Annotated in this window: 48 protein-coding genes and 4 pseudogenes (1 of these 52 running past the window's edge); 22 read left to right on the plus strand and 30 right to left on the minus strand. The window is 70.2% G+C overall.

Annotation, left to right across the window (positions count from 1 at the left end):
• Positions 1-184 precede the first annotated feature (184 nt).
• A complete protein-coding gene (locus ABT137_RS35835; protein WP_351715319.1) occupies positions 185-1,105 on the minus strand; it encodes an anti-sigma factor RsbA family regulatory protein in 921 nt (306 codons plus the stop codon).
• Positions 1,106-1,120: 15 nt separating this feature from the next.
• Positions 1,121-1,639 carry a hypothetical protein gene (locus ABT137_RS35840; RefSeq protein ID WP_351715320.1) on the minus strand — a complete coding sequence of 173 codons (519 nt, stop codon included), beginning with the start codon at positions 1,637-1,639 and terminating at the stop codon, positions 1,121-1,123.
• Between the two features lie 515 nt (positions 1,640-2,154).
• Between ABT137_RS35840 and ABT137_RS35845 the strand changes: the two genes are divergently transcribed.
• Positions 2,155-3,510 (plus strand): M14 family metallopeptidase, encoded by a 1,356-nt coding sequence (locus ABT137_RS35845; RefSeq protein ID WP_351715321.1) that lies wholly within the window; start codon positions 2,155-2,157, stop codon positions 3,508-3,510.
• Positions 3,511-3,582: 72 nt separating this feature from the next.
• Here the strand turns inward: ABT137_RS35845 and ABT137_RS35850 are convergent, their stop codons facing one another.
• The 5 genes from ABT137_RS35850 to ABT137_RS35870 form a co-directional block, all read right to left on the minus strand.
• Positions 3,583-4,296 carry a hypothetical protein gene (locus tag ABT137_RS35850; protein ID WP_351715322.1) on the minus strand — a complete coding sequence of 238 codons (714 nt, stop codon included), beginning with the start codon at positions 4,294-4,296 and terminating at the stop codon, positions 3,583-3,585.
• Positions 4,297-4,361: 65 nt separating this feature from the next.
• Positions 4,362-5,840, minus strand: a complete 1,479-nt coding sequence (locus ABT137_RS35855) for a GntP family permease (RefSeq protein ID WP_351715323.1) — start codon at positions 5,838-5,840, stop codon at positions 4,362-4,364.
• 125 nt (positions 5,841-5,965) lie between these two features.
• Complete coding sequence (locus ABT137_RS35860; protein ID WP_351715324.1) at positions 5,966-6,376, minus strand: RidA family protein; 411 nt, start codon at positions 6,374-6,376, stop codon at positions 5,966-5,968.
• On the minus strand, positions 6,373-7,140 hold the full coding sequence (locus tag ABT137_RS35865; protein ID WP_351715325.1) for an IclR family transcriptional regulator: 768 nt from the start codon (positions 7,138-7,140) through the stop codon (positions 6,373-6,375). Before ABT137_RS35865 ends, ABT137_RS35860 begins: the two co-directional genes overlap by 4 nt.
• Positions 7,137-8,294: a sugar kinase gene (locus ABT137_RS35870; RefSeq protein ID WP_502984630.1), complete on the minus strand. Its 1,158-nt coding sequence runs from the start codon at positions 8,292-8,294 to the stop codon at positions 7,137-7,139. The genes ABT137_RS35865 and ABT137_RS35870 overlap by 4 nt, the downstream gene beginning before the upstream one ends.
• A 194-nt stretch (positions 8,295-8,488) precedes the next feature.
• On the opposite strand from ABT137_RS35870, the gene ABT137_RS35875 reads away from it, so the two are divergent.
• On the plus strand, positions 8,489-9,766 hold the full coding sequence (locus ABT137_RS35875) for an amino acid deaminase (RefSeq protein ID WP_351715327.1): 1,278 nt from the start codon (positions 8,489-8,491) through the stop codon (positions 9,764-9,766).
• 8 nt (positions 9,767-9,774) lie between these two features.
• On the plus strand, positions 9,775-11,385 hold the full coding sequence (locus tag ABT137_RS35880; protein ID WP_351715328.1) for an N-acyl-D-amino-acid deacylase family protein: 1,611 nt from the start codon (positions 9,775-9,777) through the stop codon (positions 11,383-11,385).
• A gap of 26 nt (positions 11,386-11,411) precedes the next feature.
• Here the strand turns inward: ABT137_RS35880 and ABT137_RS35885 are convergent, their stop codons facing one another.
• Positions 11,412-12,245, minus strand: coding sequence for a trypsin-like serine peptidase (locus ABT137_RS35885; protein WP_351715329.1), 834 nt, complete (start codon positions 12,243-12,245; stop codon positions 11,412-11,414).
• 290 nt (positions 12,246-12,535) lie between these two features.
• Here ABT137_RS35885 and ABT137_RS35890 point away from each other — a divergent pair, with 290 nt between their 5' ends.
• The 7 genes from ABT137_RS35890 to ABT137_RS35920 all read left to right on the plus strand — a co-directional run bounded on the left by ABT137_RS35890 (position 12,536) and on the right by ABT137_RS35920 (position 19,718).
• Complete coding sequence (locus ABT137_RS35890; RefSeq protein WP_351715330.1) at positions 12,536-13,081, plus strand: hypothetical protein; 546 nt, start codon at positions 12,536-12,538, stop codon at positions 13,079-13,081.
• A 222-nt stretch (positions 13,082-13,303) separates the two neighbouring features.
• The gene (locus tag ABT137_RS35895; protein WP_351715331.1) at positions 13,304-14,515 is read left to right on the plus strand and encodes a pyridoxal phosphate-dependent aminotransferase; all 1,212 of its coding nucleotides are present in this window, start codon (positions 13,304-13,306) and stop codon (positions 14,513-14,515) included.
• Between the two features lie 93 nt (positions 14,516-14,608).
• Positions 14,609-15,016, plus strand: coding sequence for an SCO4983 family protein (locus tag ABT137_RS35900; RefSeq protein ID WP_351715332.1), 408 nt, complete (start codon positions 14,609-14,611; stop codon positions 15,014-15,016).
• A gap of 278 nt (positions 15,017-15,294) precedes the next feature.
• A complete protein-coding gene (locus ABT137_RS35905) occupies positions 15,295-16,371 on the plus strand; it encodes a hypothetical protein (RefSeq protein WP_351715333.1) in 1,077 nt (358 codons plus the stop codon).
• A gap of 32 nt (positions 16,372-16,403) precedes the next feature.
• Positions 16,404-17,603 (plus strand): toxic anion resistance protein, encoded by a 1,200-nt coding sequence (locus tag ABT137_RS35910; protein ID WP_351715430.1) that lies wholly within the window; start codon positions 16,404-16,406, stop codon positions 17,601-17,603.
• A complete protein-coding gene (locus tag ABT137_RS35915) occupies positions 17,600-19,129 on the plus strand; it encodes a vWA domain-containing protein (protein WP_351715334.1) in 1,530 nt (509 codons plus the stop codon). Before ABT137_RS35910 ends, ABT137_RS35915 begins: the two co-directional genes overlap by 4 nt.
• Positions 19,116-19,718: a hypothetical protein gene (locus ABT137_RS35920; protein WP_351715335.1), complete on the plus strand. Its 603-nt coding sequence runs from the start codon at positions 19,116-19,118 to the stop codon at positions 19,716-19,718. Before ABT137_RS35915 ends, ABT137_RS35920 begins: the two co-directional genes overlap by 14 nt.
• Before the next feature lie 46 nt (positions 19,719-19,764).
• Here ABT137_RS35920 and ABT137_RS35925 read toward each other — a convergent pair whose 3' ends face one another.
• Both ABT137_RS35925 and ABT137_RS35930 read right to left on the minus strand, forming a co-directional pair.
• Positions 19,765-21,738 (minus strand): calcium-binding protein, encoded by a 1,974-nt coding sequence (locus ABT137_RS35925; RefSeq protein ID WP_351715336.1) that lies wholly within the window; start codon positions 21,736-21,738, stop codon positions 19,765-19,767.
• A gap of 341 nt (positions 21,739-22,079) precedes the next feature.
• The gene (locus ABT137_RS35930) at positions 22,080-23,903 is read right to left on the minus strand and encodes a phosphoenolpyruvate carboxykinase (GTP) (RefSeq protein ID WP_351715337.1); all 1,824 of its coding nucleotides are present in this window, start codon (positions 23,901-23,903) and stop codon (positions 22,080-22,082) included.
• A 353-nt stretch (positions 23,904-24,256) separates the two neighbouring features.
• Between ABT137_RS35930 and trhA the strand changes: the two genes are divergently transcribed.
• The 4 genes from trhA to ABT137_RS35950 all read left to right on the plus strand — a co-directional run bounded on the left by trhA (position 24,257) and on the right by ABT137_RS35950 (position 28,063).
• Positions 24,257-24,973, plus strand: a complete 717-nt coding sequence (gene trhA / locus ABT137_RS35935; RefSeq protein ID WP_089099124.1) for a PAQR family membrane homeostasis protein TrhA — start codon at positions 24,257-24,259, stop codon at positions 24,971-24,973.
• Between the two features lie 127 nt (positions 24,974-25,100).
• A complete protein-coding gene (locus ABT137_RS35940; RefSeq protein ID WP_351715338.1) occupies positions 25,101-26,669 on the plus strand; it encodes an MFS transporter in 1,569 nt (522 codons plus the stop codon).
• Positions 26,670-26,674: 5 nt separating this feature from the next.
• Complete coding sequence (locus tag ABT137_RS35945; protein ID WP_502984627.1) at positions 26,675-27,307, plus strand: TetR/AcrR family transcriptional regulator; 633 nt, start codon at positions 26,675-26,677, stop codon at positions 27,305-27,307.
• Between the two features lie 33 nt (positions 27,308-27,340).
• The gene (locus ABT137_RS35950) at positions 27,341-28,063 is read left to right on the plus strand and encodes a Mut7-C RNAse domain-containing protein (protein ID WP_351715340.1); all 723 of its coding nucleotides are present in this window, start codon (positions 27,341-27,343) and stop codon (positions 28,061-28,063) included.
• 24 nt (positions 28,064-28,087) lie between these two features.
• Here ABT137_RS35950 and ABT137_RS35955 read toward each other — a convergent pair whose 3' ends face one another.
• From ABT137_RS35955 to ABT137_RS35980, 6 genes are all read right to left on the minus strand, one after another.
• Positions 28,088-29,458: a UDP-glucose dehydrogenase family protein gene (locus ABT137_RS35955; protein ID WP_351715341.1), complete on the minus strand. Its 1,371-nt coding sequence runs from the start codon at positions 29,456-29,458 to the stop codon at positions 28,088-28,090.
• Between the two features lie 131 nt (positions 29,459-29,589).
• Positions 29,590-30,891 carry a right-handed parallel beta-helix repeat-containing protein gene (locus ABT137_RS35960; protein ID WP_351715342.1) on the minus strand — a complete coding sequence of 434 codons (1,302 nt, stop codon included), beginning with the start codon at positions 30,889-30,891 and terminating at the stop codon, positions 29,590-29,592.
• On the minus strand, positions 30,888-32,840 hold the full coding sequence (locus tag ABT137_RS35965) for a right-handed parallel beta-helix repeat-containing protein (protein ID WP_351715343.1): 1,953 nt from the start codon (positions 32,838-32,840) through the stop codon (positions 30,888-30,890). The genes ABT137_RS35960 and ABT137_RS35965 overlap by 4 nt, the downstream gene beginning before the upstream one ends.
• A 4-nt stretch (positions 32,841-32,844) precedes the next feature.
• Positions 32,845-34,140 (minus strand): glycosyltransferase family 2 protein, encoded by a 1,296-nt coding sequence (locus ABT137_RS35970; RefSeq protein WP_351715344.1) that lies wholly within the window; start codon positions 34,138-34,140, stop codon positions 32,845-32,847.
• A gap of 383 nt (positions 34,141-34,523) precedes the next feature.
• Positions 34,524-36,563, minus strand: coding sequence for a thioredoxin domain-containing protein (locus tag ABT137_RS35975; RefSeq protein ID WP_351715345.1), 2,040 nt, complete (start codon positions 36,561-36,563; stop codon positions 34,524-34,526).
• Positions 36,544-37,191: an ArsR/SmtB family transcription factor gene (locus tag ABT137_RS35980; protein WP_351715346.1), complete on the minus strand. Its 648-nt coding sequence runs from the start codon at positions 37,189-37,191 to the stop codon at positions 36,544-36,546. The genes ABT137_RS35975 and ABT137_RS35980 overlap by 20 nt, the downstream gene beginning before the upstream one ends.
• Before the next feature lie 233 nt (positions 37,192-37,424).
• Between ABT137_RS35980 and ABT137_RS35985 the strand changes: the two genes are divergently transcribed.
• Together ABT137_RS35985 and ABT137_RS35990 are read left to right on the plus strand one after the other, a co-directional pair.
• Positions 37,425-37,829, plus strand: a complete 405-nt coding sequence (locus ABT137_RS35985; protein ID WP_351715347.1) for a hypothetical protein — start codon at positions 37,425-37,427, stop codon at positions 37,827-37,829.
• 112 nt (positions 37,830-37,941) lie between these two features.
• The gene (locus tag ABT137_RS35990) at positions 37,942-41,142 is read left to right on the plus strand and encodes a tetratricopeptide repeat protein (protein ID WP_351715348.1); all 3,201 of its coding nucleotides are present in this window, start codon (positions 37,942-37,944) and stop codon (positions 41,140-41,142) included.
• Between the two features lie 6 nt (positions 41,143-41,148).
• Here ABT137_RS35990 and ABT137_RS35995 read toward each other — a convergent pair whose 3' ends face one another.
• Together ABT137_RS35995 and mca are read right to left on the minus strand one after the other, a co-directional pair.
• Positions 41,149-41,382 carry a hypothetical protein gene (locus tag ABT137_RS35995; RefSeq protein WP_502984628.1) on the minus strand — a complete coding sequence of 78 codons (234 nt, stop codon included), beginning with the start codon at positions 41,380-41,382 and terminating at the stop codon, positions 41,149-41,151.
• 1 nt (position 41,383) lies between these two features.
• Complete coding sequence (mca, locus tag ABT137_RS36000; RefSeq protein ID WP_351715350.1) at positions 41,384-42,265, minus strand: mycothiol conjugate amidase Mca; 882 nt, start codon at positions 42,263-42,265, stop codon at positions 41,384-41,386.
• Between the two features lie 139 nt (positions 42,266-42,404).
• Between mca and ABT137_RS36005 the strand changes: the two genes are divergently transcribed.
• Together ABT137_RS36005 and greA are read left to right on the plus strand one after the other, a co-directional pair.
• The gene (locus tag ABT137_RS36005; RefSeq protein ID WP_351715351.1) at positions 42,405-42,803 is read left to right on the plus strand and encodes a DUF4307 domain-containing protein; all 399 of its coding nucleotides are present in this window, start codon (positions 42,405-42,407) and stop codon (positions 42,801-42,803) included.
• A 168-nt stretch (positions 42,804-42,971) separates the two neighbouring features.
• A complete protein-coding gene (gene greA, locus ABT137_RS36010; protein WP_351486103.1) occupies positions 42,972-43,472 on the plus strand; it encodes a transcription elongation factor GreA in 501 nt (166 codons plus the stop codon).
• A 61-nt stretch (positions 43,473-43,533) separates the two neighbouring features.
• Here greA and ABT137_RS36015 read toward each other — a convergent pair.
• The 3 genes and pseudogenes from ABT137_RS36015 to ABT137_RS36025 all read right to left on the minus strand — a co-directional run.
• A pseudogene (locus ABT137_RS36015) lies at positions 43,534-43,710 on the minus strand (ABC transporter permease); the annotation flags it as partial.
• A gap of 12 nt (positions 43,711-43,722) precedes the next feature.
• A pseudogene (locus ABT137_RS36020) lies at positions 43,723-43,956 on the minus strand (effector-associated constant component EACC1); the annotation flags it as partial.
• Positions 43,957-44,196: 240 nt separating this feature from the next.
• Positions 44,197-44,397 (minus strand): hypothetical protein, encoded by a 201-nt coding sequence (locus ABT137_RS36025; RefSeq protein WP_351715352.1) that lies wholly within the window; start codon positions 44,395-44,397, stop codon positions 44,197-44,199.
• 357 nt (positions 44,398-44,754) lie between these two features.
• Between ABT137_RS36025 and ABT137_RS36030 the strand changes: the two genes are divergently transcribed.
• Entirely contained in the window at positions 44,755-45,255 is a 501-nt protein-coding gene (locus ABT137_RS36030; protein ID WP_351715353.1) for a DUF302 domain-containing protein, read from the plus strand.
• A 1,262-nt stretch (positions 45,256-46,517) separates the two neighbouring features.
• Here ABT137_RS36030 and ABT137_RS36035 read toward each other — a convergent pair.
• The 3 genes from ABT137_RS36035 to ABT137_RS36045 form a co-directional block, all read right to left on the minus strand.
• Complete coding sequence (locus ABT137_RS36035; RefSeq protein ID WP_351715354.1) at positions 46,518-47,069, minus strand: OsmC family protein; 552 nt, start codon at positions 47,067-47,069, stop codon at positions 46,518-46,520.
• Positions 47,070-47,217: 148 nt separating this feature from the next.
• The gene (locus ABT137_RS36040; RefSeq protein WP_351715355.1) at positions 47,218-47,565 is read right to left on the minus strand and encodes a carboxymuconolactone decarboxylase family protein; all 348 of its coding nucleotides are present in this window, start codon (positions 47,563-47,565) and stop codon (positions 47,218-47,220) included.
• 88 nt (positions 47,566-47,653) lie between these two features.
• Positions 47,654-48,442 carry an SDR family NAD(P)-dependent oxidoreductase gene (locus ABT137_RS36045; RefSeq protein ID WP_351715356.1) on the minus strand — a complete coding sequence of 263 codons (789 nt, stop codon included), beginning with the start codon at positions 48,440-48,442 and terminating at the stop codon, positions 47,654-47,656.
• Positions 48,443-48,798: 356 nt separating this feature from the next.
• Between ABT137_RS36045 and ABT137_RS36050 the strand changes: the two genes are divergently transcribed.
• Positions 48,799-49,710, plus strand: coding sequence for a LysR family transcriptional regulator (locus tag ABT137_RS36050; RefSeq protein WP_351715357.1), 912 nt, complete (start codon positions 48,799-48,801; stop codon positions 49,708-49,710).
• A gap of 576 nt (positions 49,711-50,286) precedes the next feature.
• On the opposite strand, the gene ABT137_RS36060 is transcribed toward ABT137_RS36050, so the two are convergent.
• Positions 50,287-50,760, minus strand: coding sequence for a VOC family protein (locus tag ABT137_RS36060; RefSeq protein ID WP_351715359.1), 474 nt, complete (start codon positions 50,758-50,760; stop codon positions 50,287-50,289).
• A 393-nt stretch (positions 50,761-51,153) separates the two neighbouring features.
• Here ABT137_RS36060 and ABT137_RS36065 point away from each other — a divergent pair, with 393 nt between their 5' ends.
• Together ABT137_RS36065 and ABT137_RS36070 are read left to right on the plus strand one after the other, a co-directional pair.
• Entirely contained in the window at positions 51,154-51,339 is a 186-nt protein-coding gene (locus ABT137_RS36065; protein WP_351715360.1) for an STAS domain-containing protein, read from the plus strand.
• Positions 51,340-51,627: 288 nt separating this feature from the next.
• Positions 51,628-52,466: pseudogene (locus ABT137_RS36070) on the plus strand (IS5 family transposase).
• A gap of 101 nt (positions 52,467-52,567) precedes the next feature.
• On the opposite strand, the gene ABT137_RS36075 reads toward ABT137_RS36070, so the two are convergent.
• The 5 genes and pseudogenes from ABT137_RS36075 to ilvA form a co-directional block, all read right to left on the minus strand.
• Positions 52,568-53,827: an esterase/lipase family protein gene (locus ABT137_RS36075; RefSeq protein ID WP_351715361.1), complete on the minus strand. Its 1,260-nt coding sequence runs from the start codon at positions 53,825-53,827 to the stop codon at positions 52,568-52,570.
• 437 nt (positions 53,828-54,264) lie between these two features.
• Positions 54,265-54,689 (minus strand): annotated as a pseudogene (locus ABT137_RS36080) (IS5 family transposase); the annotation flags it as partial.
• A 328-nt stretch (positions 54,690-55,017) separates the two neighbouring features.
• Entirely contained in the window at positions 55,018-55,872 is an 855-nt protein-coding gene (locus ABT137_RS36085) for an ABC transporter permease (RefSeq protein WP_351715362.1), read from the minus strand.
• Positions 55,869-56,885: an ATP-binding cassette domain-containing protein gene (locus ABT137_RS36090; protein ID WP_351715363.1), complete on the minus strand. Its 1,017-nt coding sequence runs from the start codon at positions 56,883-56,885 to the stop codon at positions 55,869-55,871. The genes ABT137_RS36085 and ABT137_RS36090 overlap by 4 nt, the downstream gene beginning before the upstream one ends.
• Before the next feature lie 216 nt (positions 56,886-57,101).
• Positions 57,102-57,671, minus strand: the end of a protein-coding gene (gene ilvA, locus ABT137_RS36095) for a threonine ammonia-lyase (RefSeq protein WP_351715364.1). It continues 660 nt past the right edge of the window; only the last 570 of its 1,230 coding nucleotides appear in the window; its start codon lies beyond the right edge, outside the window — the gene reads right to left on this strand; it ends in the stop codon at positions 57,102-57,104.

The raw sequence follows: 57,671 nt of genomic DNA on the forward strand, positions 1-57,671 counted from the left end.
GGGCCCCCCCCGGCCCCCCCCGGCCTAACCCCGGGGGGGGGCCCCGGGGGCGGGGCCGCCCCCCGGGACCCGGGCTGTGGGTGCTACGGCTGTCGCCGACCGCAGCCGTCGCACCCGCAGCGCAGCACCCGTACCCGTACCCGCGGATGCGCCGCCGTGGGGGTCCGCGCGTACCGCATCCCGCTCACGCGTACTGGACGCGGATCTTCGCCCCGTCCCCCGGCACCCCGTCCCGGACATCGACGTAGGCGCACACCTGGCGCGTGAACCACAGCCCCTGCCCCGGCTCCGCTTCCCCGCCGGGCGGCGGCACGAACCCGGCGAGCGGGTCGGCCACCGCCCGGCACAGCCGCAGCTCGCAGACGCAGGCCGGGGCCTCGCCCCAGGCGAGGATCTCGACGACCGGCCCGTGCGCGGCCGCCGCCGCCCCGACGGCCCGGCCGAACAGCCCGGCGTCCACCGCCGGGAGCCCGCGCCCGGCGGCCCAGGCCCCGACCGCCTCCGGCGCGGGCAGCCGGGCCGCGGACTGCGGCGGCGGGGGCAGCGGTACGGCGTCCAGCTCCCGCACCAGGACCGGTGGCTGCTCGTACACCCCCGTACCCGGGTGGGCCCGCCGGGCCGCGTCGACGACGGCCGGTCCTGCCGTACGGGTGTCGTACGCGCACAGGGCGGTGGTGGCGAAGGGGGCGAACAGCAGGTTGGCGAGGGACTCGTAGCGGATCCACTCGGTGCTCTCCCGTGCCGAACGGCCCGCACGCCCCGCCCAGTCGGGCTCCATGAGGAGGTGGACCCGGCCGCCGGGCCCGGCGTTCGCCGCGAGGTAACCGGCGCCCTGGGCCACGGCGTTGGCGGCCGTACCGGTGTACCAGTCGGTGTGGTCGACGAAGCCGACGTCCCGGGCGTCGGCGCCGAGCGCGTCGCGCAGGACGGCCAGCAGGCCGGGGGCGGCGATGGCGACGGGCGGGGGCTCGTCGGGGGCGGCGAGGCCCTCGGCGAGGAAGGGCAGGGCGGCGGCGACGAACGCGTCGTCCGAGCCGAACACGGCCATCCGGTGGTCGAACTGCCCGTGGGCCGCGGCGGGGCGCGCGCCCGTACTGGTACTCATCGGGTCTCCTGTGCGTCAGCGCCGGGCGGTCACCCGGGCGGCGATCTGGCTGCGGTTGCTGAAGCCGAGCTCGCCGAGGGCGCGTTCCGCAGGGCCCTCGGCGGTGCGGCGGGCGATGACCGGCCGGTGTACGGCCAGTTCCGTGACCTCCGTCTCACGACGGGTGAGCCGGACGGACGCCGTCCGCACCTCGGGTTGACGGGGCGGGGGTTGTGGTTCCTCACCGAGGGCGTACGCCATCACGTCCGCCAGGCCGAGTGCGCCGCCCCGGCCGTACGCCCGCTCGTACTCCCCCGGCCCCAGGACCGCCCGGGCGCGGTTCTCGCACGCACGGCGGGCCGGGTCGAGGGCGGCGGAGCCCCAGCGGTCGCGGCCGATGCCGGACCGTACGCGGTCGGCGCCGCCGAGCGGGACGGCGGTGCGCTCGGCCGCGCCGAGGCCGTCGGCGATCCTCCCAGCAGGTCGCGGCCGAGGACGCGCATCCGGACGACGGCGAACTCGATGGCGAGCGGGAGCCCGTCGAGGCGACGGCACAGGCGGGCCACGGCGGCGCGGTGGGCGGGGGTGAGCCGGAAGCCGGGGAGCACTGCGGCGGCGCGGTCGGCGAAGAGGGCGGGGGCCGGCTGGGGGGGTCTCGCCGACCCCGCCGGGTCCGGTGAACGTGACGAGGCGGGCCTCGGCCGACAGCTCGCGGCCCGCGGCCTGTTCGTCTCTCCGGTCGACGAAGCTGGTCGTCCCGACCGGCTGACGGCAGCCCCCGCGCGGCGCCGATCCGCCCATGATCAGCCAGCCCTCCTCTTGGCCGTCCGACCACGGTCTCCCGGCGGACCGGGAGAACGCACACGGACGTCACGCGGGTGGGTGCACTTCGGCGGGGGCCGCTTGCGGCGGCATGTACGCGCGTACACTGCGCGGCCGATTCACGCGGCCAATTTTACTATCTTGACCTGTCCATGCCATTCCCTGGACGATGAGCGGCACTCGCACAGCCATCACACAGATACGTAGGTACGTCGCACTGAACCACCCCCACCTCCCCAGGAGACTTCATGCGACTTCGCATACGCGGCTCCGGCGCCCGCACCGGCAGACGGACCGCCGCGCTCGGCGCCCTGCTGGCCCTCACCCTCGCGGCCCCCGTGTCGGCGACGGCGACCCACGCGAGCGCCGACAGCGCCCGCCCGTCCGCCCCGTCGGCGGACGACGTCCGGCAGTACGAGATCCACCAGAGCACCACCCCGGTGACCCGCGCGGCGATCCAGCAGGCCGGCGTCTCCGTGGACGAGGCCGACGAGGAGACGGTGGTCGTCTCCGGGCGGCCCGCGCAGATCGCCGCGCTGAAGCGCCTCGGCTACGACGTCACACCACTCGGCGCGGCCCCGGACCGGTCGTCCGCCGCCGACCAGCTGCGCCTGTTCGACTTCCCGACGGCCGACTCGAAGTACCACAACTACGCCGAGGCGAACGCCGAGATCGACCAGCGGCTCGCCGCCTACCCCTCGATCATGAGCAGGCAGGTGATCGGCAAGTCGTACCATGGCCGGGACATCGTCGCGATCAAGGTCAGCGACAACGTGGCGACGGACGAGAACGAGCCCGAGGTCCTGCTCACCTTCCACCAGCACGCGCGCGAGCACCTCACGGTGGAGATGGCGCTGTACCTGCTGCGGGAGCTGGGCGCCGGATACGGATCGGACTCCCGGGTCACGAACATCGTCAACAGCCGGGAGATCTGGATCGTCCCCGATCTCAACCCCGACGGCGGCGAGTACGACATCGCCACCGGCTCGTACCGGTCGTGGCGCAAGAACCGGCAGCCCAACTCCGGTTCGTCGTACGTCGGTACGGACCTGAACCGGAACTGGAACTACAAGTGGGGCTGCTGCGGCGGCTCCTCGGGCTCCACGTCCTCGGAGACCTACCGGGGCGCGGCCGCCGAGTCGGCGCCGGAGGTGAAGGTGGTCGCCGACTTCGTACGCAGCCGGATCGTCGGCGGCAAGCAGCAGATCAAGGCGGGGATCGACTTCCACACGTACAGCGAGCTGGTGCTGTGGCCGTTCGGCTACACGACCGCCGACACGGCCACCGGGATGACCGCGGACGACGCCGCCGCGTTCAAGGCGGTCGGGCAGAAGATGGCGGCGAGCAACGGCTACACGCCGGAGCAGTCGAGCGATCTGTACATCACCGACGGCTCGATCGACGACTATCTGTGGGGCACCCAGAAGATCTTCGACTACACCTTCGAGATGTACCCGACGTCCAGTTCCGGGGGCGGCTTCTACCCGCCCGACGAGGTGATCGAGCGGGAGACCTCCCGGAACCGGGACGCGGTGCTCCAACTGCTGGAGAACGCGGACTGCATGTACAGGTCGATCGGGAAGGAAGCGCAGTACTGCGGGTAGCCGACGGGTGAGCCCCTCCAGCGGTGGGGCAGCCACCGGGGCCGGAGCGGCTCGGTCGTGGACGGGACGGGACTACTCCTTGCGGAGGGCCTCGTCCTTGTCCGCGGCCTCGTCCACGGCCTTGTCGCCGTCTTCGGCTTCGGCTTCGTCCGCGGCCTTGTCCTCCGCTTCCGCCTCTGCCTCCTGGACGTCCTCGGCTTCCTCTTCCGCACCGTCGTCGAAGTACGCGTCGAGGACCTCGTCCAGCTGCTCCTCCCACTCCTTGAAGCGGGAGCGGGACGTCGCCTCGATCTCGATGGGGTACCAGCGGCGGTCCGGGGTGTGGACGGTGATCGTGAAGCGCCTGCCGAAGCGTGGCGCCTCGGTCTCGACCGCGCCGATCTCGTCCCAGCGGAACTCGCACTTCTCCTCGTCGAGGCTGAGGCGCACGCCCTGGTGGTCGGCCACTATCCGGGCGCGCCGGTCGGCGGCCTCGAAGGCGGGGCCCTCGGAGGTCTCCTCGTCGTCCGCATCCACGTCCGCGTCGGCGTCGGCGTCGGCGTCGGCGTCGGCGTCGGCGTCGGCGTCCGCGGCGTCGTCGTCCGCCGTGGCCTCGGCATCGGCCGCGGCCACGGGTTCTGCCGCCGCCTCCGCCGCCACGGCCTCCTCGGCCTCCGCCGGCCGGGCGTCCTCCGGCTGCGCGTCCGCCGGCTCGGCGGACGCGGGTGAGGTGAGCCCGGGGATGAAGGCCGGGTCGAATCCGGCGCCCTCCAGGGGCTGGCTGTTGGCTCCTATGCGCTGCTCCACAGCGGGCAGTATGGTCCAAGAACCTGTGCCGGACACAGCCAGCCCCGGACTTCGTTATCAGACGCCTACACGAAGACGCTGAGCACGCCCGCCACCGCGAACCCCACCACCGACAACACCGTCTCCAGCACGGTCCAGGTCTTCAGGGTGTCCCGCTCGCTGATGCCGAAGTACTTGGCGACCATCCAGAATCCGCCGTCGTTGACGTGCGAGGCGAAGATGGAGCCGGCCGAGATGGACATGATGACGAGGGCGACGAAGGCCTGGGAGTGGTGGCCCTCGGTGAGGAGCGGGGCGACGATGCCGGCCGTCGTCACGATCGCCACCGTCGCGGAGCCCTGGGCGACCCGCAGGACCACCGAGATCAGGTACGACAGGACGATCACCGGGAGGCCGACGCCGTTGAAGGTGTCGGAGAGGGCCTGGGCGACGCCGCTCGCCTTCAGCACGGCGCCGAAGATCCCGCCCGCGCCGACCACCAGCAGGATGTTGCCGACCGGCTTGAGGGACGCGGTCGACACGGTCTCCAGGGACTTGCGGGACCAGCCGCGCCGGATGCCCAGCAGGTAGTAGGCGAGGACCAGGGCGATGGTGAGGGCGACCATCGGCGTGCCGAAGAACTCGAGCACCGAGCGGCCGGTGGAGGGGTCCAGGGCGATGGAGGAGAAGGTCGCGGCGAGGATGAGGACGAGGGGCGTGCCGATGATCGCCAGGACCGTGCCCAGCGGGACCGGCTTCTCCTGGGGCTCCACTCCGGCCGCCCGCTGCTCCGCCACCACCGCCTGCCTGGCCTCCTCGGCCGCCTCGACCATGTCCTGCGGTACGGCGACGAAGATCCGCCTGCCGACCCACGCCGAGTACGCCCATGCGGCCAGCACCGCCGGGATGCCGCAGACGACGCCCATGAGGATGACCCAGCCGAGCTGGACGTGCAGCAGCGCGGCGGCGGCCACCGGGCCGGGGTGCGGCGGCAGGAAGGCGTGGGTCATGGAGAGGCCGGCGAGGAGGGGGAGGCAGTAGAGGAGGATCGACTTGCCGCCGCGTTTGGCCGCCGCGTAGACGAGGGGGGCCAGGACGAAGATGCCGACGTCGAAGAAGACGGGGATGCCGAAGATCAGGCCGGTGAGGCCCATGGCGAGCGGCGCCCGCTTCTCCCCGAAGAGGTTGAGGAGACGCGTCGCCAGAACCTCCGCACCGCCGCTGACTTCGAGGATCGCGCCGAGCATGGTGCCGAGCCCGATGATGATCGCGACGTGGCCGAGGATGCCGCCCATGCCGGACTCCACGGTGGAGACGGCGTCCGAGCGCTGGACGGTGCCGAAGAGTTCGGTGACCGAGAGACCGGCGAGCAGGCCGACGGCTATGGAGACGGCGAGGAGGGCCACGAAGGGCTGGAGCCGCGCCTTGATGATGAGGAAGAGGAGCAGGGCGATGCCGATGGCGGCGACGGTGAGGAGGCCGGCGGTGCCGTCGAGGAGGAGGAGCAGGCCTCCGGTGTGGGGTGGGGTCGTGGGGGTGGCGGAGGCGGCGAGCGGTAGGGACATGTGGGGGTCCTCTGCGTAAGTTCATCGTGCTTTCGGGCAGGGCGGATCGCGGCATGGCACCCGAGGGGGCGCCATGCCGTGCAGGACGTGCGGGAGTTGAGGGGGTGTCGGCCTCGGCCTCGGTCTCAGCCGAGGACGGCGAGGGCGTCGATCTCGATGAGGAGGCCGGCGGGCAGACCGACGTACACGGTCGTGCGGGCGGCGGGCGGGGCGGTGAGCGCCTGCTCCTCGAAGTAGGTGTTGTAGATGCCGTTCATCTCGGCGAAGTGGTCCACGTCCGTCAGATAGACGCGAATCATCATGACGTCGTCCCAGGAGGCGCCGCCCTCCTCCAGGATCGCCTTGACGTTGGCGAGGGTCTGCAGGGTCTGCTCGCGCAGCGTGGGGCCGGCCGGGGTCGGGGGCTTGCCCTCCTCGGCGGGCAGGAAGCCGACCTGGCCGGCGACCTGGAGGATGTTGCCCTTGCGGACGCCGTGCGAGAACTTCGCGGGCGGGGTGGTGTGGGTCGTGGGGGTGAGCGCGATCTTCTCGGTCATCTGGTGCCGGCTTCCTTGATCGGTGTTCTGCCTGAGTACTCGCCGCTGATCGCGTCCGCCGTGCGGCGCACCTGCGGGAGCAGGGTGAGGAGTTCGTCGGCGGTGACGACGACGTTGGGCGCGGAGACCGACATCGCGGCGACGACGCGCCCGTCGGCACCGCGGATCGGTGCGGCCACGCAGTTGATGGACTCCTCGTGACCGCCGAGGTCGGTGGCCCAGCCCTGTTCGCGCACCTTGGCCAGTTCCCTGAGGAACGCCTCCGCGTTGGGCGTCGAGCGGGCCGTGTACATGGGGTAGTCGAGCTTGTCGGCGAGGGCCCGCCGCTCGGGCTCGGGCAGGTCGGCGAGGAGCAGCTTGGCGACGGCGGCGACGGTGATGGCGACGGGCTTGCCGATCCGCGAGTACATGCGCACCGGGTAGCGGCTCTCGACCTTGTCGATGTAGAGGACCTCGCCCTCCTCGAACACGGCGAGGTGCACGGTGTGCCCGCAGGCCGTGTTGAGGCGGGCCAGGTGGGGGTGGGCGATCTCGCGGACGTCGAGGTTCTCCATCGCCTCCTGGGCGAGGGCGAAGAGGCGGGCGCCGAGGCGGTAGCGCTGGTCGGACTGGCGGTAGACGAGCCCGTGTTCGTGGAGGGTGCGCAGCAGCCGCAGTGCGGTGGACTTGTGCACGCCGAGGCGGTCGGCGACCTGGCCGAGGTCGGCGGGGCCCTCGGCGAGCAGCGGCAGGATGCTGAGCGCTCGGTCGACGGTCTGGCTCATGGGGTGCGTACCTCCTCTTCGGCCGTGTCGGCTTCGGTCCAGCCGGGGCCGAGTCGAAGTCTCTCCCACGCGTCGGCGTCCAGGGCGGTCAGCCGGTCGGTGGTGTCGCGGGCGGGGGGCGGGGCGAGGTCGGCGGGGGTGGTCAGGGCGGCGGCGGCGAAGAGGTGGCCGAGCCTGAGCGTCTGCCTGACCGGCAGGCCGCGCAGGATGCCGGAGAGGAAACCGGCGGCGAAGGCGTCCCCTGCGCCGACGGTTGCCACGACGTCGACGGCGGGGGCGGGTTCGAAGGTGCCGGGGGTGGGGGCGGGTTCGAAGGTGCCGGGGGTGGGGGCGGGGGGCGGGGTTTCGCTCGCCCGCGCTTGCGGGGTGCCGCTGCGATGGGACGCGGCTGGGCAGCGCCCCGTGAGGGGCGCGGGGCTGTTCTCGATTTGCGGCTGCCGCCGCGTGGGCGCGACCAGCCCCCACCGGGCCGCGGCCGACACGAAGGCCGTCGCCCCCGCACCTCCCTGCTTCACCACCAGCACCTCCGGCTCCGGCAACAGTTCCCGGACCGCCGACGGCCCTCCCGTCACCCCCCACGCCTCCTCCGCCTCGTCCTCCCCCACGAAGACGAGGTCGGCCCGGCGTGCCAGCTCCAGCAGGATCTGCGAGCCGTCACCCGAACCCCACAGCCCGGCCCGGTAGTTCACGTCGAACGACACCAGTGGCCGCTCCCCGGCGGGAGCCGTCAGTTCGCGCAGCAGCCCCCGGCAGCCCTCCGACAACGCGGCCGTGATCCCCGACAGGTGCAGGATCCGGCCCGCGCGCACCGCCGCCAGGTCCACCGTCGCCGCCGACATCGCGGACGCCGCGGACCCCGCCCGGTAGTACGCGACCTCGTGCGCGTCCGTCGCCCGGTCACCGGCCGTACGGAAGTAGACCCCCGTGGGCCGCGCCGGATCGCGGCCCACGGACGAGACGTCCACGCCGTACGCGGCGACGGTCTCCATCAGGTGGTCGCCGAACCCGTCCGCCCCGACCCGGCTGACCCAGCGCACGGCGTGCCCGGCGGCGGCGAGCGCACACGCCACGTTGGACTCCGCACCGCCGATCGCCCGGTCGAAGGACGGCACGTCCGCGAGGCTCCCCGGCCGGGTGGGCAGAAACGTGACCATGGACTCGCCGAGCGCGACGACGTCCACGGCGTCAACGGCGCCGGTGGCCTTCACGATGGTCGTGGCTCCTCGTCGTCGGGAAAGGGGCGCTACGGGCTCCATTGACCCGGCGTTGGCGTGGATGTTAGACAGCGGTAAGCGATATACGCAATGGACGTTGCACACCATGCAACCAACCTGATCAGGGAGGCCCCGTGTCCCTCGACACCGGCACCGAAGCGCTCGCCCGGCTCGCGGAGGAACGCGTCGACCACCGTTTCAAGGGCCTCCCGCCGGACGCCGAGGGCCTCACCGTCGGCGAACTGGCCGCCCAGCGCCGCAACCTGTTCTCGGGCGGCTTCGCGACCCCGGTGCTGGCCCTCTCCGCCGAGCGCCTGGAGCACAACCTCGCGCTGATGGAGTCGTACACCGAACGGCACGGCCTCGCCTTCGCCCCGCACGGCAAGACCTCGATGGCCCCGCAGCTCTTCCACCGGCAGACCGGGCGCGGGGCGTGGGGCATCACCCTCGCCGTGCCGCACCAGGTGCGGGTGGCGCGGGCGTTCGGCACCCGTCGGGTCTTCCTCGCGAACGAGCTCGTGGACGCCCCGGCGCTCCGCTGGATCGCCGCCGAGCTGGAGCGCGACGCGGACTTCCGGTTCGTCTGTTACGTCGACTCCGTGCGCGGGGTCGAGCTGATGGACGCGGCGCTGCGCGGGACCGGCCGCCCCGTGGACGTCGTGGTCGAGCTCGCCGCCGGGGAGGGCGCCCGTACCGGGGTCCGTACCGAGGCGGAGTGCGCGGCGGTCGCGGACGCGGTGGCCGGGACGGAGACGCTGCGGCTGGTCGGGGTGGCCGGGTACGAGGGCGAGGTCCCGCAGGCCGACCCGGACCGGGTGCACGGCTATCTGCGCCGGCTGGTCGCCCTCGCCGTCGAGTTCGACAAGGCGGGCCGGTTCGCGGGCCTGACGGAGATCGTGGTGAGCGCGGGCGGCAGCGCCTGGTTCGACGCGGTCGCGGACGTCTTCGCCGATGTCCCCGAACTCTCGGCACCCGTACTGAAGTTGCTGCGCTCGGGCGCGTACGTCTCGCACGACGACGGCCGCTACCGGGAGGTCACCCCCTTCAACCGGGTCCCCGAGGAGGGCGCCCTGGAGCCCGCCTTCCGGCTCTGGGCGCAGATCGTCTCCCGCCCCTCCCCCGAGCAGGCCTTCGCCAACGCCGGAAAGCGGGACGCGGCCTACGACCTCGACCTGCCCGTCGCCCAGGTGATCCGCCGGGCGGGCGCCGAGCGCCCGGCGACCGGAGTCTCGGTCACCGGCCTGTCCGACCAGCACGCCTGGCTGCGCACCGAGCCCGAGGCGGACCTGGAGGTCGGGGACTGGGTGGGCCTCGGCCTCTCCCACCCGTGCACGTCGTTCGACAAGTGGCAGCTGATCCCGGTGGCCGAGGCGGACGGGACGGTCGTCGACTACATCCGCACGTTCTTCTAGGAGGGGCCGTGGAGCAGCTCGTCATCCGGGACGCGGACGTCGTCGACGGCAGCGGGGAACCCTCCTACCGCGCCGATGTGGTGATCGACGGCGGCCGGATCGTGTCGATCGTCGAGGAGGCCGCGGCGGCGGGCTGCCAGCGCCCGCGCGCGATGCGCGAGCTGGACGCGGAGGGGCTGGTCCTCTCCCCCGGCTTCGTCGACATGCACGCCCACAGCGACCTGGCCCTGCTGCGCGACCCCGACCACAGCGCGAAGGCCGCACAGGGGGTGACTCTGGAAGTGCTGGGCCAGGACGGCCTTTCGTACGCCCCGGTCGACGACCGCACGCTGGCGGAGGTCCGCAGCGCGATCGCCGGCTGGAACGGCTCCGGCGACGACATCGACTTCGACTGGCGGTCGGTCGGCGAGTACCTGGACCGCCTCGACCGGGGCATCGCCGTCAACGCGGCCTACCTCATCCCGCAGGGCACGGTCCGCGCGCTCGCCGTCGGCTGGGAGAACCGCGAGGCGACCCCGGCCGAGCTGGACCACATGCGCCGGCTGGTGGCCGAGGGCATGGCCCAGGGCGCGGTCGGCCTGTCCTCCGGGCTCACCTACACCCCCGGCATGTACGCGCCGGACGCCGAACTGACCGAGCTGTGCCGGGTGGTGGCGGAGTACGGCGGCTACTACTGCCCGCACCACCGCTCGTACGGCGCGGGCGCGCTGGAGGCGTACGCGGAGATGGTGGCCCTGACCCGGGAGGCCGGCTGCCCGCTCCACCTGGCCCACGCCACCATGAACTTCGGCGTGAACAAGGGCCGGGCCCCCGAACTGCTGGCCCTCCTCGACAAGGCCCTCGCCGCCGGCGCCGACATCAGCCTCGACACCTACCCCTACACCCCCGGCAGCACGACCCTCGCGGCGATGCTGCCGAGCTGGGCCAACGAGGGCGGCCCGGCGGCGGCCCTCGCCCGCCTCTCCGACGACGAGACGGCCGACCGCATCCGCCACCACCTGGAGGCCGTCGGCTCCGACGGCTGCCACGGCGTCCCCATCGAGTGGGACACGATCGAGATCTCGGGCGTGACCGACCCGGCCCTCACGGACTTCGTCGGCCGGACGGTCCAGGAGTCGGCGGCCGCCCGCGGGGAGTCCCCCTGGACGACGGCCCGCCGCCTCCTCGTCACCGACCGCCTGGGCACCACGATCCTCCAGCACGTCGGCCACGAGGAGAACGTCCGCACGATCATGCGCCACCCGGTCCACACGGGCGGCTCGGACGGCATCCTCCAGGGCACGAAACCCCACCCCCGCGCCTACGGCACGTTCCCGCACTACCTCGGCCACTACGTACGGGAGCTGGGCGTCCTCTCCCTGGAGGAGTGCGTCGCCCACCTCACCGCCCGCCCCGCGGCCCGGCTGCGCCTGCCGGACCGCGGACTCGTCCGCGAGGGCTACCGGGCCGACGTCGTCCTCTTCGACCCGCGGACGGTCGCGGCGGGCTCGACGTTCGAGGACCCGCGCCGCCTCCCGACGGGCATCCCGCACGTCCTGATCGACGGCCGGTTCGTGATCGAGGACGGCCGCCGAACGGACGTATTGGCAGGGAGGTCGGTGCGTAACGCGCCCCAGTAGCACCCGAAAACGGCGGCCCGCCACCCCTACGGCTTGGGCAGGGTGCAACCACTCGCGCTCAGGTTCAGCACGTTCCCCGTCGTGAAGCACGCCGGAATGAGGTACGTCTCCTCCGCGTAGTTGATCCCCTGCCGAACCGTCACGGTCCCGTTCTCGTCCACCTCGCACGGGTTGTCGACGGTGCACCGCTCCCCGTCCTCGTTGCCCGTGTTGTTGACGGCGACGACCTGGCCCGTGGTGGTGTCGATCACCGGCGACCCCGACGTCCCGCCGATCGTGTTGCACGCGGAGGTGTAGCGGACCGAGTCCTTCCAGGTCCAGTCGCCCTCCTTGAGCCGGTACACGAACCCGTCGATGTTGCAGCTGTAGATCGTCTTCCAGTAGCCGGAGACGACCTTGATGGCGGTGCCGGCGACGGGGTGGCTCGCGCTGACGGTGAGCGGGCTGATGCCGTAGGAGCTCTTGATCGCCGCGTACGTCGTGGTGGTGCGGTAGATCGTGACGTCCGTGTCGGTCATCGTCGAGTAGACGACCTGGTTGGCGCGGAGCGTGGCGACCTTGGTGCCGGAGGAGTTCAGCAGGCCGAAGGTACGGCTGGAGGACTGGCCGGTGATGACCTCGCCGGGCTCCGGGAAGCCGGTCTCCAGGCAGTGGCCGTTGGTGAGGACCAGCGCCGGGTCGCTGTCCGCGGAGTTCGGGAAGCGGATGACCGAGCCGGAGCAGTTGCTGAGCGAGACGGTGCCCGCGAAGTTGACGGTCACCGCGGCGGCCTTTGCCGTCTGCGGCACGGCGACCGCCGGAGCCGTGCCGATCCCGGTGATGGCCAGGGAGGCGAGCGCGGCGACGAGAGGCTTGTTCATGTGGGGGTCCCCTCTATACGACGAGGTGACCGGAGATCTTCCGGCCACCCGCTTTTTGTCATGCACATTCTCACCACAAGGACACACGTGGGCAAGGAGTTGTTTCCGGTCGGCCCGATGGCGCGATCCCGCGCCGACGATTGAGGCCTCCCGACACGAATGACGACGAACTGCCGTGACCGGTTGGCCGGTTGACCGGTTGCGCCGAACACCCCCTCCTGACGGACCGACCCTCTCAATGGGATCTGCCGCCGCCACCCCTCCCGTGCCCCCAGCCGTGCCGACCGTCCGTGGGAGTCGGCGTCGTGGTGGTGGCGGTCGGCGACGGTGCCGTGCTCGTTCCGCGGGTCGCGGTGGCGCTCGGCGAGGTGCTCGGGGAGGCGTCGGGTGCGACGCCCGCCGACGCGGTGGACCGGGCCGACGGCGACGCCGTGGCCGGTGCGGCCGACGGCGGCGAGGAGGTGACGGACGCGGTGCGCGGGCTCTGCCCGGGCGCCGCCGCGGCCGACGACTCGCCGGCCGCGTGCTTCGTACGGTTCGGCCCGCCCGATGTGCCGTCGGCCGGCGACGAGGGGGAAGAGGAGAAGGGAAGGCCGACGATCAGCGCGAGCACGGACGCGGCCCCCACCGCCCCCGCCGCGGCCACCACGTACCTGCCGCGCCGGCCACCCGACCCGCGCGCCTTCCGCCGCCGCTCCGCGCGGCCCGGCCCCGGCAGGGCGGGCGCGATCGTCGGCAGCTCGCGCGTCTCGTCGTATGCGTTGAGCCAGCCGTGCGCGGCCGCCGGGTCCCGGTGCCCCTCGTACGCGGGGGCCGGTTCGCCCTCGGGTCGGTAGACGCTGGGCGCCCCGGTCTCGTCCTCGGCAGGTCTCGGCATGGACGCGGATTGTAGGGAGGGGAGGGCCCTTTGAGACAGCTACCGGCGATAACAGGCCAAATCGGCGGACCTCGCTCCGGCCCCGGTTGCCCTCCGGTCGTCCTCGGGCCGTCCCCCACACGTGTCTCACGTGGTGGAAAACACGGCCCGACGGGCGTTACCGCCCCGTAAGCTCACCGACATGCAGGTGATCCAGTCGACCAAGCTCGCCAACGTCTGTTACGAGATCCGGGGTCCGGTTCTCGAGGAGGCGATGCGGCTCGAGGCGGCGGGGCACCGCATCCTCAAGCTCAACACCGGCAACCCGGCCGCCTTCGGCTTCGAGTGCCCGCCGGAGATCCTGGAGGACATCCTCCGGAACGTCTCCACGGCACACGGCTACGGCGACGCGAAGGGCCTGCTGGCCGCCCGGCGCGCGGTCGTCATGCACAACCAGACCATCGGCATCGAGACCGACGTCGAGCACGTCTTCATCGGCAACGGCGTCTCCGAGCTGATCGTGATGGCGATGCAGGGGCTCCTGGACGACGGGGACGAGGTCCTCGTACCCGCCCCGGACTACCCCCTGTGGACCGCGGCCGTCTCCCTCTCCGGCGGTACGGCCGTGCACTACCGCTGCGACGAGCAGTCGGACTGGATGCCCGACCTCGCCGACGTCGAGCGCAAGGTCACCGACCGCACCAAGGCGATCGTCATCATCAACCCGAACAACCCGACGGGTGCGGTGTACGACGAGGCGATGCTGCGCGGGCTGACCGACATCGCCCGCCGCCACAACCTGCTCGTCTGCTCGGACGAGATCTACGACAAGATCCTCTACGACGGTGCCACGCACACGCCGACCGCCGCCGTCGCGCCGGATCTCCTCACGCTCACCTTCAACGGCATGTCCAAGGCGTACCGGGTGGCCGGCTACCGGGTCGGCTGGATGTCCGTCTCCGGGCCCCGGGCGCACGCCGACTCCTACATCGAGGGCCTGACGATCCTCGCGAACATGCGGCTGTGCGCGAACATGCCCGGTCAGCACGGAGTCGTGGCGGCGCTCAGCGGACGCCAGACGATCAACGACCTCGTGCTGCCGGGCGGGCGGCTGAAGGAGCAGGTGGATCTCGCCTACGACCTGCTCACCCGGATCCCGGGCGTGAGCTGCGTCCGCCCCAAGGGCGCGCTGTACCTGTTCCCGCGCCTCGACCCCCAGGTCTTCAAGATCAAGGACGACCGGCAGATGGTCCTCGACCTGCTGCGACAGGAGAAGATCATGGTCGTCCAGGGCACCGGCTTCAACTGGCCGGAGCCGGACCACTTCCGGGTGGTGACCCTGCCGACGGTCGGCGATCTGCGGGACGCGATCACCAGGATCGGCCGGTTCCTGGACGGGTACGGCCAGTCGTAGGCAGCCGCCCGACCACCGCCCGTGAAGCGGGTCAACTTTAGACGGAATCTAAGCTAGGATGGTTTCCTGTCAGAGCACAGGAGGCCATCTCCCATGTACGAACCGATCCGCACCAAGTCGGTCCACAGCACGATGGCCGGCCCCCCTTCCGACTTCCCCCACCGGACGCGCGAGGAGGAGCTGGACATCCAGCTCGCGGGACACCTCGCCGCGCTGCTCGCCGTCACCGACGAGCTGCGCGCGCTCACGCCGTCCACCGACCTCGACGCCGCCGCGACCCGGCTGGCCGAGCAGGTGGCCCGGCTGCGGGACGGACGGACACCGGTCCGCGCGTCGCTGACGGCGGCCTCGGAGCCGACCGCGCTGCACGAGCGCGCGCATGCCCTCGCCGGCCGCGCCCTGGTGGTCGCGGCGTCCCGCGCGGACACCGCGGCGGCGATCCTCGCGGCGGAGCGCATGGACGCCCACGCGGCGGCCACGGAACTCACCACGGCCGGCTGACCCACCCCCGAACGGCCCCGGTCCGCGCGCTCCCGCAGCGACGCGCGGACCGGGTTGCCACAAACGGCCACCGCCGAAGAGCCGCCCACCCCTCCGCAGACCTCGCGCCCACCCACAGACCTCGCACCCCTCCGCTGCCCCCTCTCCGCAGCCGAAGGGGTCTCTTGGCGGACCCCTGAGCGATTTTCGGCCCCTCGTAGTATTCCGGGACGTCCGATTCACCCCCCGTTCACCCAGGTCGCCCAGGAACGTGGAGTTCCGCGAGCACGCTCCCCGGCGTGAGACGTATCGCGGGAATCGTCCTGGCGGTGCTGCTGATCGGTGGCGTGGTGGCTGCCGTCGTCGCAGGCCGGCAAGGGGACGACAAGGGCACGGCAACGAAGACCGTGCGCGGTGTGATCGGTTCGGAGAAGTCGGACTTCTTCGCCGATCCCGATGTGGTGAAGGCCCTCGCCGCCAAGGGCTACACCGTGAAGACGGAGGCGTCCGGATCCTGGGCCATGGAGGATCTGAACCTGAAGGGCTACGACTTCGCCTTCCCGTCCAGCTCGGCGCCTGCCGACACGCTGGCCGCGAAGTACCACGCCCGCCAGCCCCTCCCCCGCCCCTTCTACTCGCCCCTCGTCGTGGTCGCCCACCGCAGCGCGGCCGAGGTGCTGGCCGCCAACGGGCTCGCCGCGCTCGACGGCAAGGGCAAGGGGACCCTGAAGATGGCCGCCTACCTGGACGCCGCCCGGCACGACCGGACCTGGCAGCAGCTCAAGGGGGCCAAGGCGCACGGAGAGCTGACCGGGACGCTGTACATCACCAGCACCGATCCGGAGACCTCCAACTCCGGCGCGCTGTATCTCGCCGACGCCTCCTATGTCGCCAATGGGGGGAGGGTGGTGGCGAGTGACGGTGACGTCGCGAGGACGGCGCCGCTGCTGCACAAGCTGGTCAGCGTGCAGGGGGCGCAACAGCCCAGCAGCGACTCGGTGTTCAGGGACTTCATCAGCGGCGCCGGCAACCCGCTGGTGTGCCTGTACGAGTCGCAGGTGGTGTCGTTGCTCGCGGAGCAGCACGGCGCCGACGACCTCGTCGTCCTCTACCCGGACACCACGGTCAACAGCGACCACACCATCGTGCCGCTCGACGACGCCGGCCGGCAGCTCGGCGAACTCCTCAGCACCGACCCGACCCTGCGCAAGCTCGCCGTCAGGCACGGCTTCCGGCCCGCGGGCGACTCCGCCGAGTTCGTCAAGGACACCGCCGGCCACGCCGCCTACCTCAACCAGACACTGACCGGCGTCCGGCAGGCGCCCGTGCCCACCTCCGCGGTGCTGCACGAGATGGCCCGCCGGGCGCGCGGCTGACCCGGGGGGACCCTGTGAGCAACTTCGACAAGATGGTGCCGAGCGGCGGTGCGCACCCGCCCACGCTCAGCGGCGACGACGTCTTCACCCTGACCCCGCCGGAGGCGGTGGCGCCCGTGCCGCGGGAGAAGGCCGGCGGGCTGGTGCCCGTCGACGACGGCGTCCGTACGGACATGGCGCGCAAGGCCTCCGACTACGTCCGGGACCTCGCCGCCCTGGACGCCCGGTCGCCGGAGTTCGCGAGCAAGGTCGGCGAGATCACCGGCCTCGGCGCCGGCGAGATGCGCACCGCTGCCGCGCAGTCCAACCGCATGCTGGAGCGTGCCGTGCGCAGCCTGCCCGACAAGGGCGGTGACGCCCAGGCCAAGGTGGCCGGCTCGCTCGTCGAACTCCGCCGGGTCGTCGAGGACCTGGACCCGCGCGACCTGCCCGCGAGCAAGGGCCGCAAGTTCCTCTCCCGGCTGCCCGGCGGCAACAGACTCCGCGACCACGTCGCCAAGTACGCCTCCGCACAGGGGACGTTGAACAAGATCGTGGGCTCGCTGCGCGGCGGGCAGGACGAACTGCGGCGGGACAGCGCGGCGTTGCAGACGGAGCGGGTGCGGCTCTGGGAGACCATGGGCAAGCTCCAGGAGTACGTCGTCCTCACCCAGGCCCTGGACACCGCCGTCGAGCAGCATGTCGCCCGGATCCCGGACCCCCAGGAGGCCGACGCCGTACGGGCGGACGTGCTCTTCCCGGTCCGGCAGAAGCACCAGGACCTGCTCACCCAGCTCGCGGTGTCCGCGCAGGGCTACCTCGCGATGGACGTCGTACGGCGCAACAACGACGAGTTGATCAAGGGGGTGGAACGCGCCGCCACCACCACCGTCTCCGCGCTGCGGATCTCGGTGATGCTGGCCTCCGCGCTCGACAACCAGAAGAAGGTGATCGAGCAGGTCAACGCGTTGCGCGGGACGACCGAGGACCTGATCCGGGGCAACGCCGAGATGCTCGCGAGCCAGAGCGGGGAGATCCAGCGCATCGCCGCCGACCCGGCCGTGGGCGCCGAGACGCTGCGGGCCGCGTTCCAGCAGATCTACCGGACCCTCGACGCCATCGACACCTACAAGGTGCAGGCGACCGAGGCGATGGCGACCACCGTGCAGTCCCTCACGGACGAACTCCACCAGGCGAGCGCCTACCTGGAGCGCAGCCGCTCGAAGAGCGCGCTGGAGGGCGGCCTCGCATGAGCAGACGCCCGCTCCTCGCCCTCCTCGCGGCGGCGGCCGTCGTCCTGGCCGGCTGCACCTCCGAGGACCACGGCGACGACTCCACGGCCCCGAAGCCCGGCACCCTGCGGGTCCTCGCCTCCTCCGAACTCAGCGACATGACGGCCGTCTTCGACCGGGTCCGCAAGGACACCGGGGTCACCATCCGGCCCACCTACATGGGCACCCTGGACGCCATCGACCTGCTGGCCAAGGGGAAGACGGACGGCAGGTACGACGCGCTCTGGCTGTCCTCCGACGACTATCTGCGGCTGCGCCCGGAGGCGGCGAAGAAGGTCGTCTCCGAGACGTCCATCATGTCCAGCCCGGTCGCGATCGGTGTGAAGACGGCCACCGTCCGGTCGCTGGGCTGGAAGCCGGCCGACGTCACCTGGTCCCAGGTCGAGCAGGCCGTGGAAGCCGGCAGGCTGACGTACGGCATGACGGACCCGGCCCGCTCCAACTCCGGCTTCGCCACGCTGGTCTCGGTGGCCTCCGCGCTCTCCGGCGCCCAGTCGGCGCTCACGGACGACGACGTCACCAAGGCGACTCCCCGGCTGAAGAAGTTCTTCAGGGGCCAGACCCTGACCTCGGGCTCGTCCGGCTGGCTGGCCTCGGCCTACCAGCGGCGCGGCACCGTCGACGCCCTGCTCAACTACGAGTCCGTGCTCCAGGGCATCTCCGGTCTCACCGTGATCCGCCCGAAGGACGGCGTGATCACCGCCGACTACCCGTTCTCCTCCCTGGCCTCGACCTCCTCCGCCACCCGCGAGGACGTCCGCCGGGTGACGGAGGACCTGCGCACCACGGCCGTGCAGAAGCTCATCACGGACACCACCCACCGCCGCCCGGTCGTGGCCTCGGTCGCCCCGGCGGCCGGCCTGGACACCAGCCGCCGCCGCGAACTCCCCTTCCCCGGCAACAAGTCGGTGGCCGACGGTCTCATCTCGGCCTACGAGAACGACCTGCGCCGGCCCTCCCGCACGGTCTACGTCCTGGACACCTCGGGCTCGATGAAGGGCGACCGCCTCTCCCGCCTGAAGGCGGCCCTCACCGGCCTCACCGGCGACTTCCGCAACCGCGAGGAGGTCACCCTGATGCCGTTCGGCTCGGACGTGAAGAGCGTCAGCACCCACGTGGTCGACGACAAGACCGACCTCGCCGCGATCCGCAAGGACACCGACGCCCTGCACGCCGACGGCAACACGGCGATCTACACCTCCCTGGAGAAGGCGTACGCCCAGCTGAACCCCTCCCAGGACACGTTCACGTCGATCGTGCTGATGACCGACGGCGAGAACACCACGGGCGCCAAGGTCGGTGATTTCGACGACTTCTACAACAAGCTCTCCGTCGACCGGCAGCAGATCCCCGTCTTCCCCATCCTCTTCGGCGACTCCTCCCGTGCCGAACTCCAGCACATCGCCGCCCTGACCGGCGGCCGTCTCTTCGACGGCCGGCAGGGCTCCCTGGACGGCGCCTTCGAGGAGATCCGTGGCTACCAGTAAGGCTCTCGCCTACCTCGAATCCCGTAAGAACCTCACGGGCAGCGGGGCCGGTCTCGTCGGCCTGGTCCTGACCTTCACGGGAGTGGCGGGCGCGTACTGGCCGGTGGTGGTCGCGGGCCTGTACGGCGCGGGCGCGCTGATCGCCCCGCCGGAACGCCCCCCGCTGCCGGACTTCCCGACGCCCTCCGCCCAGTTGGAGGAGGTACGGGCCGACTTCCGCAAACTGGAGACCTATCTGGCGGAGGTCGGCCTGCCCGCCTCGACGGAGGCCAGGCTCGCCGAACTGACCGACCTGCTGACGGCGTTGCTGGACCGCGGCTGGGCCGCCGAGCTGCTGGCCCAGGACCCGGAGGGCGTCCACGTCCTGTCGCGGACGGTACGGCAGGACATCCCGGAGGCGGTCGACAGTTTCGTGCGGACGCGGTGGTGGACGCGTCTGACGCCCGGGCAGGAGCCGCCGGAGCGGCATCTGGAGCGCCAGTTGGCCCTCCTGAAGGAGGAGGCCGAGCAGTTGGCGGCCGGGCTGCGGGACGCGGAGGCCAGGCGTCAGGAGACGCACACGCGGTACCTGGAGGACCGGAACAACTAGAACCGGCCCCCCGCGCGCTCGCGAGGGGCCGGGCGGGAGCGGGTGCTCAGGGGCAGCTGATGCGGCCGTCACCCGGGTCGGTGGTGCAGGTGTCGAAGCCGGCACCGCCGTTGGCGGTGTCGTTGCCGGACACACCGTCGGTGGTGACGACACGGTCGTTGCCGGAGGATCCGTTCACGGTGTCGTTGCCCGGACCGCCGTAGAGGGTGTCGTTGCCGAGGCCGCCGTCGATGGTGTCGTTGCCGTAGTCGCCGTAGACGGTGTCGGTGCCGTCGTTGCCGCGGAGGGTGTCGTTGCCGCCCAGGCCGCAGATCACGTCGTTGCGGGAGGTGCCGTTGAGGGTGTCGGCCCCGCTGGTGCCGATGATCGTGCAGCCCCGGGAGTTGTTGACGGTGCCGGTCGCCGTGGCGGTGTTGTTGCCCGTCGCCGGGTCGGTCTGGGTGGCCGTGACCGTGGCCGTGTTCGTGAGCGTGCCGGTTGCACGGGGTTCGGCGACGACCGTGACCGTGGCGCCGGCGCCCGGGGCCAGGGTGCCGAGGGCGCAGGTGGCGCCGGTCGCGGTGGTGGTGCAGCTGCCCTGGGAGGGCGTGGCCGAGATCAGCGTCGCGCCCGCTCCGGACAGGGTGTCGGTCAGTGTGACGCCGGTGGCGGACGCGGTGGAGGCGGTCGCATTGGTCACGCGGACGGTGTAGGTGGCCCGGTCGCCGATGGTCACGGTGGACGGGCCCGTCTTGGTGACGGAGAGATCCGCGCTGGGCGGCGGCGGGGGCGGGGGCGTGCTGCCTCCGCCGCCCAGGTAGCGGGCCAGGGCGAAGTCGTTGCCCGGTCCGCCCTGGCCGGCGGCGACGATCCTGCCGTCGGACTGGACGGCCACGCCGTGGGCGACATCGCTGCCGCCGAAGCTCGTGGCCAGCCGGCCGCCGTTGCCGAAGCCGCTGTCCAGGCCGCCGTCGGTGTTGTACCGCAGGACGTTGAAGCCGCCCGGCCCGTTGCCGGCGACGACGATCCGCCCGTCGCTCTGCAGCTTCATGTCCTGGGCGCCGCCGCCGGGGGTGACGACCAGGCCGTTTCCGTCGAAGCTCGGGTCCAGGGCGCCGTCGGGGTTGTAGCGGGCGAGTGCGACCCGGCCGCCGCTCGAACCGGCCGCGACGATCCTGCCGTCGGGCTGGACCGCGAGTGCCTCCGCGGAGTCGTAGTCACCGAAGTCGGTGCGCTGGATGCCGCTGTTGCCGAACCCGGTGTCGACGGAGCCGCCGGCGTTGTAGCGGACGAGGACGAAGTCGAAGCGGGTCTGCCCGACCTCGCCCGCGACCACGATCTTGCCGTCCGGCTGAAGGGCCAGGGCGCGTACGTCGCCGCCCTCCTGAAGGGAGGTCCCCAGATCGGTGGTGACCATGCCGTCACCGCTGAAGCCGGTGTCCGGACTGCCGTCGGAGTTGTAGCGCGCCACCGCGGCCTGGCCGCCGACATAGCCCGCGGCGACGATCTTGCCGTCGGGCTGCACCGCGACGTCCATGGCCTCTTCGGGGGTGCCGAAGTCGGTGAACACCCGGCCGTCGCCGTCACCGAAGCTGCTGTCCAGCGTGCCGTCCGTGTTGTAGCGGGCCACGGTGAACCAGCAGCAGTTCTCGTACCCCCGCCAACTGCCGCCCGCCACCACGATCTTGCCGTCGGGCTGCAGTGCCACGGCGTGGGCCTCGCTCCACTGGAGGTCCCCGTCCGTGATCATGTTGTTGACGGGGGTGGTGACCGTGCCGTCGCCGCCGAAGCCGGTGTCCAGGGTGCCGTCGGGGTTGTGCCGGGTCAGCGCGAAGTCGCTCTCCGGTACCGAGTCGTCGACCGAGGCGCCGACCGAGACGATCTTTCCGTCGGACTGCACCGCCACGTCGTTGGCGGAATCGTTGCCACCGACGTCGGTGAGGACCGTGCCGTCGCCGGCGAAGGCGGTGTCCAGGTCGCCGGGGGCGGCGACCGCGGTGCCGGGCAGGGCCAGGAGCAGCGCGAGGAGGGTGGCTGTCACGGTTCCGGCTCGGATCGTGAGTGATCGAACACCAGGTGTGAACGATCGAACGTGAGGTGTGAGCATGGGCGACAGCGTTCCGACGCACATCCGCAGGTCGGCTCGCCACGAGCCGTCTTGCGCTCACCGGCCGCAGGAATCCACCCGCGCGGGTGAGGCCCGCACACAGGCGAAGGCCTGTCGCCACCGGGCTCCCGTCGGGGCGGACGGGAGCAGGCGACGACAGGCCCAGGAGCCGCGCACTCCGTTGTACGCGGCCTCGCCGGTTCACACCGCGGCCGGTCGTGACGATCGCTGGTCAGGGCACACCCGTACCGGCCGCGGAGTCTTCACTCGGGGACTCAGCCCAGCCGCTCCACCAGCGCCCGGTACTCGGCCCACAGCTCCTTCGGCGTGTGCTCGCCGAAGGTGTTGAGGTGGTCGGGGACGAGCGCCGCCTCCTCCCGCCAGACCTCCTTGTCGACGGTCAGCAGGAAGTCGAGGTCGCTGTCGGCGAGGTCGAGCCCTTCGGTGTCGAGGGCGTCCCGGGTCGGCAGCACACCGATCGGCGTCTCCACACCCTCGGCCCTGCCGTCCAGCCGCTCCACGATCCACTTCAGGACGCGGGAGTTCTCGCCGAAGCCGGGCCAGACGAACTTGCCCTGGTCGTTCTTGCGGAACCAGTTGACGTAGTAGATCTTCGGCAGCTTGGCCTGGTCCTTGTCCTTGGCCACGTCGATCCAGTGGGCCATGTAGTCGCCCATGTTGTAGCCGCAGAACGGCAGCATCGCGAACGGGTCGCGGCGCAGCTCGCCGACCTTGCCCTCGGCGGCGGCGGTCTTCTCGGACGCCACGTTGGCGCCGAGGAAGACACCGTGGTTCCAGTCGAAGGACTCGGTCACCAGCGGTACGGCGGTGGCCCGGCGGCCGCCGAAGAGGATCGCCGAGATCGGCACGCCCTTCGGGTCCTCCCACTCCGGCGCGATGATCGGGCACTGGGCGGCGGGGACGGTGAAGCGGGCGTTGGGGTGGGCGGCCGGGGTCTCGGAGCCCGGCGTCCAGTCGTTGCCCTTCCAGTCGGTGAGGTGGGCCGGAGTCTCCTCCGTCATGCCCTCCCACCAGATGTCGTCGTCGTCCGTCAGCGCCACGTTGGTGAAGACCGCGTTGCCCCACAGCGTCTTCATCGCGTTGGCGTTGGTGTGCTCACCGGTGCCGGGCGCGACGCCGAAGAAGCCGGCCTCGGGGTTGATCGCGTACAGGCGGCCGTCCGCGCCGAACCGCATCCAGGCGATGTCGTCGCCGATCGTCTCCACGGTCCAGCCGGAGACGGTGGGCTCCAGCATGGCGAGGTTCGTCTTGCCGCAGGCGCTCGGGAAGGCTGCGGCGACGTACTTCGACTCGCCCTGCGGGGGCGTGAGCTTGAGGATCAGCATGTGCTCGGCGAGCCAGCCCTCGTCGCGCGCCATGACGGACGCGATGCGCAGGGCGTAGCACTTCTTGCCGAGCAGGGCGTTGCCGCCGTAGCCGGAGCCGTAGGACCAGATCTCGCGCGACTCGGGGAAGTGCGAGATGTACTTGGTCTGGTTGCACGGCCAGGCCACGTCCGCCTCTCCTTCCGCGAGCGGCGCGCCGAGGGTGTGGACGGCCTTCACGAAGAAGCCGTCGTCGCCGAGCTCGTCGAGGACGGCCTGGCCCATGCGCGTCATCGTGCGCATCGAGACGGCGACGTACGCCGAGTCCGTGATCTCCACGCCGAGGGCGGACAGCGGCGAGCCGAGGGGGCCCATGCAGAACGGGACGACGTACATCGTCCGGCCCTTCATCGACCCGCGGAACAGGCCCTTCTCGCCGGAAAAGATCTCCCGCATCTCCGCGGGGGCCTTCCAGTGGTTGGTCGGGCCGGCGTCCTGCTCCCGCTCGGAGCAGATGAACGTGCGGTCCTCGACCCGGGCGACGTCGGTCGGGTCGGAGGCCGCGTAGTAGGAGTGGGGGCGCTTGATCGGGTCGAGCTTCTTGAAGGTGCCCTTCGCCACGAGCTCCTCGCACAGTCGCTCGTACTCGGCCTCGGATCCGTCACACCAGACCACGCTGTCCGGTTGCGTCAGTTCGGCGATCTCGTTGACCCACGAGACCAGTTCCTGATGGTGGGTGGGGATGACGGTGGGAGCCGCGTTGTCGCGCGCCACGATTGCTCCTAAATGAGGGATTTTTGATCTTGCGGCCCTGTTTCAGGCCTTGTTGCCCCGTGGGGGCTGCGACCCGGACGCTTCGTAGCCGCTCATCCGGTGCCGACCGCACTCATTTGATCCTCCGACTCGATCTCCCATCTGTCCAGAGGGAGTCACAGATGAGCGACGTGAGGAAGGCCACGGTTTCTGCGCCCACCTGCGTTTCTTTGCGTCCACATTGAGTTCGCCTCATGGTCTTTTTGCTCACCGATGTGAGCGCAACCGAGGCTCCGTGAGACGATGGCCACTCTCCGGCGGTCATCGAGCGGGACTGATCCGTAACTTACGGTTCCGTAGGTACGATGCCCCTCATGACTGCGCCCGTCCCCGACGCGCCCACGGACTCGCCGGCCGCCGGCCGTGGCCCCGCCGCGCTCTCCTCCCTGTCACAACAGGTCAAGCCCAAGCTGCGCGGCTGGCTGCACCTGGGCATGTTCCCGGCCGTACTCGTCGCGGGCCTCGTCCTCACCGCCCTCGCCGACTCACCGCGCGGCCGCATCGCCTGCGGGATCTTCGCCCTGACGGCATGCCTGCTGTTCGGCGTCAGCGCCCTGTACCACCGGGGCAACTGGAGCCCGCGCATGGACGGCATCCTGCGCAGACTCGACCACGCCAACATCTTCCTGATCATCGCGGGCACCTACACACCCCTGACCATGCTGCTGCTGCCCGGAGCGAAGGGGCAGTGGCTGCTATGGGGCATCTGGGGCGCGGCGGCCGCGGGCATCGCCTTCCGGGTCTTCTGGGTCGGCGCACCGCGCTGGCTGTACACGCCCTGCTACATAGCGATGGGCTGGGCGGCGGTCTTCTTCCTGCCCGACTTCATGCGCACCGGCGGTATCGCGGTCCTGGTCCTGGTGGTCGTCGGCGGTCTCCTCTACAGCGCGGGCGGCGTGATCTACGGCATCAAGCGCCCGAACCCGTCACCGCGCTACTTCGGCTTCCACGAGGTGTTCCACTCCTTGACGCTGGCCGCCTTCGTCGTGCACTACGTCGGCATCTCCCTGGTGGCCTACCAGCACGCGTAGCCCCCACCGCCGCTCCTCGAAGTGGCCACGGCTCCCGAGCCGTGGCCACTTTTTTCATGCCCTCTTCCATATTACGACATCGACTCGCCATTGACAGCAACTGGATTTTGAGAGCTACTCTCATTTCATGGCTACTGTCACTCATCTTGAAGAGACGCACCAGAACCCCCGCCGCTGGTGGGCCCTCGGTGCCCTGGTCGCGAGCATGCTGGTGCTCGGCTTCGACACGACGATCCTCAACGTGGCGCTCCCGACGATGGCCGAGCAGCTCGGCGCCACCACCAGCCAGCAGCAGTGGATGGCGGACGCGTACGTCATCGTCTTCGCGTCGCTGATGCTCCCCGCCGGACTCCTCGGCGACCGCTTCGGCCGCCGCCGGATGCTCGTCGTCGGCCTGCTGATCTTCCTGGCCGGGTCGGTGATGGGCTCGCTGGCCGGCGACGTGAACTGGGTGATCGCCGCCCGCGCGGCCATGGGCATAGGCGCGGCGCTGGTCATGCCGCTCGCGATGTCCGTGCTGCCCTCGCTGTTCGGGCCGGCCGAGCGCACCCGGGCCGTCGGCATCGTCTCGGCCGCCTCGGCGCTCGGCCTGCCGCTCGGCCCGATCATCGGCGGCTTCCTGCTCAACCACTTCTGGTGGGGCTCGGTCTTCCTGATCAACGTGCCGATGGCCGCCATCGGCGTCGCCGCCTGCGTCTTCCTGCTCCCCGAGACCAGCGACCCCGCCTCCCCCAAGGTCGACGCCCTCTCCACCGCGCTCACCGCGATCGGCCTCGGCGCCCTGGTCTACGCGATCATCGAGGCCCCCGGCCGCGGCTGGGGCGACCCGCTGGTGCTGGCCCTGTTCGCGGTCGCCGTCGTCCTCGTCACCGCCCTGGTGCTGCGCGAACGCCGGGCCCACCGCCCGATGCTCGACATGGAGCTCCTCACCCACCGCGGCTTCCTGCTCAACACCCTCGCGGCCACGCTCGTGATGTTCGTGCTGTCCGGCCTGCTGTTCGTGCTGCCGCAGTACCTCCAGGCGGTCCTCGGCAACGACGCCTTCGGCACCGGCCTGCGGCTGCTGCCCATGATGGGCGGCCTGATCATCGCCGCGCGGGCCGCCCAGCCGGTCGTCGCCCGCTTCGGCGCCCGCGCCGTGGTCGCCGCCGGCCTGGTCGTGCTCGCCTTCGCCGCCCTGCTCGGCAGCCGTACCTCGGTGAGCGACGGCTACGGCTTCACCGCGCTGTGGCTGTCCATCGCGGGCCTCGGCTTCGGCTTCTCGGTGGTCCCCTCGATGGACGGCGCGCTCGGCGCCCTGCCCGCGGACCGGGCCGGCAGCGGCTCCGGGCTGCTGATGACCACACGCCAGGTCGGCGGCGCGATCGGCATCGCCCTGCTCGGCAGCCTGCTGGCCAGTACCTTCCGCGACCGCCTCGACGTCACCGGGCTGCCCGCCCCGCTCGGCCACACCGCAGGCGAGTCGGTGGTCGCCGCCCACCTGGTCGCCGGGAAGGCGGGCTCCGCCCACCTCGTCGCCTCCGCGAACGCCTCGTACGTCCACGGCATGGGCCTGGTCCTGCTGGTGTGCGGCATCGCCGCGCTCGCCACCGCCCTGCTGGCCGCCGCGCTCCTGCCCAACACCCCCGCCGAGCGCCGTACCGAAGGGAACGAGTCCCCGGCCGTGGCCCCTGCCACCGCCGATGCCGGACAATGACCAGCATGACGGCCGCACACACCCCCCTCTCCCCCGCCGACAACCCCCGGCTCGGCCTGCGCGAACGCAAGAAGATCAAGACCCGCGAGGCGATCCGGTCCGCGATGTACGCGCTGGTCGAGGAGCAGGGGTACGACGCGACGACGATCGAGCAGATCGCCGAGCGGGCCGAGGTGTCGCCGTCGACGGTCTACCGGTACTTCCCGACCAAGGAGGACATCGTCCTCACGGACGAGTACGACCCGCTCATCATGGAGGAGCTCCGGGCGCGGCCCGCCGACGAGCCGTGGCCGGTCTCCCTCCGCCATGTGATGCACCGGGCGATCAGGATGGGCATGAAGGACGACCCCGTGGTCTCCCGGCTGCGCACCCGGCTGATGGTCGAGGTGCCGGCGGTGCGCTCGCGGATGATGGAGAGCATGTCGAGCACCGGCCGCATGTTCCGGCGAGCCATCGGCGAGCGCACCGGCCTCGACCCGGACAGCCTGGAGGTACGGGTCTACGCGATGTCCATCGTCGGCGGACTGATGGAGACCTCGATGTACTGGGCGGAACAGGAGCACGAGCCCGACTTCGACGCCCTCGTCGACCGTGCGCTGAACGTCATCGAGCACGGCCTGCCCCCGGAAAAGCACTGAGGTCACGGCCGTCACCCGTGCCATCCTGACCAGGTGAACGCTTCCGAGATCCAGGTCGAAGTCGCCCCCGAGCTGGCCCTGTTCGTCCCGCACGCCCGCCGCGTCGGCGTCCACCCCCTCACCGTCGACGGCGTCTCGACCCTCGGCCACGTCATCGAATCCCTGGGCGTCCCCCTGACCGAGGTGGGCGCCCTGGTGGTGGACGGCCGCGAGGTCCCCGTGGCCCACATCCCGGCGCACGGCGAGCGGGTGACCGTACGCCCGGTCACCCGCCCCCAGCGCGTCCCCGGCGCCCCGCTCCGCTTCCTCCTCGACGTCCACCTCGGCACCCTCGCCCGCCGCCTCCGCCTCCTCGGCGTGGACACGGCGTACGAGTCGACGGACATCGGCGACCCGGCCCTCGCGGCCCGCTCGGCGGCCGAGAAGCGCGTACTGCTCAGCCGCGACCGGGGCCTGCTGCGCCGCCGCGAACTCTGGGCCGGCGGCTACGTCTACAGCACCGGACCCGACGACCAACTCCACGACGTCCTCGACCGGTTCGCCCCCGACCTGCGCCCGTGGACCCGCTGCACCGCCTGCAACGGCCTGCTCAGGGAGGCCACGAAGGACGAGGTGGCGGACCAGCTGAAGGGCGGGACACAGAAGTCGTACGACGTCTTCGCGCAGTGCGCGGAGTGCGGCCGCGCGTACTGGAAGGGCGCGCACCACCGGCAGCTGGAGGCCATCGTGGCGCGCGCCCTCGCCGAGTTCGCCTGAACCTGAACCGGCGCCGGTCCGGGGTCAGTTGCGGCCCAGCGCCCGGTACTCCCAGCCGGCCGCCCGCCACTGGGCGGGATCGAGGGCGTGCCGGCCGTCCACGACCCGGCGCCGGTTCACCACGGCGCCCATGGCCTCCGGGTCGATCTCCCGGAACTGCGTCCACTCGGTGAGCAGAACCACGACGTCGGCGCCCGTGGCGGTCTGCAGCGCGTCGGTGCCGTACGCCAGCTCGGGGTGGACGCGGCGGGCGTTGTCCATGGCCACCGGGTCGTAGACCGTCACCTGGGCACCGGCCCGGTGCAGGGTGGCGGCGACGTCCAGCGCCGGGGCGTCCCGGATGTCGTCGGAGTTGGGCTTGAAGGCCGCCCCGAGCGCGGCCACCTTCGTCCCGGCGAGATCGCCGCCGACCAGTTCGCGGACCAGGTCCACGGTGCGGGCCCGGCGGCGCTGGTTGATCGCGTCCACCTCGCGCAGGAAGGCGACCGCCTGCGCGACGTCCAGTTCCTCGGCGCGGTGGATGAACGCCCTGATGTCCTTGGGCAGGCAGCCGCCGCCGAAGCCGAGACCCGGCTTCAGGAACCGGCCGCCGATCCGGTCGTCGTAGGCCAGCGCCTCCGCCAGCCGGTGCACGTCGGCGCCGGTGGCCTCGCAGACCTCCGCCATGGCGTTGATGTACGAGATCTTCGTGGCGAGGAAGGAGTTGGCGGCGACCTTGACCAGTTCGGCGGTCGGCAGGTCGGCGACCACCACCGGGGTGCCCTGGGCGATGACGGGCGCGAACGCGGCGCGCAGCTGCTGCTCGGCCCACGCGGACTCGGTGCCGAACACCAGCCGGTCGGGGTGCAGGGTGTCCTCCACGGCGAAGCCCTCCCGCAGGAACTCCGGGTTCCAGGCGAGTTCGACGGCGTCCCCGGCCGGGGCGGTGGTGCGGACCAGCTCCGCAAGGCGGGCCGCGGTGCCCACCGGCACCGTCGACTTCCCGACCACCAGGGCCCGCCGGTTCAGGTGCCGGGCCAGCTCGGTCACCGCGCCCTCCACGTAGCGCAGGTCCGCGGCGTAGGAGCCGGGCTGCTGCGGGGTGCCGACGCAGACGAAGTGGATGTCGCCGAAGGCGGCGGCCTCGGCGAGGCTGGTCGTGAAGTGCAGCCGGCCGGACTCCTGGGCCTTGACCAGGAGTTCGGGCAGTCCTGGCTCGAAGAACGGCACCTCCCCGGCTCTCAGCAGCTCGATCTTGCCGGGATCGACGTCGACGCCGAGCACCTCGTAGCCGAGGGCCGCCATGCACACGGCGTGCGTGGCGCCCAGGTAGCCGGTGCCGATGACGGTCAGGCGGGGAGCGTCGGCGCCGACGGTGGTGCCGGAGCCGTGGGTGGCGGCGGAAAGAGTGTCCATGATGCCTCCGAGGGGATGTCCGGGCGGAAAGCGCGCATGCCGAAGACACGCGTGGGTGAAGTGGGTGAAGCGGGTGCAGGAGGGGGAACTGCGGCCGCGTGGGGCCCGGGTGCGGACCGGGCCCCTCGCCGTCAGGAGGAACAGGCGACGTTGGCGAGGCCCTTCGCCGCGTCGCTGACCTTGTTGTCGCAGGTGACCTTGTTGTTCTCGACGGGCGCGAAGTGGAAGCCGTAGCCGGGGCCGTCCACCTGCGCGGTGTTGGCCTGGAACACGTTTCCGGTGCCCCAGCCGTCGAGGATCTGGTGGGTCTGGAAGCCGTCCTCATTGGAGTGGCGGCCGACGTTGCCCTTGATCAGCCAGTCGTTGCCCTTGACGTCGACCCAGGAGTCGTTGTGGCCCCCGCTGAGGCCCGCGCCGTCGAAGGTGTTGCCGATGAGAGAGCCCCCGGTGGTGCCCTCCTTGATGTCGACAGACTCCGCGGTGGTGTCGCTGACGCGGTTGCCGCGGACCACGTTGTCGTCGCTCTTGTCGGGCTTGCAGTCGGTGACGGTGCACCAGTTGGACTCGGCGGACCCGACGTAGATGCCCTCGCCGAACTGCTCCTTGCGCTTGCCCGTGGCGCGGACGGTGTTGTTCTCGACCACGTTGCCGGAGCTGAAGTCGCGCAGGTGGATGCCCTCGTCGCCGATGTTCTCGACGGTCAGGCCCTGGATGACGCTGCCCTGGACCTTGTCGGCCATGACCCCCTTCTGCCCGTTGCGCACGGTGAAGCCGATCAGCCGCCAGTGGCTGGCGCCGTCGAGGTGGAAGGCGTAGCCGCCGTCGACGCCCCCCGCGTCGATCACCGCGCCGGGGCCGCCGCAGAGGAAGATCGGCCGGTCCGCCGTACCGGGGGTGGCGGCGGTGAAGCGGTCCGAGTAGACCCCGTCCGCCATCTTGATGACGTCACCGGGCTGGGCCTGGTCCAGCGCGTCCTTCAGGGACTTGGCGTCGCTGACGGTGACGGTGGCGGCCGGGCACTTCACCGGTCCGGAGGCCAGGGCCGCGGCCGAGCCGGTCGCGGTGGGCGTGGCCGGCCCGTCGGCGGCCGCCGTACCACTCGGCGCCGGATCGGAGGCCGTGGCGCCGGGGTCGCCGGTGTCGTCCCCGTCGTCGGTGGGTTCCGCGACCGGGATGGTGGGACCGGCGGTGGGGCCGGCGCCGTACACGACGGACCGGTCGTCGCCGGCCGAGACGCCCGCCACGATCAGCGCCACCACCGAGATCACCAGAGCGGCCGAGGCCACCCACAGCGGCGGCCCGCCGGCGAGCCAGATCCGGCGCGCCCGCTCCGCGGCGGACTCACCCGCCGCCGAGCCGCCACCGTCGCCCGGCCCCCTGTCGCCCGGCCCGCTGTCGCCGGGCGTGGGCGCTTGTGGGGTGTCGTCGCTCATTCGCTCATCACCGGCTCCCGTGGGCGGCCTGCCACGGCGATCTCGTCCGGCAGCGGGGAGGGCAGCGGCGCCTTGTCGGAGTACGGGTGCACGATGCCCGCGCCCCGCCCGCCTGCCCGCCGCCTGCGCCGGCCCATGACGGCCGAGAACAGGATGAGGAGCAGGATGCCCGTCCACAGCAGTGTCATCGGGCTCGCGTAGTGCTTGACCTTGACCCAGAAGGAGCTGGTGTCGTACCAGGCGAAGGTCTGGTTCTCCTTGATGTCGGCACCGCCGTGGGAGCGGCTGGAGTCCAGCGCGCTGGGGCCGACCCCGCCGATCACGTTGTAGGAGACGGTCGTGCCGTCCACGCCGCCGACCAGGCTGACCCCGTGGTTGGTGGCGTCCTGGACGGTGTTGCCGCGTATCTCGGCGGCCGAGTCGCGGACGTAGACGCCGGTTTCCGGCCCGTCGATGATGTTGCCGGTGACGGTGGCGTCGGTGACACCGTCGCGTACCGAGATGCCCTGCCGGTTCTGGCCGGTCAGGCGGTTGCCGGTGATGGAGACCTTGTCCGCCGCGAGGCGGGCCACGATGCCCATGTCACCGCCCTCGATGCGGTTGTTCTGCACGCCGACGTCGAAACCGCCGAGCACCTCGACGCCGTAGCGGCCGTTGTCCTTGGCCACGCTGTTGGCGACCGAGTTGGAGCCGTAGCTGTCGACGGCCTGTCCGGAGGCGGAGGGGCCGTCCGCGAGGGGTCTGCCGCTGAGTGTGTAGCCGTTGCCGCCGTTGCCCTCGGCGGTGGAGCCGCTGACCCGCACCTGCTGGGTGGCCCGGGAGAGGATGAAGCCGTCGCCGCCGTTGTCCTTGGCGACCGTGCGCTGCACGAGCGAGCTGGAGACGAACCGGTGCATGACCACCCCGTCCTCCAGGCTGTTCTCCACGGTCGTGTCGCTGATCTCGATCCCGGTCGCGCTGGAGATGAAGATCCCGAAGGCGTTGCCGGTGATGGTCGAGTGGGTGATCGACCCGGAGACGTAGGAGAGGCCGCCGGTCGAGAAGCGGGCGTCGGGAGTGGTCAGTTCGCCCGAGGGCATGGCCGTGACGTCACCGCTGCTGGTGTTCTGGTCGTCCTCGTTGCTCTGCTGGTCGGCCCGTTCGCGCGCGGTCTTGCCGTGCACCTGGCCGGTGTCCTCCAGCGAGCCGGTGTTCGGCCGGTCGGTGCCGGTGAGGCTGAGCCCGCCGGTGCGGCCGCTCCAGAACCCGAGGTTCGCGAGTTTGGCGTGGGTCATCTCGAACTGGCCGCCGATGGTGCGGATGTAGGCGCGGCCGTCCCGGACGTCGCTGTCGGCCTTGTTGGCCTGCGGGTCCCAGCTGGTGATGGTCAGCGGCGCCTGGGCGGTGCCCTGGAGGGTCAGTTCGCCGCCGAAGGAGACGATGGAGACGAAGCCGGTGCGGTTGCTGGCCATCCGCAGGGTGAGGCCGCCCGGGTTGGACAGCTTCAGCTTGGCGCCGACGTTCAGGTAGATGTTCTCGGTCAGCAGATACGAGCCGTCCTTGCGCCGCACGAAGGTCTGCGGGGCGAGTTTCAGCAGGTCGGCGATGGTGTAGGCGTTGCTGCGCTGGGTGAGGACCAGGGTGTAGCCGTTGTCGGTGTCCAGCCGGTACGGCACGGTCCACTTGGTGCTCTGCAGGGGCGCCACCGAGGTGAACGCCCGTACCTGGTTGAGGCGGTGGTCCTCGTCGGCGACCAGCGCGGCCTGGGTCTCCGCGTCCTCGGCCGCCAGTTTCTGCTTCTTGTCGCCGTCCCCGTCGGCGTGGGCCGTGGCCGAGGCGCCGAGCAGCAGCGTCGCCGCCACCGCGAAGGCGCCCAGCAGGGCCGCGGTCCTGGCACCGGCCCGGCGCAGCCGGGTGCCGGGGCCGGGTCTTCTCCTGGTCATGGGATACGTCATGAGGGGGGTGGCCATGGCGTCAGATCACCTCGGGCTGGAGGGCGGAGTGGCTCTGGCCGCCGCCGGCGGATCCGGAGAGCGTGGCCGCGCTCTGGCCCTCGCCCCCGATGCTGGTGCTGCTGCGGGTGAGCCAGCCCTGCTTGTTCATGGTGACGAATGCGTACAGCTTGATCGGCAGCGAGATCATGATGACCACGACGGCCGTCAGCGGCAGCAGGAAGATCTCCTGCGGGTGCCTGCGCAGGTGCGAGTAGCCGCGGACGGCCCGGCCCAGCAGCAGCCAGATCAGGGTGAGGACGATGCCGCGCGGGCTGAAGTCCAGCCGGCTCAGCAGCAGATAGCCGAGGGCCATGCCCATGGTCACCGGGGTCAGCAGGATCTGCAGCACGGTGATCTTGGTGACCAGCGGGACCCGCCACAGCCAGCCCTTGTACAGCGCGGTGAGGTAGCACCGGTAGGAGTTGCGGCTCCACCGGACGCGCTGCTTCACGAAGGCCCGGAAGGACGACGGGAACATGGAGATCGCCCGCGCGGAGGACTGGTGCACGGTCTTGTAGCCGGAGGCGAGGACCAGCCAGGTCAGCCGGCCGTCGTCGCCCGCCACACAGCGGCGGCCGAGGAAGAACTCGTTCTCCAGGTTCTCCAGCACCGGCAGGACCGCCTCGCGGCGGTAGGCGGCGGTACGGCCGGACAGACAGGCCACGGCACCGGCCCGGCCCATGGCCGGAACGTAGTCGTAGTAACGGAGGTTGACCAGCCAGTCGGCGACCCGGCGCCAGACGCTGGTGGTGCGCTGGTAGACGTTCTGCTGGGTGCCGACCCCGCCGACCGCGGGGTCGGCGAACGGCATCTGCACGGCGTCCAGCAGGCCCGGCTCCCAGCGGGTGTCGGAGTCCACCAGGACGAGGAGTTCACTGGTGGCGGCGCGTATGCCGACCCCCAGGGCGGAACGTTTCCCCCTGTGCTCGAAGGCGAGCACCCGGACCCGGGGGTCCTCCACCAGCGACAGCCGGTGCAGTACCTCGTGGTCCTCGATGTCAGGAACGATGATGATCTCGGCCGGATCCTGGGCGAGCCAGGTCTCCAGGCACTCCAGCAGGATCTCCGGGTCCTCCCGGTAGGCCGGGACCACCACGGAGACGCTGGTACGGAAGTTGTTGACGACTGGCTTGGCGAATCGGGAGAGCACCGCTCGGTACAACCACAGGGCCCAGACGAACAGTCCGGCCAGCCCCAGCGGCATCAGCTCTCGCCACGAAGTTTCCCCCACAGCCTCGACGATCCACGACCAGACCTGGTCGAAGAACTCGGACAATGTTGTGCTCTCCCCCCACATGACACGACTGCCACGGTCCGAAATACGACGGAACCGGGCACTGCTCCAGCGATGCTAGGGGCTCGTGGGTGAACGGCGATCACACAAAGCACAAACTTCACTTACAAAATCTTCACACCCATCCCGCCCCAACCGTGACGGCGGGTCACACCTGTCACGGCATGGGGTGGATCCTATGAGGGTGATGTGAAGAGCGTGAACTCGGCTGATAAATGGCATGTTTCGGCGCAACGACCGGAAAGCGCGCTCCGGCGCCCCGCGAGGGGCGCGGGGCTGTGGTGAATGTGCCGCTACCGCCGCGTGGGTGCGCGCAACGCCCACCCACCCGCAGCCGGCAACGCACCCACAGACATCGGCGGACTTCAGCCCCCGAGTGCCGCCCGCAGCCGTTCCGGGTCGGTGGTCGGCGCGTCACACGTGAAGTTGCGGCACACGTACGCGGCCGCCTCCCCGCCGACGAGCGGTCGCCCCGCGAGCAGCGGGAACTCATCGCTCTCCGGAGTCCCCACGGCCACGACCGCGCCGGGCGCGGTGCCCAGAAGTGCCGTACGGTGCAGGTCGGCCGTGCCGGGATCCGTCGCATCCGGTCCGACGATCGCGACCTCGCGCGGGCCGTCCAGCAGCGCCTCGGCGACGGCGAGCCCCCATCCGATGAAGCGCGGCACGCGCGGTCCGAGCGTCCCGACGATCCCCAACGCCCGTTCCGCCGCGGTGCGATGAGGCTCGGCGCCGGTGTGGGCCGCGTAGCCGAGCAGGGCGCCGGCGGCCGCGGTCCAGCCGGAGGGCGTGGCGTTGTCGGTCGGGTCCTGCGGCCGGCGGATCAACTGCTCGGCGTCGGCGGCGGTGTCGTAGAGGGCACCGGTCTCCGGGCTCTCCTGGTCGGTGAAGCGGGCCAGGACGTGGTCGAGGAGCAGTCCGGCGAATTCCAGCCAGACGCCCTCGCCGGTCACGGACGCGAGCGCCAGGAAGCCCTCGGCGACGTCGCCGTAGTCCTCCAGGACACCCGCGTTGGCGCCGGCCCTGCCGTCCCGGCTGGTGCGGGCGAGCCGGGCGTGGTCGTCGAGATGGAGCCGTACGAGGAGATCGGCGGCGCCCACGGCGGCCTCGACCAGGTCGGGGCGGTCGAAGTAGGCGCCGGTCTCGGCGAGTGCGGCGACGGCGAGGCCGTTCCAGGCGGCGACGACCTTGTCGTCCCGGCCGGGGGCGGGGCGTTCGGCCCGCGCCGCCAGCAGACGCCGTTTGACGGACTCGACCCGCTCGGCGTCGAACACGCCCTCCTGCTGCGGGAGTTGGAGCACGGACTGGCCGTGCTCGAAGGTGCCCTCCGCGGTGACGCCGAAGTACTGGGCGGCGAGGTCCGCGTCGTCCTCTCCGAGGACCTCGCGGAGCTGTGCGGGCGTCCACACGTAGTACGCGCCCTCGACGTGCCGCCCGCTCCCGTCGTCGCTGTCGGCGTCGAGCGCGGAGGCGAACCCGCCCTCGCCGGTGCGCAGTTCGCGGACCATGAAGTCGGCGGTCTCCAGGGCGACCCGGCGGGCCAGCTCGGACCCGGTGGCCCGCCACAGGTGCGCGTACACCCGGCACAGCAGGGCGTTGTCGTACAGCATCTTCTCGAAGTGCGGGACGACCCAGTCGCGGTCGACGGAGTAGCGGGCGAAACCGCCGCCGAGCTGGTCGTAGAGGCCGCCCCGGGCCATCCGCTCACAGGTGTCCACGGCCATCTGGAGGGCGCCTTCGGAACCGGTCCGGGCGTGGTGCCGCAGCAGGAACTCGATCACCATGGACGGCGGGAACTTGGGGGCACCGCCGAATCCGCCGCGCTGCGGGTCGTACTCGCGGGTGAGCCCGAGCAGCGCCTGGGCGAGCTCCTGCTCACCGGGCGGGCGGCCGCCCTGGTGGCCGAGCTCCCGCTGCGCGAGGTCGCGGACGATCTTCCCGGCCACCTCGGCGACCTCGTCCCGCCGGTCGGCCCAGGCGCCCCGGACCCCCTCCAGGACCTGCCGGAAGGAGGGCATGCCGTGGCGGGGGGCGGGCGGGAAGTACGTGCCGAAGTAGAAGGGTTCGGCGTCGGGCGTGAGGAACACGGTCATGGGCCAGCCGCCCTGCCCGGTGGCGGCCTGCACGGCCTCCATGTAGACGGCGTCGACGTCCGGCCGCTCCTCGCGGTCGACCTTGATGCTGACGAAGTGCTCGTTGAGGTAGTCGGCGGTGGCCTCGTCCTCGAAGGACTCGTGGGCCATGACGTGGCACCAGTGGCAGGAGCTGTACCCGACGCTCAGCAGGACGGGTCTGTTCGCGGTCCGCGCGGCCTCGAAGGCTTCGGCCGACCAGGGCCACCATTCGACGGGGTTGTCGGCGTGCTGGAGGAGGTACGGTGACGTCTCATGGGCCAGTCGGTTCACCGTTCCACTCTCCCATGGGCTCGGCCACGGCGTAGAAACGCATGTTGACGGGGCGCGCCCCTTCGGGGGCGGTCTCGCGCGAGTGCCCGTAGTGGTCGAGCAGGGCGCGGTACTCACGCATGAACGCGGTGAGCTCGTCCCTGGTCAGCCAGGTGCCGTGGCGCTGGACATGAGCCCAGCCGTCCGGGCCGCGGTACTCCTCGTGGGCGCGACGGAACAGCTGGGTGTCGATGTCGATCTTCAGCAGGGCGAGGTGCCTGGCGGCCTCGAACTCGTCCGTCGTCATCGTCGCAGGGTCGGGTGTGGTGTGACTGAAGGGCAGACTCCGCCACCAGCGCTCCCGGCCGCCGGACTTCTCCGGGATCTCCTCGATGAGCTTCTGCTCGGCGAGTTTGCGCAGGTGGTAGCTGGTGGTGCCGGAGCTCTCCCCCAGCTCCCGGGCAAGCACCGTCGAGTTCGCCTCGCCGTGCCGGCCGAGGTAGTCGAGGATCCGGCGGCGCAGGGGGTTGCCGAGGGACTTGTAGAGGGCGGTGCGCTCCAGGCTGGTCATCTCGGCGCCCGCGGCGGGCAGCTCGGCGTGTGCGGCGGGCTCGGGTGCTCCGGCCGTCCGGGGCGTGCCGTCGGTCATGCGGCCACGGTAACCCCGGCACCGAGAACCCTGAGACATCCCTGACCCTCACCCGAACCCTTCCCTGATGTCTGCCGAATTTTCTTTGCAGAATTTTCTCTGCGATCTAGCGTGGGGGGCATGGCGGAGGTGCCGGCCGATTCACAGGTTCCACAGCCACGGATCCGGAACAAGACGAGGGGGATCAAGTGTTGAACGGCTTATCGGCGATGCGGACCCGAAGGACGAAGCGGATGAGGCGGCTGAAGCGGTGGGCACTGATCCTTCTCGGATCCTCCGCCGTGCTGCTCGTGCCGTGGATGGTGGTGCTGGCGCAGACGCTGCCCACCAGGACCGAGGTGCACAACTGGTCGCTGGCCTGGATCGGGCTGGACGTCCTGATGGCGGCGGGCTGTGCGGCCACGGCGGTGCTGGGCCTGCGGGGCGACGCCCGGGCCCGCCTCACCGCCTCCGCCACGGCGTCGGTCGCGGTCCTGGACGCGTGGTTCGACATAACGACGTCACCGATGGGCACGGCACTGCTGGAAGCGCTGGGCAGCGCCGTGGCGGAGGCGGGGCTGGCGGCGGCCTGCGTGTACCTGGCCCTGTCCAAGGGGTGGGGCCGGATGGCCGCCCAGCCCGGCCCGACCACCCGGTAGCCGCGACCACCACCGAACCCTCACCCACCCCCTGATCGTCGCCCCCTCGCCATCGCGACCCTTCGCAAGGACACTTGCAGACAAAGGAGTTGCCGCTGGAGGGGGACGGAACATGCGGGACGCCCATCGGGCGGAAGCCGATCGGCTGCTGGTGCGGGCCGTGGAGGAGGAGGTCCGCCGTTCCGGCGGCCGCGTCGACGGGCAGGTGCTGCTGACCCGCGCACGCGGCGGGCTGGCGGAGATGGAGCGGACGGCCACCGAGGAGTACGCGGCGTACACCCACGCCCTCGACGAGACGGAGGCGGGCCGGCCGAGCTTCGGCCGGCGCTACGCCAAGGAAGGCTCCGGAACTCCCCTGCTGGTCGCGGCCGTCGCGGCGGTCGCCGCCACCGTCGCCGACCTCTCCCTGGGCACCGGGGCGGCCACGGCGCTCGGCGCGGGCGTGGCCGTCGGGGTGATCGGAGCGGCCGCCACGGTCGTCAAGGTCGCCGGCTCCCATCTGCCCGCCGCTCATCACCACGCCGGCGCGGCCGGTCAGCCCGGCGGCGCCGAACAGCTGCGGCTGCAGTGGCTGACCGCGCTGGAGGTGCGGGGCATCCGGCCGTTCCTCGATCAGCAGCGGGTGCTCAGCGCCTCCACGGGACCGAAGAAGCAGGGCCCGGGGCTGCGCGGCGCGGACAAGAGCGCGGCGGCCCGCAGGCGTACCGTGCTGCAGCAGTCGTTCGGTCAGCTCCCCGCCCCGGACGGCCCGTTCGCCGGCCGGCAGCAGGAGCTGGCGCGGATCCGGCAGTGGGCGCAGGCGGCCCGGGCGGCCACGGAGACCCGGCCGACCGTCGTGGTCCTGCACGGGGAGCCCGGCTCCGGCCGTACCGCCCTCGCGGTCCGGGCCACCCACGAGCTGAAGGACCTCTTCCGCGGTGCGGTCGTCGTGGACCTGCGCGGGGCCAGCCGGGAGGAGCCGCCGCTGTCCACCCGGGACGCCCTGCTGCATCTGCTCAACCGGCTGGGCGCGCCGCGCGAGCAACTGCTGTTCCGTGAGCGATCCTCCGCCGACCAGCAGGTCAAGCGGCTGAGCGAGCTGTACCACCAGCACCTCACGGGTCTCCCGGTGACGATCGTGCTGGACGACGCCTCGGATCCGGAACAGGTGCGCACGCTGGTGCCGGAGCGTTCCGACAGCCTGGTCCTGGTCACCGCCCGGGACCAGCTCGACCTGCCCGCCGACCTGCCGGCCTGGGTGCACCGGCTGCCGGTCACGGCGCTGGACGCGGCCGGCGCGGAGGAACTGCTGGGCGCGGCGGCCGAGGACGCGTCGGGGCCGTACGACGCGCAGTCCGCGGACCGGATCCGGGAGTTGTGCGGCGGGCTGCCGCTGGCGCTGCGGGTGGCGGGTTCGTCGCTGGGTTCGCGGTCACCGCTCCAACTGGCCGCGGACCTGGGCGCCTACGGTCCGGTCGGGCCGGTGGAGCGGGTGCTGTGGCTGCGGTACACCGACCAGTCGGAGACCGGGCGGCGGCTGCTGAGAAGGCTGGCGCTGGCGGGCCGGGCCTCGATGGGCGCGGCGGCCGCGGCCGCCCTGCTGGGCGCCGACGAGGCCGAGGCCACTCGCCACCTGGTCACGCTCACCCGGGCCGGCCTGATCGACCACGTCCGCGGCAGCCGCTACCGCCTGCACGACCTGGTCCGCTCGTTCGCCCAGGCCCGGCTCCTGGACGAGGAGACCCCGGCCGACCGCACGGCGGCGCAGGAGCGGCTGATCGTGAACTACGCGGAGCTGGCCGACTCGGTACTGCGGCTGGTCGACGGCAACATGTCGACCCGGTCGGACCGGTTCAGCCCGCACGGCTTCACCTCGCTCGACGAGGCGCTGCGCTGGCTGGACGACGAGTCGAGCTTCATCACGGCGGCGCTGCGGCACGCGGAGGGCGTCGACCAGGCGGCGGTGCAGAACCTGCTGGGCGCGCTGTGCGACTACTGCCTGCTGCGCGGCGACCTCTACCGGCTCGGTGAGATCAGCGAGCTGGCCCAAGCTGTCGACCAGGGTCTCCTTGTCCGTTCGGTGCAGTGGCGTACCGGTATCGCGGCCCGTCAGCTGGGCGAACTGGACAAGGCCCGCACCACCCTCACCTCCGTCGTCGACCTCTACCTGGAGGCGCATCACGACGCCGGCGCGGCCCGCGCGCTGTGCTCGCTCGGGATCACCCTGCACCACCAGGGCAACCTCACCGAGGCGGCGGCCAAGCTCCAGGAGGCCCTGGACCTCCAGGCGGCCCCCGAGCTGGCCACCGACCGGGCGTGGACGATGCACGCCCTGGCGGCGGTGCAGCGCGACCGGGCGAGGCTGCCCGAGGCCCTCGACCTGCTCACCCGCTCGCTCGTCCTGCACCGGGAGGGCGGCTCGGTGCACGGCGAGGCCTGGGCACACTTCCAGCTCGGCCAGCTGGCGCTGCGCATGGGCGACGTACCGCGGGCGGACCGGGAGCTCGGGGCCGCGCTGGACCGTTACCGCCGTACCCGGGACGCCCGTGGCGAGGCCTGGGCGCTGACCCAGCTGGCGCGGGCCCGGCTGGTGGCCGGCGACGCGTCCCCGGCGGTCGAGGGACTGCGGGCGGCGGCGGCCCGGCACCGGGAGAACGAGGACGCGCGCGGTGAGGCGTGGACGGTGTACTACCTGGGCCTGGCCCTGGAGGAGACCGGCACCCTGGACCACGCCGTCCGCGAACTGGAGCGCTCGCGGACGATGTTCTCCCGGATGCGGGACGTCTACGGGCTGGCCTGCGCCCGCCACCACTCGGCCCGGGTCACCCGCGACCAGCGGGCCGCCCAGACCGGCTCGCTGCGCAACTCGGGCTTCGCCCGCCAGCTCCTCGTCGACGCCCGCGCCGACTTCCAGCGCATCGGCGTGGTCCACGGCGAGGCCTGGACCTGCCTGGAGCTGGCCGTCGTCGACGCCGGCAACACCCGCGCCCAGCAGGCCCTCGCCCTGTGCGACGAGGCGGTCACCCTGTTCACGTCGTACGGCGACCGGCGCGGTGAGGACTGGGCCCGCCTGCTGCGCTGCACCCTGCTCCCCTACGCCGCGCCCGGCGGGGTGGAGGTGGGCACCGCTGTCGCCCAGGAGGAGCTGGCCCAGCTCGCCCGTACCACGCACCCGCTGCGCGACGAGAAGCTGACCGAGTACGTCACGGCGTACGGCCTGCTCCTGGAACGCGGAGTGCAGCTGGAGTCGGGCTGGCAGGCCTGGCGTCTGGGCATGGTGCCCAGCCGGCACGCCCGCGAGGTGATGGGCGTGCCGGTGCCGGCCGCGACGTGACGCCGGTCAGCTCTTGGGATCGGCCGCCGGCGCCTTGGAGTCCGCCCCGGCCTGGGCGGTCTGGGCGGACTCCTTGAAGTCGACCTTCTGCATGTGCTTGTTCATGGACTTCATCAGGCCCCAGACCGCGAGGGCCATCACCGCGAAAACGATGAAGCCGAGGACTCCGGGGGTGACCTTGTTCTCGTCGACCTCCTTGGCGAGGGGGACGAGGTGCGTCAGTGCCAGGCTTGCGCTCATGTCAGGCATTGTCGCGGATGCCCGCAAAGAGGTCGTCCTCGGGGAGGGAGGTATCGACGAGTGACTTCGCCAGCTCGTACTCCTCGGTCGGCCAGACCTCCCTCTGGAGGTCCATCGGCACCTTGAACCAGCCGCCGTCCGGGTCGATCTGCGTGGCGTGCGCGATCAGCGCCTTGTCGCGGAGCTCGAAGAAGTCCGCGCACGGGATGTGCGTGGTCAGGGTCCGCTCGGTGCGCTCGATCTCGTTCCACCGCTTCAGCCAGTCCCCGTACGGCGACTCCAGGCCGCGCTCCAGCATGGCGTTGTGCAGCGCCTCGGTGCGCGGACGGTTGAAGCCCTGGTTGTAGTAGAGCTTCTGCGACTGGAAGACCGGCCCGAACTCGGCCTCGGGGTACTTCTCGGCGTCGGCCGCGCCCTCGAAGGCCACCATCGAGATCTTGTGGGTCATGATGTGGTCGGGGTGCGGGTAACCGCCGTTCTCGTCGTAGGTGGTGATCACCTGCGGACGGAACGCGCGGATCCTGCGCACCAGCTCACCGGCCGCCTTGTCGACGTCCTCCAGGGCGAAGCAGCCCTCCGGAAGCGGCGGCAGCGGGTCGCCCTCGGGCAGACCGGAGTCGACGAAGCCGAGCCACTCCTGCTTGACGCCGAGGATCTCGCGGGCCTCGTCCATCTCCTTCTTGCGTACCTCGTGGATGTGCTCCTCGATGTACTTGTCGCCCTGCAGCTTGGGATTGAGGATGGAGCCGCGCTCCCCGCCCGTGCAGGTCACGACCAGCACGTCCACCCCCTCGGACACGTACTTCGCCATGGTGGCCGCGCCCTTGCTCGACTCGTCGTCGGGGTGGGCGTGGACGGCCATCAGTCGCAGCTGGTCAGTCAAGACTCAATCCTTGGTAAGTCGGCGCCCCGGTAGCTCGGGGGCAATCGGCGGCTTCTATAGTGACCGAATCGGGGGGCGAATAATTCCGGGGTCCGGTTCCCGAACCGGACCGGGGGTGGTTCCTGCCAGGAGGACGATCATGAGTACCGCGAGCACGCGGCTGCCCGAGGGCCGTTACGGCAGCTCCTCGGACGAGCGCGCCGACCGCAAGCTCAAGGTCGCCGGTGCGGTGCTGGGCGCCCTGCTGCTCGTCCTGGTCGGCTACTGGGCCTACCACTATGTCGTACAGAACAAGATCAGTGCCCAGGTCGTCACCTTCGCCGCCTCGACCGACGCGGTCGAGGTGCATCTGGAGGTCCACAAGGACGCCGGCACCTCCGGCTACTGCACGCTGCGCTCCCAGGCGGCGGACGGCTCCGAGGTGGGCCGCGCGGACTTCCACTTCACCGGGTCCGCGACCGAGATCGACCGGGTGGTCACACTCCGTACGACGGCCCGGGGCACCACGGCGGAGCTGCTCGGCTGCCACGCCGACTGACATCAGCCCGAATACGTAGGCGCTGACCTGCGTTGACGTGATTCTGATGGCTTATGTCCTCCCCCTTCCGCCGTTGAATTGTTAGGCTCGTGGTTTCGCCCTTCCATGAAGGAACATGCTTCCAGGTAGGGCGATGCTTTGTATTCCCAGTACCGACGAGGAGCACCTGTGACCCAGACCAGCGAGAACGTCACCTGGCTGACCCAGGAGGCGTACAACCAGCTCAGGGCCGAGCTGGAGTACCTGTCTGGTCCTGCGCGCACGGAGATCGCCGCCAAGATCGCGGCCGCGCGCGAGGAGGGCGACCTGCGCGAGAACGGCGGGTACCACGCGGCCAAGGAGGAGCAGGGCAAGCAGGAGCTCCGTGTGCGCCAGCTGACCCAGCTTCTGGAGAACGCCAAGGTCGGCGAGGCCCCGGCGTCCACGGACGGCGCCGTCGCGCCCGGCATGGTGGTGACCATCGCCTTCGACGGTGACGAGGACGACACCATGACCTTCCTCCTGGCCTCCCGCGAGTACGCCAGCGCCGACGTCGAGACCTACTCCCCGCAGTCCCCGCTGGGCACTGGCGTGATCGGCCACAAGGTGGGCGAGGACGCGGAGTACGAGCTGCCGAACGGCAAGAAGGCCTCGGTGAAGATCCTGAAGGCCGAGCCCTACTCGGGCTGACCCGGACAGACACCTGCCCCCGGCGTCCGCGTGACGCCGGGGGCCTTTGTCGTGCCGGGCGTCAGGCGGTGGCGGAGCGGTACTTGCGGACCGCCAGCGTCCGGAATATCGCGATGATCAGGACCGAGTAGATCAGCGACGCCCACACCGGGTGCTGCATCGGCCAGGCACCCGACAGGGACTGGCCGGGGGTGCCGAAGAGCGCCCGGGCGGCCTGCACGGTGGCGCTGAACGGGTTCTCGACCGTCTCGCTATCCGCACCCTCAACGGTCACCGTTTTTCCATCATGTTCAATCGCCACCCGAGGGGATCTCGTGCGCGTTTTTCTCCATGCCGCATAGGTCAGCGAGAAAGTGGTGATCTGCCAAAAATTGTCAGCGACTAGCTGCAGAGTATCGAGTGCACTAGCACCCATTTCCCCGGGTTCGGGATCAGTAACTTCCCATGAGATCTTGGCATGCTGGCGAATCTCAGGAGCGTCCAAAAGTCAAGCCCGAAATGAACGCAATTCCTCGTCAGCGTTCGGGCCCTCCATGCTGATGCGCATCATGACCTCAGTCCCCTCCACATACGGCTTAGGTGAGGCAGCCAAGCTGGCCTCGATCCTTCGGCCGTAGTCATCCCTTGAGTTGCGGGTTCGGCTGACTGGGATTGGAGTCCGGTCCACGGCGTTTGTCCCCACGGTGTCCGGGCTGGAATGCGGCGTGGCCGTCGCGGGGACGGCTCACGCCAGCTTGACCTTCAGGTCCTCCTCCTTTCCCGTCGGCCCGTTGTTCAGGCCGGCTCCGGGATCGCGCCGAGGCGTTGCCAGGCCTCGATGACGGCGTGTGCCGACGGCCAGGTCTGTTCGAAGTTCCCGATGCTCGTCGAGGCCGAGCAGTTGCAGATAGGCGGTCAGGTCGGAGGCGGTGTTCGCGGCGCACACGTGCCGTTCCCGTTCGCGACGCGCCGAGCCCGAAGGGCAAGCGCCGGAACCCCCTGATCTGCCTGACCTTGTACCGCGCGCCGCGCCAGCTTCGATGAGTCAGGCCCAGTAGCCTTGGCCTTGCGGACGCGGACGCGCCAGAGACGGTGGCGCAGCGTGTCCGACTCGGCGCCCCGCACCCGAAGGGTGCAGTCCGGCCAGACCGCCAGCACTGCAAAATACCGGCTCACAAAGCTGCAGTCAGGTGGCTGATACCGCAGTTCCCCGTACACATTCACAATAAAACGGACAAGCCGTGACGATGGAAACACGTAATGTCTCACGTGACCGTCGGCGCAGAGAAAGAGGTGGATAACCATGTCAGCTCAGACGACACAGACCCACTTCGACGGGGTGCTCGTCACAATTCGCTCCGATAAATCGTACTTCGAGGTCACTGAGGCCATCGAGTCGAAGTTGCAGCGCTTCTCGATCACCAGGCAGATGGAATACATGACACACCAAAACCGCGAGGGGTTCGAGGCCTACGTCACAAGGATTACGGCGCCAAGCAACTACACCATCTTTTTCGATTTCGAGCAAGGATCAGCGATGAGACTGGCCGGAATCCCGATCGAGTCCAAGTTCTACCTCGTCGGCAACCCCGTCATTGCGCGAGGCTTGTTTCAGTACACCGGTGCGGCCGGCCTAGGGGCACCGGTGCGTATCTCCGTGTCCCAGCGCGACGGTGAGCAAACACGTATCGACGTGGACCAGCCCTCCGCCTTCTTCAGCCAATTCCATGAAATGCAGGGATCAGATGTTCCCGGGCGGCTGGACCACGAGCTGGTCGGGATCTTCGAAGCCGCCGCCGCCTAACCTGATCACCTCGAATCGCAGGAAACGGCCTGTGGCGACCTCGCCCGCCAGACCGCCGACCCTGCAAAATACCAGGTCACAGCCACCGAAACGAAGGTCAGACGCTAGATCGCCCGTCAGCGCTGAATACCGGGGGCCAGCACCCCCACGAGCCCTGCTTCCCCGCCTCGGAGCGGATGCGCGAGAGCTTCTCGACTACGGAAAAGTCGTTCCCGGCGCTGCAGCCTCGCTCCTCCGTCGCCTGCGCCGCCATTCCCCCAGGATCTTCGCGATCATGCAGGACACCATCGGTGCCGCTCAGCCCGCAGTACACACGTCCGAAAGATGCTGGTGACGAATCCCAGCTCTCAGTTCGGTAGAAGTCGCTCTTCCCCTGCCTCCCTTACTGGGCGCGGCCACCCGACAGGGCGAGCGGAAGACGGCCCCTCCCGGGACGCCAGCCCCTCAGACCCACTCCACCTCGGACTGGATCCTCGAAGACCCTCTAGGGGACGGCAGTGGCGTTCTCGGCGTATTCCGCGCGGAACTCTGCCGCCTGCCCTGAGCGCCGAGCGCGTTCCGCACAGCCGCTCGGTCTTCCTCGCGGCAGCAACTTCTTGCCGCTGTTGCTTACTTGTGGCCAAGTATCCATCTGCGGACACACGCAGCAGTCGGTGATCTTGGCTCCGGCCCAACAAGTCGTTGGACCGTCTCCGGTTCCGCCAGGCCGTAGGGCTGTCCAGCACCGCATCGGTGCGTTACCAGATCAACAAGCTGAAGCAGGCCGGTCTCAAGTAGTTGTTGTCTTTCCGATCTTGAGAGATGCGCGTCGAACCGGAGTCCCTATCGGGTGATCGTGGGGCGCTTGGCGGATACGGACAGAGCCTCCTGAACAGCTCGTTGGTGTCGAATCACCGAGCAGCAGGAGGCCCTGATGCAGCAGTCTTCCGTGCCGATGACCGGGCGGTCCAGCTCGGTCACCTGGGAGTGTGACTGTCTGGCTCACCGGTTCGGAAACGCCGCCGACAACGGGTCCCGGAAGCCGCATTGTCCAACAGACATTCCGGCAAGGAGCGCGAGGAACCAGGCACCAGGCTCGACAGCTCCCGTTGGCTTCCCGGCCAGCCTGTTCGAGCCGCACCGGGACAGCGGGCCGGCCGGCGGTCACGGCGGGGTAGCGGCCGTGGCGTCTGATGGTGCGTCGGGCGCGGGCAGCGAACTCGCCTCTGCCCCGCCTGATGGTGCCGGTCACCCGGTGGCCCTGGCCGAACCCCGGCGCGCGGTCAGGCAAGGGTGGTCACGACGTCAACCGGGTTGGCAAGGGTGTCACGGATGGCCGATCGCCTTTGGACGAGAGCGATCAGTTCTTCGAGCTGTCCGCGGGCGGCGTCGGGAGCATCGAGATCGACGCGCACCCGGATCTGCTGCAGTCCCGGACGGACCGAAGGGTCTATTCCCAGGAACCCGCGCATGTCGATGTCGGCTTCGAGTTCCAGGCGGATCGCCTTGAGCTCGATACCCAGCAGAGCGGCGTGAGTGGTGATGGTGACGGTGTAGCAACCGGCCAGTGCGTGCAGGACGTATTCGGCCGGCGTGGGCGCGGTGTCGGTGCCGAGCGCCGCTGTGGGCTCGTCGCTGGACATCTCAAATTTCGCCACGCGCGTCTCGTCGCGACTGCCGCCCTGGGTCAGCGCGCCCGTCCGTGTGGTGATCCGGTAGCCGCCCTGCCACGAACCGTCGACTGTGAAGGTGGCTCGGGCAAGGCCGGGGTTGGCCCGAAGGGTGTCGGCGCTGTTTTGAAGGGCACGGACGTCGATTTCATTGATGACAGACATCGCTGCTGCTTCTCTCTGAGTGGGGGGATGCGATCACAGGCGAGCGCCGGCCGTCGTGCCTGCGGCCGGGATGCGGGGCTTATGTCCCGGCGCGGCGCTCTCACCGTTGGCCGACGTAGTGGTCGGCTCTCTGAGCTCTCGGAGCAGGTCACGAAGTGGTGGTGTCACCGTCTTGTTCGAAGAACTTCATGGCCATGAACCCGTGGGCGTAGCTGCCGCCGGCACGCAGAGCCGCGGCCGTCATGATGGTCTCCGCGAGTTCCTGCTGGGTAGCGCCGGCGGAGCGCGCTGCCTTGGTGTGCGCTTCGATGCAGTACGCGCACTGAGTGGTCAGCGCCACGGCCACAGCCATGAGCTCGGTGTATTTGGGCGGGATGACGTTGTTGCTGCCGCGTAGGACCTGGTTGTCCCAGGCTACGAATGCCTTGAACGCGTCAGGGGCTCCGGCGCGGATGTGCTTGGCGTACTGGTGGTCGGTGTGCTCGTGGTAAGACACGATGCTCCTGCGATATCGGCCGGTCGGGGACGTGTGCGTCCCTAGCCGGTGGGTGTGCGTGGGGGGGAGTTGGCGGAGGACCGCCGTGTCAGTAGATGTTGCGGCCGGCCCGGACACCGCCGTCGACGTCCCAGGTGGCACCGGTGATCCAGTCCGCCTGGTCGGACAGCAGGAAGGCCACCGTGGGAGCGACATCCTCGGGGGTTCCGACCCGACCGAGGGGGTGGAAGCTGTTGAACCCGTCGAGGGTGGAGTCGATCTCGTCCTTCGGGATGAACGCCTCGTAGATGGGCGTGCGAACCACCGCGGGAGCCACAGTGTTGACCCGGATTCCGTACGGAGCCAGCTCCATGGCGAGGTGCTGAGTGAGGGAGTGCAGGCCGGCCTTGGCCACCGAGTACGCCGAGGACGGAGTCGCGGCCATGGCCTGGTGCGCCAGCATGCCGCCGATGTTGACCACGGCACCCTTGTTACCGCGGGCAATCATGTTGCTGGTGATGGTCTGGGTGACGAAGTAGAAGGCGCGGGTGATGGCCTGGTAGCGGTCGTAGTCCTCCTGGCTGTGCTCCAGGAATGACTTGGGCTGGAAGACACCGGCGGCGTTGACGAGCAGGGTCGCGTCAGGGTGCTGCTCCGTCAGCTCATCACGCAGGCGATCCACGGCGGCGCGGTCGAACAGGTCGGAGGCCAGACCGACTGCCTTGCCGTAGTCGGCCAGCTCGGCGACGGCCTTGGCAGCGCTGTTCTGGCTCCGGCCGGTGACGACAGCGGTGCCGCCGCCTTCGAGCACGCGACGGGCAGAAGCCAGCCCCATGCCGCTGGTGCCGCCGATGACGACGACCTTGCGTCCGGTGAAGTCGAGAGTGTTGGTGGACATGCTGGGGCGCTCCTCAGGTGCATCGCGAATCTCGTAGGGTTCGCGAATTGCAAGGTATGTGGATAAAAGGGACCGTGTAGGTGTGGCCCATGCGCGGGGAGTGGCGGGTGCCCCTCCCGGACGCGGGGGTAAACTCCTTGCTTGCGGAATGCAAGTAAGGGCTCAGGGTTGTCGAGCTGCTGACCCTTGCGGAAGGCGTCGGCTCGGTGCCGTCGTCCGGGACCTCGCGGCGCCAGACCGTCCCTCCGCTTCGGAGGATGCCTCGACTGTAGGGCGCCCTCAGTGGAGGCGGTAGAGGATCAGGGCGAATGCGGATATAGCGGATGCCTATGCCTTGAGGAGAGAGAGTCGCAGTCGTGAACATCGAGACACTGCGCTATGCCCAGGCCGTATCCCGCACGAATTCCTTCAGTGCCGCCGCGCGGGCCTATGGGGTGACGCAGCCATCTCTGTCCAACGGCGTTGCCCGGCTGGAGGAGGAGTTCGGCGTCAAGCTCTTCGACCGCTCGCCGCGAGGAGTCAAGCCCACGCCGCACGGAGCGCAGATTCTGCCGCTGATCGACCGTGTCCTCGATGACCTGGACACCCTCCTTGCCGAGACCCAGCGGCTGGCCCGACCGGTCACCGAGCCGATCCGCATGGGTGTGTCGCCCCTGATCGGCGCCGACTTGGTGGGGCGGGCATACCAGGCGGCACGTACCCTCAAGCGTCCGAGCGACCTGATCCTGCGAGAGGCGGATCACGAGCCCCTGACCAACGACCTTGAGGCGGGCCGCCTGGACATCATCCTTGTCCCCGCCGTACCTGGTCTGCCCAGGTTCCGGCATCGCGTGATCGCCCGTGAACCGGTGGTCGTCGTCGACACCGCATCCACGACGGAAGACGGCCCGGTGGAGCTGAAGGAAGTGGCAGACGCGGCCTACATCCTCGGTCCGCGCACCTGCGGCCTGACCACCTTCACCACGGACCTCTTCCACGACAACAACTTGACATTGCGCACCTATCCTGGCGAAGCCGCCAGCTTCCGGGCCGTGGACGAGTGGGCGGCCATAGGTCTGGGTGCGGCCCTCCTGCCTCGCTCCAAGATCACCTACGAGCACGCGAGTTGCCGCCCCCTCCTGCAGGCCGGAACGCCGGTTGAGCTCGCCTACGAGGCCGTCTGGAACTGCGACACCCCACTGGGAGCCGACCTGGACGAGCTTGTCGACGCGCTCACCGCACTGGTCGAGCCGGACCCGGCACCGCGACGGACAGAAGACCAGCGATAGCCGGTGCCACCGGAGCCCCCGCTCTCGTCGGCCGGAACGGGCCCTCTTCCCACTCGCCCGAGTCGAAGGTCACTCTTGCTGTCCCTGTAATCCTGCCGCCTTTTTGGCAGCCACAGGAGTTGTCGGCGAACCTCTCGGCCAGCATTCATAAACGAACTTCCAAGAGAGGCGTCGGTGACCGCATAGCTTTCCGCATTGCTGTGGACCGGCCTACGGATGCGCATTAAACGGAGCAAGTCTATTATATCCGTAGCGAGCTTCAATACCCAGAGAGGCCAGTCACCATGCAGTGCTATGACTGCTTTCTTGAAAGTCGCGCCTCGACCGTTCCGGTAAGCCCGGCCATAGCCGCAGCCGCATGCGCGCGATGCGGAGCCGGTGTCTGCGGCAGGCATTCCCACGCCACCTACGCACCGATTCCCGGTTCACCCGCATCCACTGGAGCGCCAGAGGCCCGGCGGATCACGTGCGACCCCTGCTACCAGGCGGAAACCGCCGCCGCCGGTCAAACGTGACGATACCGATGCACAAGTCGTCGCCAGCGCGCCGGTTGCGGCGCGCTGGCGATGCCGGGAATCACCGGCCGGGCTGCCGCTGCGTGATCTCCTGAAGCACCCACCCGTTTCCGTCTGGGTCGCTGAAGGTGGCGAAGGAGGCGTAGGACGTCCGGTCAGGGCTCGGGCCCGCGATCCGTTCCTGGCCGGCGCCCCGATGCACAGCATCTCCGGCCTCGTGACCGTGGTGAAGGAGCCCCCCGGCATCATGGAACACGTCACTGACCTTGATGCCGCGGCTGACGAGTTCTGCACGCGCCTGCTCGACATCCGCGACGATGAGATACAAGCCCTGAACCGAGCCGGGAGCAGCGTCAATCATGCCCTTGCCGAAGATGATCGAGCATGCCGAACCGGGGGGCGTGAGGTGTACCAGCCGGTAGTCGTCACTGAACGTATTGTCAACGTCCATACGGAACCCCGCTGTCTCGTAGAAACTCTTGGCGCGATCGACGTCGGAGACAGGAAGTACAATAACTTCGAGCTTCAGGTCCATCTTTCTTCACCCTCACAGGATTGAATTCCGAGAGAATGTGATAAGTAAACTTTATTGGACCGACAGGCTATGCTTCTCTGGTATTGCCCAGTCCGAGTGATGCCTTCGAACGGCCAGTGAACGAGCCTGTAATGTGCTGCCGATCAGGAATTCTGCTGGACTGGATTTCAGATGCTGCCGATACGCTCCACCATTGTCACTCGCGCGTGACTGCATCGCATTCTGGAGCGGCATGGCCGAGCGGCTGTGCTCGTCTCGGAGTTTCCACGGCGCCGCAACGTCATCGTCTTCACCGCGCGAACAGCTCCCGATGCGACGAAGCCACCTCAACTCGGCGGTTTGGACGAGCCCTCGGAGGCAGGCCCTCCCGTGTGAGCCCGTGGACACGCCAAGGTGGTGGATGCAGCCGGCATCACCTTCGCGGATTCGACCGTCCTGAACGTGCTGCCGGCCTTCAACCACACGGCTGTGCTGCGGGTGGCCAGGCCCGGGCCACCGCTTGCAAGGGTCCTGGATCCGACGGGCGCGGACACCGTCCTGGACGTCCGGTCGACGGTGGAGGACGCAGTCGCCCGTTGAGGGGCCTGTCACGCCTTCGGCTGAGGCAGATGCCCAGGCTGGACTTCGATGAGTTCCACGTCAGTGCAGCCGACGTCCTCTACTGAGTGTCTGGTCATGTCTCGGTCGAGTTGGTGTCGTTTCCAGGGTCCAGTAACGCCGGGGCCGCTGTGCTTGATGGGGCGGTCGACTCGTCCGCGACCCCTGGGGGTCGTTTCGTTCCGGCCGCTCCTGTCTGCTCCCAACACGCCCCCGAGCGACGCCCTTTGACCGCTGGCGGGGCCGACCGCGGTCGGCTACTTCGCAAACATGACTCCGCACGGCCCCTGTCCCAGCGACCTGTCCGACGCGCGCTGGGCGCTGATCGAGCCCATCCTGACGTCCTGGCGGGAGCAGCGCCGCGCCCGCGCACTGGACATCGGCCGACCTCCCGAACACGACCTGCGCCACATCATGAACGCCATCCTGTACGTGGACCGCACCGGCATCCCTGGCGCTACCTCCCGCACGACTTCGCCCCGTGGGCCACGGTGTACGGGTACTTCGCCAAGTGGCGACAAGACGGCGTCTTCGAGCAGCTCACCGGCCTGCTGCGGCGCCCGGTCCGCGAAGCCGAGGGCCGAGGCGCGGAGCCGTCGGCCTGCGTGCTGGACTCCCAGACCATCAAAACCTCCGCCAACGTGCACCTCGCGGATCAGGGCACGGACGCCGGGAAACGGATCATCGGGCGCAAGCGCCACCTCGGCTGTGACACTCTCGGCCTGTTGCTGACCGTGCTGGTCACCGCTGCCAATGTCTCCGACACCGCAGCCGGCGTGACCCTGCTGTCCCGCATCGCCGCTGCCCACCCGCGCATCACGAAGGCCTGGGTGGACGCGGGCTACCGCACCACCACCATCGACCACGGGGCCCACCTGGGCATCGACATCCAACCCGTCCAACGCCCGCCCGGCGCCCGCGGGTTCACGATCACCCCGAGACGCTGGACCATCGAACGCGGCATCGGCTGGCTCATGCACCACCGACGACTCGCCCGCGACTACGAACGCCACCCGCACCGCTCCGAAGCCATGATCCACCTTGCGATGATCGACCTCATGACCCGCAGACTCACCGGCGAAGCCACCCTGAACTGGCGCGGAACCTGACCGACTCGGGACCAAACACGAAGCACCGGACCAAACGCTCAGTTGGCCGAGGCCCCGGGGTGGGCGGGCTTTTGCCGGTACGGCCCGCCCACCCCGGATGGTCACCCGGCCGCGACGATCTCGTTCACGATCCACGCGCCGAGTTCTTCGGTCATGGTGGTGTGTCCTTCGTTGCGGCTGGCGCACGCGAAGGCGTCGAGTGCGCTGTGGTCCGGTGTGACCGGCTGGTAGAGCGCCTTCGGGTCGTTGATGTCACCGGCGGCGACGGCGCTGATGCTGGGGATGAAGCAGGACGTGGTGATGACGTCCGGGTCCACCTCGTTGCCGGTGAGAGCCATGAGGAGGGCGGCCAGGCCGAAGCTGCCGGTGTCGCCCGCAGGGGACGGCACGGTGAACAGGCCCCCGGGAGCACCGTCGATCTCGGGCAGCCCGCCGGTGCGAACCGATACCGGCTCGCCGCCGGTCTTCTGCAGGCGTGCGACGACCTGATCACCCTTTGCCTGGGTCTTGAGCCACGTGTCGTGCAGCGTCTCACCGTCGCACCTCACCGCGGTCGCGCCGGCCTTGACACCGTTGCCGGCTCCGGTGTCCACGCCGTTGGCGACACCGATCGTGCGGAGGTTCCGCGGCCATCCCCCGACCTCCTCGAGCGCCCGGAGGAACGCCACCCGCTCCGGGGCCTGCTCCGGGGTGTCGCCGACCTTCTCGATGTGCCAGCGCGCCATCTGCTTCGCGGCGGGGCTGTTGAGCAGGCCGGAGAACTGACGCAGGACGGGGCCCACGCCGGGAGTGTCCCCCCACTCGTCCGTCGTGAAGTGCGCGAATGCCTGGATGCTGATGGGGAGCCACGCACCGTTGTGCGGGGTGTCGTAGGAGAGGTAGACGGACGTCTCGTGGTCGGGAAGCGAGGGGTCCTGCTCCATCTTGGCCAGCGCGTAGCGGGTGACCAGTCCGCCCATGCTGAATCCGCCCACGGCCAGCTTCGCCTGGCCCACCCGCTCGGCGTTGGCCCGGCGGATGCAGTCGATGGCGGTCTCGGCGTTGGCCGTGATCGAGGCCGTCCGGTCGTCGTAGCCGAGGATGATCACGTCCCGGCCGGCCGCGTGCAGTTCGGAGATGAAACGGTAGTCGCCGTTCTCCTCCAGGCCGTGCCACAGCTGGTCAAGGTTGCTCGACCCGCTGGAGAAGCCGTCGGAGAGGATGACGGGCCTGATGAGCTGCCTGCGGTTCAGCGGGCTGTAGTAGACCCAGGCCGTTCCACCCGGGAGCGGCCACTCGTCATGCGGTTCCGGTGCCGGGGGATACGAGGAGCGGGTTCCGGGGGCGACCGGGCCCCAGACGTCAACGACGGGTGCGGACATGATCGATCGACTCCTTGCGCAGTTCACGGGTTCGCCGAATGGCCGGTCCCGTCACGCCGTCATCGCGAGACCACGACCGCCCGACACCATGATCGCAGAATGTGCACAGACGGCTACTCGTAGTGCTCGCGATGTCACCCGTCCTGCACCACCGGTAGCCCCGTCAAGGCTGGCGAGTTTGAGGCCTGCTCGTGTGGGCCTTCCAGCAGCCCGGGGCCGCTGATACCGGCTGCGAACACACGGCAATGGACCTACACAAACGGGTGACGCACCGACTGCGAGGGCTGCCGCTCTGAGACAGTGCATTCCACCTGAGCGAGGCGCGCTGCGCTACCACGGCGTGAGCAGGCACCGGCTGGGCGAGGTCGCACGGCTACGGTCGGTCGCGCGGCCAGGTTCTGTCTCTTTGGTCAGCGTCGAGTCCAGATGAGGATGCCGGCCAGGTGGACTTTGGTGCTCAGCCCGCCGCGTGAGGGTCCGACTGCATGGTCGGCGGGCTCGGCGCGATCGACGGCCCCTTTTCCCGTGCGCCGACGGCGTGCTGGTGGGCCCGAACGACGGTGGAGTCCACAGATACGGTCCAGTCGATGTCGTCGTCGAAGTCCGCTGCGGCCAGAACGGCGGTGAGGATCCGCGCCCAGGTACCGTCAACGGCCCACCTGATCAGGCGTTTGTGAGCGGTTTGGAATGAACCGAGCTCGTCGGGAAGGTCCCGCCAGAACGAACTGGTTCGGTACTTCCACGCGATGGCCTCAAGGGTGCGGCGGTGGTCGGCCCATCGCCGCCCACGAACCGGATCGGCCGGCATCAGCGGCTCGATCCGGTTCCACATCGCATCAGTGATCACTAATCGGACGGACACATCCGATCAACTGACCAACCCATCAAAGAGACACGCGCTAGGCGCTGCTTCTGACCACCACGCCCTGCCCGGAGCCACCAGCCTGACCTTCACCGTGGGAGGCAGGTCCTCCCCCACCACCACGATCGTTGTCACACCGGACTTCACCGTGTCCACGAGCGGCGACCCCGTGACCACTGCTGGTGGTAACGCTCAGCCCCGCAGATGCTGCTCGGCGCCTCGTATGCCCGTTGCTACCCGCGGTGTGGGGCAGCCGCAGACGGTCGCTTCGGGGGCCGTTGCTTCCTCAGGCCCATTCCACGACGGAGACAATCTGCGAGGCACATGCTCAACCAGCCGCCCGACGATACTTACGAACCGCCAGCGTCCGGAAGGCCAGGATGATCACGACCGACCAGATCAGCGAGGCCCATACGGGGTGCTGCATGGGCCAGGCGTCGGACGCGTTGAAGCCCGGCGGAAGGTTGCCGAACAGCTCGCGGCACGCTTGCACGGTGGCGCTGAACGGGTTCCACTCCGCGATGTGGCGCAGGAAGGCCGGGAGGTGGTTCGCGTCCACGAAGGCGTTCGAGATGAACGTCAGCGGGAACAGCCAGATCAGACCGCCTGAGGTCGCCGCTTCAGGGGTGCGTACGGTCAGGCCGATGAGTGCGCCGATCCAGGAGAACGCGTAGCCGAGCAGCAGGAGGAGGGCGAAGCCGGCGAGTACCTTGCCGAAGTTCTCGTGCGTGCGCCAGCCGACGATCACCGCGACGATCGCCAGGACGACGAGGGTGAGTGCCGTCTGGACCAGGTCGGCGAGGGTGCGTCCGGTCAGGACGGCGCCGCGAGCCATCGGTAGGGAGCGGAAGCGGTCTATGAGGCCCTTGTGCATGTCGTCGGCGATGCCCGCGCCGGCGCCGGCCGTGGCGAACGTGACGGTCTGGGCGAAGATGCCGGCCATCAGGAACTCGCGGTAGGCCTGGGTGGAGGTGGAGGAACCGACCGTGATCGAGCCGCCGAACACATAGGTGAACAGCACCACGAACATGATGGGCTGGATCAGCCCGAAGATCAGCATCTCGGGGATCCGGGACATGCGGATCAGGTTGCGTTTCGCCACGACCATCGAGTCGCGGAACGACTGGGTCACGGCGTTGCCAGGGGCGGCCGGCACCCGCGCGGTGTCGCTGACGGCACTCACTTCACGGTCTCCTTGCGGCTGTCCTTGCGGCTGTCCTTCTTGCTGCCCCGCTCGCCGTTGCCCTCGGGCTTCTCCTCGGCCACGTGTCCGGTCAGGGAGAGGAAGACGTCGTCGAGGGTGGGGCGGCGCAGGGCGATGTCGTCGATCTCGATGCCCCGGGAGTCCAGCTCGCGGATGACCTCGGCGAGCAGCTTGGCGCCGCCGGTGACGGGCACGGTGAGCTTGCGGGTGTGCTCCTCGACGGTGGTGTCGCCCTTGCCGAACCCCGCCAGCACCTCGGCGGCGGTCCGGATGTGCTCGCGCTCGTGCACCACGACCTCGACGCGCTCGCCGCCGGTGCGGGCCTTGAGCTCGTCGGAGGTGCCCTGGGCGATGACCTTGCCGTGGTCGACGACCGCGATGTCGTGGGCGAGGTGGTCGGCCTCTTCCAGGTACTGGGTGGTGAGCAGCAGGGTCGTGCCGCCGGAGACCAGCTGCTGGATGACCTCCCACAACTGCTGGCGGTTGCGCGGGTCGAGGCCGGTGGTCGGCTCGTCCATGAACATCACGGGCGGGGAGACGACGAGGGCGGCGGCGAGGTCGAGGCGGCGGCGCATGCCGCCGGAGTAGGTCTTGGTGGGGCGGTCGGCGGCGTCGGTGAGGTTGAACTGCTCCAGCAGCTCGACCGCGCGGGCCTTGGCCTGCTTGGCCCGCATCTGGTACAGCTGGCCGACCATCTGCAGGTTCTCGCGGCCGGTGAGGTATTCGTCGACCGCCGCGAACTGTCCGGACAGGCCGATGGAGCGGCGTACGGCGTCCGGTTGCCCGAGGACGTCCATGCCCGCGACGACGGCCTTGCCGCTGTCGGGGCGGAGCAGGGTCGTCAGGCAGCGGACGGCCGTCGTCTTGCCCGCGCCGTTCGGCCCGAGCAGTCCGAGGACCGTGCCTTCGGGGACATCGAGGTCGACGCCGTCCAAAGCCCTTACGTCGCCGAAGGTCTTGACCAGACCTTCGGCATAGATGGCGCCTGGCATATGGGTCTCCACGTCGTCGGGGGATTCTGTGAGAAGGCTAGGTATGCGGCCCTCGGTCCGCCTATGGTTTTCCGCCGGTGCGACGGCAGGCGGACGGCAGCGGTGGCCACGCGACACACCATAACGCGATGTATCGCGTTCGTCGACGGATTTCCCCGAACGAGTGAGTGAACAGGCGCTGACCAGGCCGTCTTGCGCCGGGAACGGCCGCCGCGCTCAGTCGATGACCGTGTAACCGGCCTCGCGCAGGGACCGGCCGACCTCGGTGCAGTGGGCCGGGCCCTTGGTCTCCAGGTGGAGTTCGACCTCCGCCTCCGCGAGCCCGAGGCGGGGATCGGTGCGGATGTGGCTCACGTCGAGGACGTTCGCGTCGACCGCGGACAGCACCCCGAGCAGGGTGGCGAGCGCGCCCGGCCGGTCGGTCAGCCGCAGCCGTACGGCCAGGTAGCGGCCCTGCGCGGCCATGCCGTGCCGCAGCACCCGCTGCAGCAGCACCGGGTCGACGTTGCCGCCGGACAGCACGGCGACGACCGGTCCGGCGAAGGCGCCGGGCTCGCCCAGCAGCGCCGCGACCGGGCTGGCCCCGGCCGGTTCCACCACCATCTTGGCCCGCTCCAGGCAGAGCAGCAGCGCGGCCGACAGCTGGTCCTCGCTGACCGTGCGGACCTCGTCGACCAGCTCCTCGACGAGCGCGAACGGCACGTCACCGGGCCGACCCACCCTGATGCCGTCGGCCATCGTCGCCGGGTTCGCCACCGTGACCGGGTGCCCGGCCGCCAGCGAGGG

Origin of the sequence: Streptomyces sp. NPDC001980 (assembly GCF_040296885.1) — a bacterium.
Taxonomy (GTDB): Bacteria; Actinomycetota; Actinomycetes; order Streptomycetales; family Streptomycetaceae; genus Streptomyces.

Bases quoted from the DNA above. Each gene is read 5' to 3' on its own strand.
- ABT137_RS35835 (WP_351715319.1), bottom strand. From the start codon at position 1,105: ATGAGTACCAGTACGGGCGCGCGCCCCGCCGCGGCCCACGGGCAGTTC.
- ABT137_RS35845 (WP_351715321.1), top strand. From the start codon at position 2,155: ATGCGACTTCGCATACGCGGCTCCGGCGCCCGCACCGGCAGACGGACC.
- ABT137_RS35855 (WP_351715323.1), bottom strand. From the start codon at position 5,840: ATGTCCCTACCGCTCGCCGCCTCCGCCACCCCCACGACCCCACCCCAC.
- ABT137_RS35860 (WP_351715324.1), bottom strand. From the start codon at position 6,376: ATGACCGAGAAGATCGCGCTCACCCCCACGACCCACACCACCCCGCCC.
- ABT137_RS35865 (WP_351715325.1), bottom strand. From the start codon at position 7,140: ATGAGCCAGACCGTCGACCGAGCGCTCAGCATCCTGCCGCTGCTCGCC.
- ABT137_RS35870 (WP_502984630.1), bottom strand. From the start codon at position 8,294: ATGGTCACGTTTCTGCCCACCCGGCCGGGGAGCCTCGCGGACGTGCCG.
- ABT137_RS35885 (WP_351715329.1), bottom strand. From the start codon at position 12,245: ATGAACAAGCCTCTCGTCGCCGCGCTCGCCTCCCTGGCCATCACCGGG.
- ABT137_RS35895 (WP_351715331.1), top strand. From the start codon at position 13,304: ATGCAGGTGATCCAGTCGACCAAGCTCGCCAACGTCTGTTACGAGATC.
- ABT137_RS35900 (WP_351715332.1), top strand. From the start codon at position 14,609: ATGTACGAACCGATCCGCACCAAGTCGGTCCACAGCACGATGGCCGGC.
- ABT137_RS35910 (WP_351715430.1), top strand. From the start codon at position 16,404: ATGGTGCCGAGCGGCGGTGCGCACCCGCCCACGCTCAGCGGCGACGAC.
- ABT137_RS35915 (WP_351715334.1), top strand. From the start codon at position 17,600: ATGAGCAGACGCCCGCTCCTCGCCCTCCTCGCGGCGGCGGCCGTCGTC.
- trhA (WP_089099124.1), top strand. From the start codon at position 24,257: ATGACTGCGCCCGTCCCCGACGCGCCCACGGACTCGCCGGCCGCCGGC.
- ABT137_RS35940 (WP_351715338.1), top strand. From the start codon at position 25,101: ATGGCTACTGTCACTCATCTTGAAGAGACGCACCAGAACCCCCGCCGC.
- ABT137_RS35945 (WP_502984627.1), top strand. From the start codon at position 26,675: ATGACGGCCGCACACACCCCCCTCTCCCCCGCCGACAACCCCCGGCTC.
- ABT137_RS35955 (WP_351715341.1), bottom strand. From the start codon at position 29,458: ATGGACACTCTTTCCGCCGCCACCCACGGCTCCGGCACCACCGTCGGC.
- ABT137_RS35960 (WP_351715342.1), bottom strand. From the start codon at position 30,891: ATGAGCGACGACACCCCACAAGCGCCCACGCCCGGCGACAGCGGGCCG.
- ABT137_RS35965 (WP_351715343.1), bottom strand. From the start codon at position 32,840: ATGGCCACCCCCCTCATGACGTATCCCATGACCAGGAGAAGACCCGGC.
- ABT137_RS35980 (WP_351715346.1), bottom strand. From the start codon at position 37,191: ATGACCGACGGCACGCCCCGGACGGCCGGAGCACCCGAGCCCGCCGCA.
- ABT137_RS35985 (WP_351715347.1), top strand. From the start codon at position 37,425: ATGAGGCGGCTGAAGCGGTGGGCACTGATCCTTCTCGGATCCTCCGCC.
- ABT137_RS35990 (WP_351715348.1), top strand. From the start codon at position 37,942: ATGCGGGACGCCCATCGGGCGGAAGCCGATCGGCTGCTGGTGCGGGCC.
- ABT137_RS35995 (WP_502984628.1), bottom strand. From the start codon at position 41,382: ATGAGCGCAAGCCTGGCACTGACGCACCTCGTCCCCCTCGCCAAGGAG.
- ABT137_RS36005 (WP_351715351.1), top strand. From the start codon at position 42,405: ATGAGTACCGCGAGCACGCGGCTGCCCGAGGGCCGTTACGGCAGCTCC.
- ABT137_RS36030 (WP_351715353.1), top strand. From the start codon at position 44,755: ATGTCAGCTCAGACGACACAGACCCACTTCGACGGGGTGCTCGTCACA.
- ABT137_RS36035 (WP_351715354.1), bottom strand. From the start codon at position 47,069: ATGTCTGTCATCAATGAAATCGACGTCCGTGCCCTTCAAAACAGCGCC.
- ABT137_RS36045 (WP_351715356.1), bottom strand. From the start codon at position 48,442: ATGTCCACCAACACTCTCGACTTCACCGGACGCAAGGTCGTCGTCATC.
- ABT137_RS36060 (WP_351715359.1), bottom strand. From the start codon at position 50,760: ATGGACCTGAAGCTCGAAGTTATTGTACTTCCTGTCTCCGACGTCGAT.
- ABT137_RS36075 (WP_351715361.1), bottom strand. From the start codon at position 53,827: ATGTCCGCACCCGTCGTTGACGTCTGGGGCCCGGTCGCCCCCGGAACC.
- ABT137_RS36090 (WP_351715363.1), bottom strand. From the start codon at position 56,885: ATGCCAGGCGCCATCTATGCCGAAGGTCTGGTCAAGACCTTCGGCGAC.